At 60.0% G+C, this 57671-nt stretch carries 50 protein-coding genes and 1 tRNA gene (1 of these 51 running past the window's edge); 23 read left to right on the forward strand and 28 right to left on the reverse strand.

The genetic code is table 11. The annotated features are described in order from the left end of the window. On the reverse strand, positions 1-2662 hold a 2662-nt coding region (locus TU73_RS10995; RefSeq protein ID WP_167347562.1), incomplete at its 3' end, for a DUF6531 domain-containing protein. A gap of 273 nt (positions 2663-2935) precedes the next feature. On the opposite strand from TU73_RS10995, the gene TU73_RS11000 reads away from it, so the two are divergent. Next, the gene (locus tag TU73_RS11000; RefSeq protein ID WP_057012202.1) at positions 2936-4021 is read left to right on the forward strand and encodes a DUF1615 domain-containing protein; all 1086 of its coding nucleotides are present in this window, start codon (positions 2936-2938) and stop codon (positions 4019-4021) included. Positions 4022-4126: 105 nt separating this feature from the next. Further along, positions 4127-4549 (forward strand): PaaI family thioesterase, encoded by a 423-nt coding sequence (locus TU73_RS11005; RefSeq protein ID WP_057012203.1) that lies wholly within the window; start codon positions 4127-4129, stop codon positions 4547-4549. Positions 4550-4732: 183 nt separating this feature from the next. Here the strand turns inward: TU73_RS11005 and TU73_RS11010 are convergent, their stop codons facing one another. From TU73_RS11010 to TU73_RS11020, 3 genes are read right to left on the reverse strand one after another with little or no spacing between them, the layout of a single operon-like run. Continuing rightward, positions 4733-5914 (reverse strand): acetyl-CoA C-acetyltransferase, encoded by a 1182-nt coding sequence (locus TU73_RS11010; protein WP_057012204.1) that lies wholly within the window; start codon positions 5912-5914, stop codon positions 4733-4735. A gap of 11 nt (positions 5915-5925) precedes the next feature. Next, the gene (locus TU73_RS11015) at positions 5926-6585 is read right to left on the reverse strand and encodes a CoA transferase subunit B (RefSeq protein WP_003190327.1); all 660 of its coding nucleotides are present in this window, start codon (positions 6583-6585) and stop codon (positions 5926-5928) included. Between the two features lie 30 nt (positions 6586-6615). Then, complete coding sequence (locus tag TU73_RS11020; RefSeq protein WP_010211319.1) at positions 6616-7314, reverse strand: CoA transferase subunit A; 699 nt, start codon at positions 7312-7314, stop codon at positions 6616-6618. Positions 7315-7447: 133 nt separating this feature from the next. Here TU73_RS11020 and TU73_RS11025 point away from each other — a divergent pair, with 133 nt between their 5' ends. After that, positions 7448-8350, forward strand: a complete 903-nt coding sequence (locus TU73_RS11025; RefSeq protein WP_057012205.1) for a LysR family transcriptional regulator — start codon at positions 7448-7450, stop codon at positions 8348-8350. Between the two features lie 63 nt (positions 8351-8413). Here TU73_RS11025 and TU73_RS11030 read toward each other — a convergent pair whose 3' ends face one another. From TU73_RS11030 to TU73_RS11055, 6 genes are all read right to left on the reverse strand, one after another. Further along, a complete protein-coding gene (locus TU73_RS11030) occupies positions 8414-8743 on the reverse strand; it encodes a hypothetical protein (protein WP_046071979.1) in 330 nt (109 codons plus the stop codon). 440 nt (positions 8744-9183) lie between these two features. Then, positions 9184-10047: an NAD-dependent protein deacetylase gene (locus TU73_RS11035; RefSeq protein WP_057012206.1), complete on the reverse strand. Its 864-nt coding sequence runs from the start codon at positions 10045-10047 to the stop codon at positions 9184-9186. Positions 10048-10056: 9 nt separating this feature from the next. Next, a complete protein-coding gene (locus TU73_RS11040; RefSeq protein ID WP_043050205.1) occupies positions 10057-10497 on the reverse strand; it encodes a CBS domain-containing protein in 441 nt (146 codons plus the stop codon). A gap of 129 nt (positions 10498-10626) precedes the next feature. Beyond that, a complete protein-coding gene (locus TU73_RS11045) occupies positions 10627-12576 on the reverse strand; it encodes a DNA topoisomerase III (protein WP_057012448.1) in 1950 nt (649 codons plus the stop codon). Positions 12577-12754: 178 nt separating this feature from the next. Further along, positions 12755-14377: an MFS transporter gene (locus tag TU73_RS11050; protein WP_057012207.1), complete on the reverse strand. Its 1623-nt coding sequence runs from the start codon at positions 14375-14377 to the stop codon at positions 12755-12757. A gap of 65 nt (positions 14378-14442) precedes the next feature. Next, positions 14443-16089: a GMC family oxidoreductase gene (locus TU73_RS11055; RefSeq protein WP_057012208.1), complete on the reverse strand. Its 1647-nt coding sequence runs from the start codon at positions 16087-16089 to the stop codon at positions 14443-14445. A 129-nt stretch (positions 16090-16218) separates the two neighbouring features. Between TU73_RS11055 and TU73_RS11060 the strand changes: the two genes are divergently transcribed. After that, positions 16219-17112 (forward strand): LysR family transcriptional regulator, encoded by an 894-nt coding sequence (locus tag TU73_RS11060; RefSeq protein WP_043050208.1) that lies wholly within the window; start codon positions 16219-16221, stop codon positions 17110-17112. 130 nt (positions 17113-17242) lie between these two features. Here TU73_RS11060 and TU73_RS11065 read toward each other — a convergent pair whose 3' ends face one another. The 4 genes from TU73_RS11065 to TU73_RS11080 all read right to left on the reverse strand — a co-directional run bounded on the left by TU73_RS11065 (position 17243) and on the right by TU73_RS11080 (position 22287). Then, on the reverse strand, positions 17243-19102 hold the full coding sequence (locus TU73_RS11065) for a DUF3857 domain-containing transglutaminase family protein (RefSeq protein ID WP_057012209.1): 1860 nt from the start codon (positions 19100-19102) through the stop codon (positions 17243-17245). A gap of 147 nt (positions 19103-19249) precedes the next feature. Continuing rightward, positions 19250-20350: a DNA alkylation repair protein gene (locus TU73_RS11070; RefSeq protein ID WP_057012210.1), complete on the reverse strand. Its 1101-nt coding sequence runs from the start codon at positions 20348-20350 to the stop codon at positions 19250-19252. Positions 20351-20371: 21 nt separating this feature from the next. Further along, positions 20372-21718 carry a glutamine synthetase family protein gene (locus TU73_RS11075; RefSeq protein ID WP_057012211.1) on the reverse strand — a complete coding sequence of 449 codons (1347 nt, stop codon included), beginning with the start codon at positions 21716-21718 and terminating at the stop codon, positions 20372-20374. An 11-nt stretch (positions 21719-21729) separates the two neighbouring features. Beyond that, entirely contained in the window at positions 21730-22287 is a 558-nt protein-coding gene (locus TU73_RS11080; RefSeq protein WP_057012212.1) for a helix-turn-helix domain-containing protein, read from the reverse strand. Here TU73_RS11080 and TU73_RS11085 point away from each other — a divergent pair. The 3 genes from TU73_RS11085 to TU73_RS11095 all read left to right on the forward strand — a co-directional run bounded on the left by TU73_RS11085 (position 22286) and on the right by TU73_RS11095 (position 24215). Beyond that, positions 22286-22696 (forward strand): nuclear transport factor 2 family protein, encoded by a 411-nt coding sequence (locus tag TU73_RS11085; RefSeq protein ID WP_231984810.1) that lies wholly within the window; start codon positions 22286-22288, stop codon positions 22694-22696. The genes TU73_RS11080 and TU73_RS11085 overlap by 2 nt on opposite strands. 140 nt (positions 22697-22836) lie before the next feature. Further along, positions 22837-23847: a terpene synthase family protein gene (locus TU73_RS11090; protein ID WP_156421211.1), complete on the forward strand. Its 1011-nt coding sequence runs from the start codon at positions 22837-22839 to the stop codon at positions 23845-23847. Between the two features lie 59 nt (positions 23848-23906). Next, entirely contained in the window at positions 23907-24215 is a 309-nt protein-coding gene (locus tag TU73_RS11095; RefSeq protein ID WP_057012214.1) for an RcnB family protein, read from the forward strand. A 38-nt stretch (positions 24216-24253) separates the two neighbouring features. On the opposite strand, the gene TU73_RS11100 is transcribed toward TU73_RS11095, so the two are convergent. Continuing rightward, complete coding sequence (locus TU73_RS11100) at positions 24254-24526, reverse strand: DUF1652 domain-containing protein (RefSeq protein WP_043050215.1); 273 nt, start codon at positions 24524-24526, stop codon at positions 24254-24256. Positions 24527-24628: 102 nt separating this feature from the next. Then, entirely contained in the window at positions 24629-26125 is a 1497-nt protein-coding gene (locus TU73_RS11105; RefSeq protein WP_057012215.1) for a PAS domain S-box protein, read from the reverse strand. A gap of 279 nt (positions 26126-26404) precedes the next feature. Here TU73_RS11105 and TU73_RS11110 point away from each other — a divergent pair, with 279 nt between their 5' ends. Then, on the forward strand, positions 26405-27025 hold the full coding sequence (locus tag TU73_RS11110) for a transglycosylase SLT domain-containing protein (RefSeq protein WP_057012216.1): 621 nt from the start codon (positions 26405-26407) through the stop codon (positions 27023-27025). Between the two features lie 128 nt (positions 27026-27153). Here the strand turns inward: TU73_RS11110 and TU73_RS11115 are convergent, their stop codons facing one another. Next, positions 27154-27399, reverse strand: a complete 246-nt coding sequence (locus tag TU73_RS11115) for a DUF6124 family protein (protein WP_057012217.1) — start codon at positions 27397-27399, stop codon at positions 27154-27156. 397 nt (positions 27400-27796) lie between these two features. Here TU73_RS11115 and TU73_RS11120 point away from each other — a divergent pair, with 397 nt between their 5' ends. Then, complete coding sequence (locus TU73_RS11120) at positions 27797-28141, forward strand: FKBP-type peptidyl-prolyl cis-trans isomerase (protein WP_057012218.1); 345 nt, start codon at positions 27797-27799, stop codon at positions 28139-28141. Between the two features lie 11 nt (positions 28142-28152). Continuing rightward, a complete protein-coding gene (locus tag TU73_RS11125; protein ID WP_057012219.1) occupies positions 28153-28752 on the forward strand; it encodes a GNAT family N-acetyltransferase in 600 nt (199 codons plus the stop codon). 12 nt (positions 28753-28764) lie between these two features. On the opposite strand, the gene TU73_RS11130 is transcribed toward TU73_RS11125, so the two are convergent. Then, on the reverse strand, positions 28765-29502 hold the full coding sequence (locus tag TU73_RS11130; protein WP_057012220.1) for an ArsR/SmtB family transcription factor: 738 nt from the start codon (positions 29500-29502) through the stop codon (positions 28765-28767). Between the two features lie 74 nt (positions 29503-29576). On the opposite strand from TU73_RS11130, the gene TU73_RS11135 reads away from it, so the two are divergent. The 6 genes from TU73_RS11135 to TU73_RS11165 all read left to right on the forward strand — a co-directional run bounded on the left by TU73_RS11135 (position 29577) and on the right by TU73_RS11165 (position 39994). Continuing rightward, entirely contained in the window at positions 29577-30737 is a 1161-nt protein-coding gene (locus TU73_RS11135) for a cytochrome P450 (protein ID WP_057012221.1), read from the forward strand. Between the two features lie 529 nt (positions 30738-31266). Continuing rightward, positions 31267-33972, forward strand: coding sequence for a magnesium-translocating P-type ATPase (mgtA, locus tag TU73_RS11145; protein WP_057012223.1), 2706 nt, complete (start codon positions 31267-31269; stop codon positions 33970-33972). Between the two features lie 216 nt (positions 33973-34188). Beyond that, positions 34189-34905, forward strand: a complete 717-nt coding sequence (locus tag TU73_RS11150; RefSeq protein WP_057012224.1) for an MgtC/SapB family protein — start codon at positions 34189-34191, stop codon at positions 34903-34905. A gap of 289 nt (positions 34906-35194) precedes the next feature. Then, entirely contained in the window at positions 35195-35821 is a 627-nt protein-coding gene (locus TU73_RS11155; RefSeq protein WP_043050228.1) for a response regulator transcription factor, read from the forward strand. Position 35822: 1 nt separating this feature from the next. Next, complete coding sequence (locus TU73_RS11160; protein ID WP_057012225.1) at positions 35823-39437, forward strand: transporter substrate-binding domain-containing protein; 3615 nt, start codon at positions 35823-35825, stop codon at positions 39435-39437. Positions 39438-39571: 134 nt separating this feature from the next. Continuing rightward, a complete protein-coding gene (locus TU73_RS11165) occupies positions 39572-39994 on the forward strand; it encodes a PleD family two-component system response regulator (RefSeq protein WP_057012226.1) in 423 nt (140 codons plus the stop codon). A gap of 129 nt (positions 39995-40123) precedes the next feature. Here TU73_RS11165 and TU73_RS11170 read toward each other — a convergent pair whose 3' ends face one another. Continuing rightward, positions 40124-41206: a 3-deoxy-7-phosphoheptulonate synthase gene (locus TU73_RS11170; protein ID WP_057012227.1), complete on the reverse strand. Its 1083-nt coding sequence runs from the start codon at positions 41204-41206 to the stop codon at positions 40124-40126. 619 nt (positions 41207-41825) lie between these two features. Here TU73_RS11170 and TU73_RS11175 point away from each other — a divergent pair. Beyond that, entirely contained in the window at positions 41826-42575 is a 750-nt protein-coding gene (locus TU73_RS11175) for a carbon-nitrogen hydrolase family protein (protein ID WP_057012228.1), read from the forward strand. Further along, positions 42576-43022 carry a GNAT family N-acetyltransferase gene (locus TU73_RS11180; protein ID WP_057012229.1) on the forward strand — a complete coding sequence of 149 codons (447 nt, stop codon included), beginning with the start codon at positions 42576-42578 and terminating at the stop codon, positions 43020-43022. 35 nt (positions 43023-43057) lie between these two features. Here the strand turns inward: TU73_RS11180 and TU73_RS11185 are convergent, their stop codons facing one another. Next, a complete protein-coding gene (locus TU73_RS11185; protein ID WP_057012230.1) occupies positions 43058-43297 on the reverse strand; it encodes a DNA-binding protein in 240 nt (79 codons plus the stop codon). Between the two features lie 82 nt (positions 43298-43379). Between TU73_RS11185 and TU73_RS11190 the strand changes: the two genes are divergently transcribed. The 5 genes from TU73_RS11190 (at position 43380) to TU73_RS11210 (ending at position 47092) form a co-directional block, all read left to right on the forward strand. Next, a complete protein-coding gene (locus TU73_RS11190) occupies positions 43380-43745 on the forward strand; it encodes a helix-turn-helix domain-containing protein (RefSeq protein WP_057012231.1) in 366 nt (121 codons plus the stop codon). A gap of 151 nt (positions 43746-43896) precedes the next feature. Then, the gene (gene gacA / locus TU73_RS11195) at positions 43897-44538 is read left to right on the forward strand and encodes a response regulator transcription factor GacA (RefSeq protein WP_003190387.1); all 642 of its coding nucleotides are present in this window, start codon (positions 43897-43899) and stop codon (positions 44536-44538) included. 1 nt (position 44539) lies between these two features. Next, a complete protein-coding gene (uvrC, locus tag TU73_RS11200) occupies positions 44540-46363 on the forward strand; it encodes an excinuclease ABC subunit UvrC (RefSeq protein ID WP_057012232.1) in 1824 nt (607 codons plus the stop codon). Positions 46364-46395: 32 nt separating this feature from the next. Continuing rightward, positions 46396-46956, forward strand: a complete 561-nt coding sequence (gene pgsA / locus TU73_RS11205) for a CDP-diacylglycerol--glycerol-3-phosphate 3-phosphatidyltransferase (protein WP_034119069.1) — start codon at positions 46396-46398, stop codon at positions 46954-46956. Between the two features lie 60 nt (positions 46957-47016). Next, a tRNA-Gly gene (locus tag TU73_RS11210) sits at positions 47017-47092 on the forward strand. Between the two features lie 295 nt (positions 47093-47387). On the opposite strand, the gene TU73_RS11215 is transcribed toward TU73_RS11210, so the two are convergent. The 8 genes from TU73_RS11215 to TU73_RS11250 form a co-directional block, all read right to left on the reverse strand. After that, the gene (locus TU73_RS11215; RefSeq protein WP_057012233.1) at positions 47388-48167 is read right to left on the reverse strand and encodes an ABC transporter ATP-binding protein; all 780 of its coding nucleotides are present in this window, start codon (positions 48165-48167) and stop codon (positions 47388-47390) included. An 11-nt stretch (positions 48168-48178) separates the two neighbouring features. After that, positions 48179-48940, reverse strand: a complete 762-nt coding sequence (locus TU73_RS11220; RefSeq protein ID WP_057012234.1) for an ABC transporter permease — start codon at positions 48938-48940, stop codon at positions 48179-48181. 9 nt (positions 48941-48949) lie between these two features. Continuing rightward, positions 48950-49711, reverse strand: coding sequence for an ABC transporter permease (locus TU73_RS11225; protein ID WP_057012235.1), 762 nt, complete (start codon positions 49709-49711; stop codon positions 48950-48952). A 169-nt stretch (positions 49712-49880) separates the two neighbouring features. Continuing rightward, positions 49881-52346 carry a TonB-dependent receptor plug domain-containing protein gene (locus TU73_RS11230; RefSeq protein ID WP_057012236.1) on the reverse strand — a complete coding sequence of 822 codons (2466 nt, stop codon included), beginning with the start codon at positions 52344-52346 and terminating at the stop codon, positions 49881-49883. A 68-nt stretch (positions 52347-52414) separates the two neighbouring features. After that, positions 52415-54655 carry a TonB-dependent receptor gene (locus tag TU73_RS11235; protein ID WP_057012237.1) on the reverse strand — a complete coding sequence of 747 codons (2241 nt, stop codon included), beginning with the start codon at positions 54653-54655 and terminating at the stop codon, positions 52415-52417. A gap of 336 nt (positions 54656-54991) precedes the next feature. Further along, complete coding sequence (locus TU73_RS11240) at positions 54992-56050, reverse strand: ABC transporter substrate-binding protein (protein WP_057012238.1); 1059 nt, start codon at positions 56048-56050, stop codon at positions 54992-54994. 88 nt (positions 56051-56138) lie between these two features. After that, positions 56139-57212, reverse strand: a complete 1074-nt coding sequence (locus tag TU73_RS11245; protein ID WP_057012239.1) for an ABC transporter substrate-binding protein — start codon at positions 57210-57212, stop codon at positions 56139-56141. 20 nt (positions 57213-57232) lie between these two features. Next, positions 57233-57671: the 3' end of an LLM class flavin-dependent oxidoreductase gene (locus TU73_RS11250; RefSeq protein ID WP_057012240.1), read on the reverse strand. 713 nt of this gene lie beyond the right edge of the window; only the last 439 of its 1152 coding nucleotides appear in the window; its start codon lies off the right edge, out of view — the gene reads right to left on this strand; it ends in the stop codon at positions 57233-57235.

Raw genomic sequence — 57671 nt, forward strand, 5'->3', positions numbered from 1 at the left:
GTTCATCGCGCTCGGCGATGATTTTGCCGTAGGGGTTGTAGCTGAATTCCCGAGTGGCGCCGCCGGGCTGGGTCAGTTTCAGCAGACGTCCTACGGCGTCCCATTCATAAAGAGCCTGCGCGCCATGCTCATCCTCACGCGCAATCTGCCGCCCTAGATCGTCATAGCGATAGCGCTTGATCCCGCCATTGGGCAATTGCTCCTCAAGCAACTGCCCTCGCTCATTCCACACCAACCGATGACAACTGTGATCGGGGTACCAAACTCCAGTTAACTGCCCGCGTTTGTTGTAGCTATAGTCCGTGACCTGCCCATCGGGATCGGTCCTGCGCGTAACATCGCCCTGGTCATTACGCTCATAGTTCCAGACCGCCTCGCCACGCCTGACAACCCGTACGAAACCGTTGTCATGCTCGTAGGACGTCGGCTCGTCATCCCCCGGAAACAACGCCACCAAGCGTCCGGCTTCGTCGTACTGATAGGCCGTCACCGCCCCCAGCGGATCCTGCTCGACGGTCAGCCGGCCTTTGTCATCGTAGGATTTGAAGTGCTGGGCGCCGTCCGGATCAATGCGCTGTACCAACCGCGCCCGGTCGTCGTGGACATAGATTTCCTGGCTGCCATCGGCGTTATGCACGGTGACGCGGCCGTCATCCCCCCAGGCATAACGCGTGTCCATCTGCGAAAAACTCGCCCAATGCCGGACACAGCGTGCCGCCTTGCCGGAGCCTTCCCACGCCCAAAAGAAACTCGCCCCACCGGCCAACTGCCGCTCGAGAATGACGTGCTGCTCGTCGTACCGATAACGCTCGCTTTCACCGACGGCATTGGTCGCGCAAACCAGTCGTCCGTCTTCGTCATAGGCGTAGGAAACGACGTTCTGCTCGGTCTCCCAGACGTAGGGTCCACGGTCTTTGGCGCGATGAACCTGGTAGTCCACCGCGACGATGCGATCCAACTCATAGCGCAGCAGCAGCGAACGGCCGAGACCGTTATCCAACCGCTCAATCCGCCCTGAACGATCACGCACAATGCGCAGGCGGTTGTCATACGCATCACTGATCGAGACCAGTACACCGTCACGAAAGTGATAGAACCGCGACGCCTGGGCCAACACCAGTTCATCAACAGCCGAGCCCAGATAGATCGCCGCTTCGGCCAGGCTATTGGTGATCGCCGGTCGAGAATCGGTGGGCAACGGAAGCTGCGTACGGCGGTTCTCATGATCTGTCCAAACAACCGAGTCGCCCGACACAGCAAGCCTGTGCGCCAGCCCATGACTCCAGCCAAACCCCAACCCGCAATCCACTTCCACCGCACTGGTGCGATACAGCCGCGTCCACTCAAACGGCAAAATTCCATCCAGCACGCCATCGGTAAGGGTCAGTAACTCTTCCCCGGTGACCATCGACACCGGGCAGCCATGAGTGACCGTCTTGTCCGCAGGCGCCGCCGCATCGCCCTTGGGATTCGACGCCATGGCCGGTGCATCATCGACGTGCTCCTGCCGGACCAATACGGTCTGCCGGGCCTTGCTGCGCACTGCGGGCACCGGGTTCGAAACCAGTTGATCCCCAGCCTTCAACGGTACAGCCGGCACCCCCTTGATCGGTGTCGCCAAACTCCCCAGCAACAACGGCTTAGCCGCCTCCACATGCGGCCCCAACCCAGGCCCCACAAGCTGCTTGGCCAGCATCTCTAACAACGCCCGCGCACGGCCAGATTTGATATGACCGAGCACCTGAGTCCCCAGCCGCGCCGTTAACCCCATCGCCCCCAAGACGCGAATCAACAGCAGGCTGATCAGCACCTCACCGCTGATTTCGCCCCACAGCTCACTCATGTCCGGCGGCGGCAACATGCGCATCCAGCTGACCATCGCCGCCACGTAGATAAACAACAGTGGCTCATCACTGAGCACCAGCAGGCCCTGGGCAATCGCGTCTTGGCCCAGCGTCAACAGCTCATCCAATTCCGCTTGAGAGAGGTACTGCAGCAGCTTTTCGCTGTTGGGCTTGAGATCGGCCAACAGGTCGTACAGCTGGGTAACGTTGTCCCACAGGCTGTAAAGCGCCTTGCCCATACCGCTGAGAAATGCCGTTTCCAGCAACCGACGTCGGTCAAGCGGTGTCGCGTTGGTGTAGCCTTTCCACTGCGCCTGGAACCTGCTGTCCCACGCTTCACGCAAGCCCACTTCCAGCCCGCCGATCACTGACTGATAAGACGCATACCACGCCTTGACGTGATCGCGTGAAACGTTGGGGTAAAAGCTGACCTGGTATTGCTGGTTGCGATCACACTCGGTGACTTCGAGGATGCCGCTCGGGCCGATGGTCTTATGGAGGGGCTCGCCCAGTGGGCCGCCGTTTGGGTCAACGCGTTGCAACATCACCGGCGTGTTGCCGATGGGGACGAACCGGGTGCTCTGGAACATATGCACCAGGGTCAACGTACCGCTGGCCGGGCATGTGGCGACGGTGCTGCTGGGAAGCAGGGAACGGTTGATCGGTGCAACGAGCGCTACCTCATCCCCGACCTTGAACACCTGCTCCACATCCAGCGCCGAGAAGCTCCAGAAACTCTCGGCCCAGGCGTCAAAGGTATTCAGGCAATCGCGAAAATCGCGCAGAACCCCTTCAACTTCGGGTGTCTGCACATCCATCGGGGTCAGGGCCAGCCTGCCGATGGCCGGGTTCAAGCAGCAGCCCCGGCAACCAGGGCTCTAACGGAAAAAGCCATCTGCAATCCCTCGCACTGTTCAATCAGGCGAGGGACTTTGCAGCGGTTCCCGGGGCTGGGGAGTAAAGCTTATCCGGCAGTTATGTGGGATGTTTCAGCTACGGCCAAGCAACCGGTTCTGCACACCGACGAACCCCGGTTAGACTTACCTGTCGATATCTGCACTGTCCGGCCCGTCGTTCATCAAGGAAGCCCCATGTATTCAAGCCGTCTGCTCCTCTGCCTCATGCCTTTGCTGGTGCTCGCCGGTTGCTCCACTTCACGCGGTCCGCAGCAGCCTGAGCGCAGTGAAGCCGAGGTGAAGGCGCAGATCGTGCGCCTGCTGCCGGCCAAGGTGGCGGACCGCAACGGTTGGGCCCAGGACATCTACACCGCCTTCGACACCCAAAAGATCTACCCCAGCACTGAAAACATCTGCGCCGTACTGGCGGTAACCGAGCAGGAATCCACCTTTCAGGTCGACCCACCAGTGCCCGGCATGGGCAAGATCGCCCAGGATGAGATCCTGCGCCGTGCCGGCAAGGTGCATGTGCCCGCATTCGTGGTACGCAGCGCATTGCAATTGCGTTCGCCCACCGGCAAGACCTACGCCGACCGCTTGAATGCCGCACGCACCGAAAAGGACCTGAGCGCGATCTTCGATGACTTCATCAGCATGGTGCCCCTGGGCAATACGCTGTTTGGCGGCTTCAACCCGGTGCACACCGCAGGCCCGATGCAGGTCAGTATCGACTTCGCACAAAAGCAGGCGCGGGGTTATCCCTACACGGTGGACGGCACGATTCGCCGCGAAGTCTTCACCCGTCGTGGCGGTATGTACTTCGGTATCGCCCATCTGCTCGGCTACCCGGTGAGCTACGATCAGCCGCTGTACCGCTTCGCCGATTTCAATGCCGGCTGGTACGCCAGCCGCAACGCGGCGTTCCAGGCGGCCGTCAGCCGCGTCACCGGCAAAGAGCTGGCACTGGACGGGGATCTGATCCGCTATGGCTCCTTGCTGCCCGGCACCACCGAGCTGGCGGTGCGCTCACTGGGGGCAAAACTGGACATGCGTAACCCGAGCATCCGCAGCCAGCTGGAGCAGGGCGAGCAGTTGGATTTCGAAGACACCACCCTTTACAAGCGCGTCTTTGCCCTGGCCGATCAGGCCGCGGGCAAGCCGCTGCCGCGGGCGATCCTGCCGGGCATTGTGCTCAAAAGCCCGAAGATCACCCGCAACCTGACCACGGCATGGTTCGCCAAGCGCGTGGATGAGCGCTATCAGCGCTGCATGAAACGCTGACGCAGCAACTCGCCACGCATGGCGGGGAATTTGCGCGGCTGATGGTAATGGCGGCTGCATGACGCTTGGCGTACATCTTGGGGCTCGTTCCAGGGAAGAGCCGCCATGACCACCCACACCGTTCCTCAAGGTTTTGTTCCATTACCGCGCAGCAGCCCATTGCTGGACCTGCTCGGCCCGGCGTATTGCCGGGGCGAAGGCTTGCAGCTGGAAATCGGCCTGCGCGCCGATAATCGTCACGCCAATGGGCGCGGTACGGTGCACGGTGGGGTGCTGGCAACCCTGGCGGATATCGGCATGGGCTACGCCATGGCGTTTTCCAGTGAGCCGCCGTTACCGTTGATTACCGCCAGCATGACCGTGGACTATCTGGGCGCTGTGCAGGTAGGGGAGTGGATGGTGGTGCGCTTGGACAGCCACAAGCGCGGAAGGCAGATGGCGTTTGCCACGCTGAGTTTGCAAGTGGATGAGCGGGTTGTGCTGCGGGCGAGTGCGGTGTTTGCGGTGCCACAGAGTGACAGACAATGAGATCGAATGTGGGAGCTGGCTTGCCTGCGATAGCGGTGTGTCAGTTAGCAATGATTTGACTGATAGACCGCTATCGCAGGCAAGCCAGCTCCCACATTTTGACCGAATTCATTCAGGGACATCGATAAAAGAAAAGGCCTGGCTTTTCGTGGAGCCAGGCCTTTTCTGCATTGCTCTTACAGGTCAGTTGCGCTCGAGCGCCAGGGCCACGCCTTGCCCGCCGCCGATGCACAGGGTTGCAAGACCTTTCTTTGCATCTCGCTTGATCATTTCATACAGCAGGGTCACCAGCACGCGGCAGCCTGAGGCACCAATCGGGTGGCCGATGGCGATGGCGCCGCCGTTGACGTTGACCTTGTCGGCGTCCCATGCCAGCTCTTTGCCCACCGCCAGGGATTGCGCAGCGAAGGCTTCGTTGGCTTCGATCAGGTCCAGGTCAGCCAACTGCCAGCCGGCCTTGTCCAGGCAGCGGCGGGTGGCCGACACCGGGCCGATGCCCATGATGGCCGGGTCAACGCCCGCATTGGCGTAGCTGGCGATCCGTGCCAGTACCGGCAGGCCGAGGGCCCGGGCTTTGTCGGCGCTCATCAGCAGCACAGCGGCGGCGCCATCGTTCAAGCTGGAGGCGTTGCCGGCGGTGACGCTGCCGTCTTTCTTGAACGCAGGCTTGAGCTTGGCCAGGGACTCGGCGGTGGTGCCGGCGCGGGGTTGTTCGTCCACCGCGAAAGCCACCGGGTCGCCTTTACGCTGGGGGATCAGGATCGGTGTAATCTCATCGGCAAAGCGCCCGGCTTCGATGGCGGCGGCGGCTTTTTGCTGGGAGGCGGCGGCGAAGGCGTCCTGGGCTTCACGGCTGATGCCGTACTTGTCCACCAGGTTCTCGGCGGTGATACCCATGTGGTAATCGTTGAACGCATCCCACAGGCCGTCGGTGATCATGCTGTCGATCATCTTTGCATGGCCCATGCGCAAACCGGTGCGCGCGGCGGGTAATACGTACGGGGCCAGGCTCATGTTTTCCATGCCGCCGGCAATGATCACCTCGGCGTCGCCGCAACGAATGGCCTGGGCGCCCAGGTGCAGGGCCTTGAGGCCCGAGCCGCAGACCTTGTTCAGGGTCAGGCTCGGCACGGCATGGGGCAGGCCGGCGAGGATCGAAGCCTGGCGCGCCGGGTTCTGGCCTGAGCCTGCGGTGAGTACCTGGCCGAGGATCACTTCATCGACTTCGGCCGGATCCAGGCCGGTCTGTTCCAGCAGGCGGCGGATCACCGCAGCGCCCAGTTCCGGGGCCGGGATGTTCGCCAGCGAACCTTGGAAGCTGCCCACGGCGGTGCGGGTGGCAGCAACAATCACGACGTCTTGCATGGAATCTGTCCTCACTGGAAGTGCATTTCTGGAACGTGGTCCGGGACGATCAGTTTACCGGCGGTCTTGCTCACAATCTCTTCAACGCTGACGCCAGGTGCGCGTTCCTTGAGGACAAAAGCGCCATTTTCGATTTCCAGGTACGCAAGGTCCGTCAGCACACGCTTGATGCAGTTCGCGCCGGTCAGCGGCAGGCTGCACTGGCTGAGCAATTTGGACTCACCGTCCTTGGATGCGTGGGTCATGATCACGATGATATTTTCCGCGCCAGCCACCAGGTCCATGGCGCCGCCCATGCCCTTGACCAGCTTGCCGGGGATCATCCACGAGGCGATGTTGCCTTGTACGTCCACTTCAAATGCGCCGAGCACGGTGAGGTCGACATGCCCGCCGCGAATCATTGCGAAGGACTCGGCAGAGGAGAAGATCGATGCGCCGATGCGCGCCGTGACGGTTTGCTTGCCGGCGTTGATCATGTCGGCATCGATAGTGTCTTCGGTAGGAAACGGGCCCATGCCGAGCAGGCCGTTTTCCGATTGCAGCATCACTTCCATGCCGTCGGGGATGTAGTTGGCCACCAGGGTCGGAATGCCGATGCCCAGGTTTACGTAATAGCCGTCCTGCATTTCGCGGGCGACGCGTTGAGCCATCTGTTCGCGGGTAAGCGCCATGATTATTTCCTCTTATTGTTCTGGACGGGATTATTTGCGGACGGTGCGCTGTTCGATGCGCTTTTCGAAGGTGCCGCAGATGATCCGGTCGACGTAGATGCCAGGGGTGTGGATCTGCGCCGGGTCCAGCTCGCCCGGTTCGACGATTTCCTCGACTTCGACCACGGTGATCTTGCCGGCGGTGGCGGCCAGCGGGTTGAAGTTCTGGGCGGTGTGGCGGTAGATGACGTTGCCGAAGTGGTCGGCCTTCCAGCCTTTGACGATGGCGAAATCGCCGGTGATGGATTCTTCCATCAAGTAGGGGCGGCCATTGAATTCGCGGGTTTCCTTGCCTTCGGCAACCGGGGTGCCGACGCCGGTGGCGGTGAAGAAGGCCGGGATACCGGCGCCGCCTGCGCGCATTTTTTCCGCCAGGGTGCCTTGGGGAGTGAGCACCACTTCGATTTCGCCGCTGAGCAGCTGCTTTTCGAACAAGGCATTTTCACCTACATAGGAGGCGATCACTTTGCTGATCTGTTTTTCTTCCAGCAGCACACCCAGGCCGAAGCCATCGACGCCGCAGTTGTTGGAAACCACTGTCAGGTCGCGGGTGCCTTTGCGCTTGATTTCGGCGATGAGGTTTTCCGGAATACCACACAGGCCAAATCCGCCGGAGAGCACGGTCATGCCATCTTCCAGGCCTGCCAGCGCTTCTTCATAGGACGCCACGCGTTTATCGAAACCTGCCATATGCACCTCTTTTATTGTTTGTGGTCCAGCCAGTGAACCGAGTGTTGCGCTGATGGATTGATTTGTTAAGTTGTTTTTTAAGGTTGATTGATTTAGAAAACAGCATAGTCGATCCTTCGTTCGGAGCAGTGTCATGACCGTTAAACAGATGCGTGCCTTTCTGGCCGTGGCCCAGAGCCTGAGCTTTGCCGCGGCCTGCGAGCGCCTGCACCTTTCTCAATCGGCTCTGAGCTTAACGATCAAGGGCCTGGAAGAAGGGTTGGGTGGACGCTTGTTCAGCCGTAACACACGCAATGTCGCGCTAACCCCTGAAGGTGAGTCGCTGTTGCCCCTGGCACGTCGATTGATTGCTGACTGGGACAATGCCGAGGACGAACTGCGCCAGCGGTTCACGCTGCAACGCGGGCGGGTAACGGTAGCGGCGATGCCATCGTTCGCTGGCAACCTGTTGCCGCCGATCCTGAAGATATTCCGCGCCCGTTACCCCCAGGTGAATGTGACGGTGCATGACCTGATCAATGAGCAAGTGCTGGAGATGGTGCGTGATCGCCAAGTCGAGCTGGGCGTGGCATTCGAGCCGTCCGAAGGGTCATCGTTGGCCTTCACGCCGCTGTACCTGGACCGCTTTATTGCCGTGGTGCCGGGAGATTCGCCCTTGGCGCAATGCGCTGAAATCGACTGGAAAACCCTGTTGGAGCATCCGTTCATTACTTTGCAGCGGCCATCTACGGTACGGGTGATGCTGGAGGAACACCTCGGTGCCTTGCAGATGAAGTTGCCCGTGGCGCTGGAAAGCCATCAATTGGCGACGGTGGGCAAGATGGTTGCCAGTGGCTTGGGGGTCAGCGCCGTGCCGGCCTTATGTGCACGGCAAATGGAGGAAGCGGGGGCGCATTGCATTACCTTGAGCGGCCCGGTGATCGAGCGGCCGATTGGCGTTTTGACCAAGCCCGGGCATGAACTATCGGCGGCAGCCCAAGTATTGTTTGATATTTTTTGCGATGAAGCTGGGAAGGGCAGGTTTCCAACTTTTTGAACAGGTCACAAAAAATTATGGGAGCTGGCAAGCCAACTCCCACACTTGATCGAATGATGCTTATTAGTAGTAGCGATCGATCACTTTAACCTGCGAGTTATCCTTGAAAGATGCCCAGGCATTGTTAAGTGTATCGAACACCTGCTCGATAAAATTGCGGTCGGCCGCGGCTTTCTTGCCGACATAACCCTGGCCTCGGCGGTACATCTTCAGGCGCGCCGCCAGCTCACGGTTATTGCGGTCGAATTCGGCCTCTTTGGTGTTGGGAGCCAGGCAGTCAATTTGCACTTCGCCCGATTTGCCAATCCACAGGATATGGTCGTCGAGTGTGTCTTTCTGCGCTGCGAACATCTCAGCCAATTCATCGATAGTTGGTTGGTTGTTCAGATTCATGTGTAAGCCCCTTGACCAGTTGGCGATCTATCAGTTGATTCGTTAAAACTCTTTAGTTATCTCCGGTTCGGAAAACCGGGCGTCAGCGACGGTCTGCCGAATACGGGCAGGGTCTTGAGCCTGTTGCATGTAGTCTTGCTGATGAACTGCTACGCAATGCTTTCATAACGAAGACAAGCAGCGTTCAGGCTCCTTGCACCTGTCCCTTTCGGGGCTGGTCAGCTTCATCAATCCGCCTTGTGGGCAGTGCACATCCGGAAAAACAGCTCGGCGGTCAGACGAGCCTGTTCAAAACGCGTGTTACCAACGCTCCCGATCCGGGAGACGTCTAGATCATGCAAGGACAAAAAGCTTACGTCAACGATTATGTAGTGATTATTTTTGCACACTACATAAATCGTTGTAGGGGCGGGAGAATGCGGGAAAACGTGACTTGGGCGTCATTTTTTGGAGGTGTAGGTCTGGAGTCTGTCGACCAATAACGGCAGAAGCTGCTCGCAGGAGGCCTGGATTTTAACCTGCAGCAGTTCATCTCCTCGGGTCTTGCCCAGGTTGATCGCAATCACCGGCTTACCCTGTTCGACCATCGCCTTGCACAAGCGGAACGCCGAATAGGCCATCAGCGACGACCCCACCACCAGCAAACCGTCAGCATGGTCTACCGCCGTCATCGCCTTAAGCGCAGTTGCCGGTGCGACGTTCTCGCCAAAGAACACCACGTCAGGTTTGAGACGTTCGCCATTGCAATGGGGGCAGCGGGGTACCTGGAAGCGCTGTTCGAACGCGGTGTCGAGCAAGCTGTCGCCATCTGGCGCTTGCACGGCATGCACCTGCGCCATGTGAGGGTTATCGACGTCCATCTGCCGCTGGATCGCATCGCGTGCGCTGCGCAGTTGGCAATCCAGGCACAGCACCCGATGCAGGCTGCCATGCAGCTCAATCACATCGTGGCTGCCGGCCTGTTCATGCAGGGCGTCGACGTTTTGAGTGATCAGCCCACTGATCAGCTCGCGCTGTTGCAGCGTCGCCAGCGCCCGGTGGGCCTTGTTCGGTTGGGCAATGCGTACCCGGGGCCAACCCAGCATTGCCCGCGCCCAGTAGCGGCGCCGCGCCTCTGGGGTGGCGAGGAATTCCTGGTACATCATTGGGGCCTTGCCCCGGCGCACACCTTCACTGTCGCGGTAATCAGGGATGCCCGACGAGGTGCTGATCCCTGCACCGGTCAGCACCACAAAGCGTCGTCCGGCCATGGCCCCGTGCAGGGTATCGAGATGGTCTTCCTGATGTACCGAGGTGTCGAGCATGGGTTCCCCCTATTCGCCGCGGATGTACTGCTCCAACTGCTGGATCAAGGCGGCTTGTTCGGCAATGGCTTCCTTGACCAGGTCGCCGATGGACAGCAGGCCAAGCAGTTTGCCGTCTTCAACCACCGGCAGGTGACGCAGGTGACTGTCGGTCATGATGTTCATGCATTCCTCGACACTTTTATGGGTATCGACGGTGATTACCGGCGAACTCATGACATCGGTGACCCGGGTAGTCACCGACGACAGACCCTTGAGTATGAGTTTGCGTGCGTAATCCCGTTCACTGATTATCCCCACCACCACACCTTCCTTGACGACCGGCAAGGCGCCAACGTTTTTTTCCGCCATCCGGACCAGGGCTTCAAAGACGGTGTGATCCCATTTGATCGTGTGGACGTCCTGGTTTTTTTGGTCCTTGGCTTTCAGCAATTGTGCGACGGTCTTCATGGCGGCCACTCCGGTATTGTTGTAGGTAGTCCAGATCCCCTACAGAATCCTAGACGGCCCACGGCAGGGCAAGACCCAAAGCGGCGTTAAACCCGTCGAAAAACGTCATTTGCCGGATTTTTTCCGGTTTTACCCTGCCGTTGCCGGTTTTTTCGCCCGCTTGGGGCTGGCTGCCGTCTTGCGTGGGGCGTTCTTGCGTTTCTTCTTCCAGGGTGTGGCGCCTCGGCCTGCGGGGCTGGCGGGGCCGGTGATGGTCATGCGCATGCCGTTGCAACGCGCCACCTGCTTGCTCATCCACGCCGCTTGCTTGGCGACGAATTCCTCCAGGCTCATTTCGCCGCTTTGCACCATGTCCAGCGCCTGTTCCCAGATGGCGGTGGTGCCGGGGTCGGCAATGGCGCGGGGCACTGCGTCGATCAGGCTGAACGCCGCCGGGGTGGCCGACAGGGCCTTGCCGTTCTTCACCAGGTAGCCACGGTCGAGCAAGCCCTGGATGATCCCGGCGCGGGTGGCTTCGGTACCGATGCCGGTGGTGTCCTTGAGCTTTTGCTTGAGCAGTGGGTCTTCCACCAGCTTGGCGACGTTTTTCATCGCCTTGATCAGGTCGCCTTCGGTAAAGGGCTTGGGCGGTTGGGTCCAGAGGTCCTTGAGATTGACCTTGGCCACGCCGTAGTCCTGGCCCTGCACCAGCGTCGGCAAGGCCTGTGGCGCGGGCGCTTCACGGCCTTTGGCGGGGGCCAGGGCTTCGGGTAATGCCCGCTTCCAGCCTGGCTCGATAATGACCTTGCCTACCGCGCGCAATGCCTGGCCCGCACAGTCGAAGTCCGCCTGGGTACGGTCATATTCATGGTTGGGCAGGAACTGCGCCAGGTAGCGCGCACGTATCAGGGTATAGACCGCACGGTGCTTGCCGGTCAGTTGGCTTAAATCCTTACCCGCCCCTGTGGGGATGATGCCGTGGTGGGCGCTGACCTTGGCGTCGTTCCAGGCCCGCGAGCGGCGCTGGGGTTCGATATGCGGCATCAGCTCGTTGACTGCCGCATCCGCACGGCCCAGGGCCGCGAGAATCTTCGGTGCTTCATTGTGCTGGCTCAGCGGCAGGTAGCCGCAATCGCTGCGCGGGTAGGTGATGACCTTATGGGTTTCGTAGAGAGATTGGGCGATATCCAGGGTCTCCTGAGCGCCCAGGCCGAGCTTCTTCGAGCAGATTTCCTGCAGCGTGCCGAGGTCGAAGGGCAGGGGCGCCACTTCGCGCATGCGTTCAGTGCGCAGCTTCACCAGCCGCGCAGTGGCGGCGTTAAGCATGGCGTCGGCGGCGTCCCGCGCCAATTGCGGGTTGAGGCAGCGGCCCTGATCGTCGCAGGCATCGTCATGGGCGCGCCACTGGGCGGTGAAGGTCATGCGCTCGTGGTGCAGGTCGACATCGATGGCCCAATACGCCACTGGCACGAAATCGGCGATGCTGCGGTCGCGGTCTACCACCAGGCGCAGGGTCGGGGTTTGCACCCGGCCTACCGGCAATACGCCCTGGTAGCCGGATTGGCGCCCCAGCAGGGTAAACAGGCGGCTCATGTTCATGCCGATCAGCCAGTCGGCGCGGGAGCGGCCCAGCGCCGAATGATACAGGCTGAAGGTTTCGGCTCCGGGCTTGAGCGCAGCCAAAGCCTTGCGAATGGAGGCGTCGTCCAGTGCCGACAGCCACAAGCGCTGGATCGGCCCGCGGTAGCGGCAATGCTCCACCAGTTCACGGGCGATCATCTCGCCTTCGCGGTCGGCATCGGTAGCAATTACCAACTCCTGGGCTTCCCCGAGCAAGCGCTTGACGGCCTTGTATTGGCTGGCGGTCTTGGGCTTGACCAGCATCTTCCATTTTTCCGGCACGATCGGCAGATCGGCCAGCACCCAGCGCTTGTACTTGGCGTCGTAGGCGTCGGGCGGAGCGGTTTCCAGCAGGTGGCCGATGCACCAGGTGACGGTGACCCCATTGCCCAGCCAGCAACCGTCGCCGCGGCGACTGGCGCCGAGCACGGCCGCGATATCCTTGGCCTGGGAGGGTTTTTCACAGAGGTACAGCCGCATGGTCATCCCATCAGATTGGATTGATGCCTTGCAGGATGCTCAGTCAGAGGGATTTGAGCAACCATTATCTGTATGGATGTACAGCAATATGTGTGAGCAACAAAAACCAAATGTGGGAGGGGCGGTGCGACGATTCGCACCGCCCCTCCCACAAGGGATCTTCGGTGTTCAACCGAACTCAGTTATTGTCGATATCCACATGCCGGGTCTCTTTGAGGCAGAACAACCCGACGATCAAGCTAACCCCTGTCACCACCACCGGGTACCACAGGCCATAGAAGATATCGCCGGTGTACACCACCAGGGCAAACGACACCGTCGGCAGGAACCCGCCAAACCAGCCGTTGCCGATATGGTAGGGCAGGGACATCGAGGTGTAGCGGATGCGCGTCGGAAACAGCTCCACCATCAGCGCCGCCAATGGCCCGTAGCACATGGCCGCGATCAGGATCAGCACCACGATCAGCACCACCACCATGACTTTGTTGACCTGGGCCACATCCGCCGACGTCGGGTAGCCGGCCAGGGCCACGGCGCCGCGCAGGGCCGCCTCATCGAAGCCGTCGATACGCACATCGCCCACGCTCACCTGCACCGGGCTGCCCGCTGGGGCGGCGGCGCTGCTGTAGGGCAAGCCCTGTTTGACCAGGAAGGTCTTGACCTTGTCGCACGGGCTGTCAAAACGCGCCTTGCCCACCGGGTCGAACTGGAAGGTGCAGGTGGCCGGGTCGGCCAGTACGGTAATCGGGGCCTGACGGCTGGCCTGGTCCATCGCCGGGTTGGTGTAGTGCGCCAGGCCCTTGAAGATCGGGAAGTACAGCGCCGTCGCCAGCAGCAGGCCAAGCATCAGCACCGGCTTGCGTCCGACTTTGTCGGACAGCCATCCAAACAGGATAAAGAACGGCGCGCCAATCACCACGCTGATGATCAGCAGCATATTGGCCAGGGCCGGGTCCATCTTCAGGAACTGGGTGAGAAAGAACAGCACGTAGAACTGCGCCGCGTAAAAGGTCACGGCCTGGCCGCCGTTAATGCTGAACAGCGCGATCAGCACCACTTTGAGGTTTTCCCATTTACCGAACGACTCGCGGATCGGCGCCTTGCTGGCCTTGCCTTCCTCTTTCATTTTCAAGAAGGCCGGCGACTCGTGCAGGCTCATGCGGATCCAGGTCGAGATGCCCAGCAGCACGATGGAAAACAGGAACGGAATGCGCCAGCCCCACACTTCGAACTGATCGCCCGTGAAGTAACGGCAGGCCAGCACCACCAGCAACGACAGCAACAGGCCGAGGGTGGCAGTGGATTGAATCCAGCTGGTATGCAGCCCGCGCTTGCCCGGCGGCGCGTGCTCGGCCACATAGGTGGCCGCGCCACCGTATTCGCCGCCTAGAGCCAGGCCCTGCAGCATGCGCAGCACGATCAGGATGATCGGCGCGGCAATGCCGATGCTGGCGTAGGTGGGCAACAGCCCGACGCAGAAGGTCGCCACGCCCATCAGGATGATGGTGACGAGAAAGGTGTACTTGCGCCCGATCATGTCGCCCAGGCGGCCGAACACCAACGCACCGAACGGCCGCACCACAAAACCGGCGGCAAAGGCCATCAAGGCGAAGATAAACGCCGTGGTGTCGTTGACCCCGGCAAAGAACTGTTTGCTGATCACCGCCGCCAGGGCGCCATAGAGGAAAAAGTCATACCACTCGAACACCGTCCCCAGGGACGAGGCGAAGATGACCTTTCTTGATTCGTTGGCGGTGCTTGCACTGGCCGCCGAGCCCAGGGGTTGAGCATGTTCTGACATCGGGTGTCCCTCACAGTGATTATTTATTGTTGTTCCACTGTCGGCGCCAGGTTTGACGCCGCTATTCAGATTGCATGAACCAGTTCTTTCTGCGCGACGAGGCTCCTTGTAGTCGGTGAAAGGATCAGCTGCGCGGCCTTCTCCGCGATCATCAGCGTGGGTGAGCAGGTATTGCCGGAGGTGATGCGCGGCATGATCGACGCATCGGCAACGCGCAGGCCGGGAATGCCGTGCACGCGCAGTTGGCTGTCGACTACGGCGTCTTGGTCATTGCCCATGCGGCAGGTGCCCACCGGATGGAAGATGGTGGTGCCGATACGGGCGGCGGCTTCGTGCAGCTGTTCTTCGGTTTGCAGCGCATCGCCGGGCAGGTATTCCACCGGTTTGAACTGGCTGAGGGCCGGCGCGGCGACGATGCGTCGGGTCAAGCGGATAGCGTCGGCGGCTACGCGCAGGTCCTCGGGATGGCTGAGGTAATTGGGTTGTATCAGCGGGGCATCCGCCGGATTGGCCGAGCGAATATCCACGCGGCCGCGGCTTTGCGGGCGCAGGTCGCAGACCGATGCGGTAAACGCCGGGAAGCCGTGCAACGGCTCGCCAAAGCGCTCCAGGGACAGCGGCTGCACATGGTATTCAAGGTTGGCCGAGGCCTGCTCCGGGCCGGAGCGAGCAAATGCGCCCAGTTGGCTCGGCGCCATCGACAGCGGGCCGCTGCGGTCATACAGGTAGCGCAGGCCCATGCCCATTTTGCCCCACAGCGTGCCGGCAATCTGGTTGAGGGTGCGGGCATTTTCCAGCTTGTAGATCAGCCGCAGCTGCAGGTGATCCTGCAGGTTGCCGCCGACCCCAGGCAGTTCATGCACTACGTCAATGCCCAGTGGTTTAAGCACATTGGCGGGGCCGATCCCCGAACGTTGCAGAATGCCCGGCGAGCCGACGGCGCCGGCGCACAGTACGATTTCCTTGCGTGCTTTGCAGCTTAGCTGCTGGCCGTGTTGGCGCCCGACCACTTGGGAGGCGCGGCCGTTTTCCAGCAGCACCCGGTCAACTTCCACGTCAGTCAGCACGGTCAGGTTGGGCCGCTGGCGGACTGGCTTGAGAAATGCCTTGGCCGCATTCCAGCGCACACCGGCTTTTTGATTGACCTGGAAGTAGCCGCAACCTTCGTTATCGCCCTGGTTGAAGTCATTGATATTGGCGATACCGCTCTGGGCGGCCGCTTCACGAAACGCATCGAGGATCGGCCACGACAGGCGCTGTTGCTCGACCCGCCACTCGCCGCCATCGCTGTGGAATTCAGAACCGCCGGCAAAGTGGTTTTCGCTGTGCTTGAACAGCGGCAGTACGTCCTTCCAGGCCCAGCCCGGATTGCCTTCTGCCGCCCAGCCGTCGTAGTCCTGGGCCTGGCCGCGCATGTAGATCATGCCGTTGATCGACGAGCAGCCGCCGAGCACCTTGCCCCGTGGGTAACTCAAGGCGCGACCTTGCAGGCCGGCCTGGGCTTCGGTCTTGAAGCACCAGTCGGTGCGCGGGTTACCAATGCAGAACAGGTAACCGACGGGAATGTGTATCCAGGGGTAGTTGTCGCGGCCACCGGCTTCCAGCAGCAGGACGCGGTGGGCAGGGTTGGCGGACAGACGATTGGCCAGCAGGCAACCGGCGGGGCCGGCGCCGACCACGATGTAATCGTATTCAGCAGTTGCAATGGGCATCTGGGGTCTCGCTTGTTTTTCTTATTGCCCCCATCCTAGTTGTTAGTTTTCGTCTTAAAAATGTTAGTTTTTACCCAGCTGCTGTGCGTTTTTAAACAGCGTGGGCCGGGTTCAGGCAAGGGAGGCGACATGTTCGACTGGAATGACCTGCGGTTTTTTCTCGAGTTGCAGCGCAGTGGCCGCCTGCTCACCGCCGCGCAACGCTTGAAGACCACGCATGCCACCGTGGCCCGGCATATCGAGGCCATCGAAAAAAGCCTCGGCACTGCGTTGTTCGTGCAACATGCCCAGGGCTATGAGCTGACGCCCTCGGGCGAAGCGCTGCTCAAGCATGCCGAAGCCATGGAAAACGTAGCGTTGCTGGCCGAGGACGAGCTCACCCACTCCGCTGCGCCCCTGGGCAAGATCCGCCTGGGTGTGGCCGAAGGCTTGGGCGTGATGTTCCTCGCCGGTCGCATGGGGGGATTGTTCGAACGTTACCCGGGCTTGGAAGTGGAGCTGGTCGCGGTGCCGCGCTTTGTCAGCATCCTCAACCGCGAAGCGGAGATCAGCATCCATCTGGAACGCCCCAGCGTCGATCAACTGGTGACGCGCAAACTCACCGATTACCGCCTCGCGCTATATGCCAGCCGCGCTTACCTTGCGCGCAACCCGCCCATCGAAAAGCGCGAAGACCTCGCCGCCCATGCCTGGATCGATTACGTGGACGACCTGTTGTTCAGCCAGGAATTGAAATTCCTCAGCAGCTTCTGCCGTAACCCCAAGGTGGTGTTCCACAGCACCAGCGTGATTGCCCAGCACCAGGCGGCGCGTTCGGGGTTGGGCATTGCCGTGCTGCCGTGCTTCATGGCGGCTGGCGACGCGGACCTGGTGCCATTGCTGCCGGGGGAGAGCATCCAGCGCAGCTACTGGATCAGCTCGCGCCGGGAGCTGCACAAGTCGGTGCGGTTGCGGGTGTTGTGGGATTATGTGGTGGAGTTGTGTGCGCGGGAGCAGGGTTTGCTGCTCGGCGAATCCGACTAACGGAACGGAGAAAATGTGGGAGGGGGCTTGCCCCCGATAACAGTGGTTCAGTCACAGTTGCATTGACTGATACACCGCCATCGGGGGCAAGCCCCCTCCCACATTTGGGTTGCGTTGTGCCAGGGAGATCTTAGAGCTTCACGACTTGATGCACCTGCTCGGCACAGGCCCGAGCCTCTTCAATCATCTTGCCGAACGCATCATTGGCCACTTCCTCATGGGTCAGCCAGCGCTTCTTCTGGCTCAGGCGATAGTGATAGCGTAGCGAGCCTTTCTCCAGCTTCCCATCCAGGTCGAGGTCGTACCATGGCGAGCGGACCTTGCAGCCGGGGACGGCTTTTTCCATCTTCCCGCCTGCCAGCGTATAGGTGTAGTCATAGGTTTCAGGGTTGCCCAGGTAGAGGTCGGCCTGTTGTCCGTGACGGCGATAGTTGATGTAGCCCTCCCAGCGGTCTTTCAATGACGGGTCGGTGTAGACGTAGTCATTGCCCAGTTTTTCCAGGGCGCGCTGGTCGTTCATGCGGGCGGTTACGCGGTAGCCGTCATGCACCACAAAACCCGTGGGTTCACGGGTGATCTGGCAGTCGCTGATGTCATTGCCGAAGTTGGCGCAGATGTTCTGGTCGGTGGCGGTGGTGCCTTGTTGGCGGTCGGCGGTGCTCAATTGCATCAGCCACAGGCGGCTGAAGGTGACGGTGGCCTCGACTGCGCCATCGCCTTCCTTACCGAACTGTACATGTTTGTCCAGGCGCACCACGACCTCGGGGCGCTCCAGTGGGATGTGTTCTTCGCGCACCTGGCCCTGGGCATCGTTGACCAGTACCCAGCGGTCCTGGATGTCGGGCATGGTCTGGCCGGGGGAGAAGACCGGGTTGGTGGGGTCGAGCCACCACACTTGCCCATCCACTTCGGCACGCACGATGGCGTGGTTTGGCGCCTGCGGGCCCGGGATCAGCAAAGCGGCCGCCCCATCTCCACGGCTCACCCACGCGGTCTCGGCCTTGATGCCACTGGCCTTGAGCATGGCGATCAGCAGGGTTGCCAGGTCTTTGCAGTCGCCGTAACCGTGCTGCTCGATTTCCGCCAGGCTAAATGGCACGTAGCCACGCTCGGTGGCGCGCCAGTCACCCAGGTAGCGGTAGTGATCATTGATGTGCTGCATCAGCGCAGCCACTTGTTCGGCCGGCGCCAGGCTGCGTGCGGCGGTCACGGCGGCGGCGGCTTGCGCCGGCAGGCTGGCACCGAGGATCTGGTTGTAGCGCTGGGCTAAATCACCGAAGTAGGCTTGGCGCTCCACCGCGCTGCCCACTTCCAGGCGTGGGATGCGCAGCAGTGCGGCGGCGGAAGATTCATTGATGTAGTTGACGTAGATCGGAGCGTTGAGCACCACATCCAGGGTCTTGCCGTTGCTCGAAGGAGTGACCTTGAAACCGTCGAACATTTCACTGCGCCACTGGATCGGCCGTTCGGCGGTGAAGCGCGCCTTGAAGCGGTCACGGCGGGCCGCGCCGGGGCCGAACTTGAGCACATAGTGGAACTGGGTCACCAGCGGCTTGGCTGGGTAGTGCTCGCGTACGGTGTAGCGGATCTGTGTGCCCACCCGCAGGTTGGGGAAAGCCAGGGAGGTTTGCTTGTCGCGGCTGAAGCCCTGGTCCGGGTTGGGGGCAGTGCGCGTGTCGATTTGCGTGTCGGCCAGGGCCACCGGCTTGGCGCCAGGTTGAGTGGATTGTGCGCTGATCACTTCAAAGGTATCGCCCTCGGAGTAATCGAAGTCGATACGCGAGAGCATTTCGCGGCCGCTGGGCTTGAGGATGGTGTAGTGCTCGGTGGTGGTGCAGTCGGTGCTGGCGTCGCGGTTGAAGTGGCAGTGCAGCTCGGTGTCGCTGGCCAGCGGGGCTTCGGCCATGGGTTGCAGTGCAGCACAAACAGAATGGCTGACCAGCCCCAGGCTGATCGCAATCAAAGGGCGGTGAAACGAAAAACGGTACATGGGCGCCTCGGGTGACACATTGAAACAACTACCCTGCGGGTAGCGAGAAGGCGCCGGATGATAATGGGTCTCAACGACGAAAGCCAGGATTGTTCGACAATTTATCTGGCTGAAAGGCCCGTGCTAGAGCCTTTTGTTTGATTCAGGTCAAGGTTTTAGCAGTTCGAATTGCGCGCTGGCGAGGCGCTCGCCGTTGACCAGCACGTGCACCCGGTGCGTGCCGGGATAGTGCTTGCGCGTGGTCAATTCTCGGATGTGCTGCTCGCGGTTGATACGCTGCCGTGCGCCTGCGCCCAGGGTAAAGGCTTTGAGCTTGAACACTTTGGACGCGCTATGGCCGGCGCTCTTTATGTAATCGATGGCGTAGTCCACCACCAGTTTTTGCGCTTGGGGAGCGGTGGATGTCAGGTTGAACGACAGGCTGATCCGCTCGCCCAGGCGAATCGCCGCCGGGGTCACGCTCAGCTGGTCAATGGTCACCTCGGCCTTGGCCCCGGCGCCCATGATCGTCAGTGCGCGGGTGTTGCCTTGCTTGATCAGGCTGCGCAACGCATGGCGGGCGATCCAGGCAGTGTGCGGGTTATCCAGGTCCCAGCCTTCGATCAGGCTGAGCACCCAGCCCGGATGGTCCTTGGTGATGTCATTGAGGTGGTTGGCCACCGACTTGCGCACGTAGAGGCTGCTGTCGGCCTTAAGGTTATCCAGGATCGGTGCGCACAGCTCGGGGCTGGCTTGCACGTTGGCCAGGCGAAACGACCAGGGCAGGCGAGGGCGTGATCCTTCGCTGGCCAGGCGGCGTACGTGTTCGTTGGCATCCAGCGACCATTGTTGCATCACCGTCAAAGTGCGCTCGAAGTCGTGCAGCAAGAAATGACGAATGGCGAACTCGGCCGAGCCAAAGGTGGTGAAAAATTTCAGCGCTGCCATGGAGCGCTTGAAGTCATCCAGGCCATAGCTCGCCACGTAGTGCGGCAAAAACAGGCTGACAAAGCCGCTGTTGATGCGCGGCGCCAAGGCGTAAAGGTGCTTGAGGGTTTGCGCGTAATCCAGAGGGATCACCGCGTGCAGACTCTCACTGACCCGCGCCATGCGTTGCATCACCGACAGCTCGGCCAGCCCGGCTGTGGCGTGCGTCAGAAAGCCCCTGGCGTCGAATGCCGGGTACACCGCGCTCATCTCGGTGGCGATGTGTTGCAGGCGTTCGACGTTGAAGAGTTCCTTGAGGGCCGGGGCGCTTTGATCGGTCATCGGTGCTTCCATGGGGTTGAGTCAGAGAAACCAGCGGTATTCCCGCGCATGAATTTCCTGCTGAAAGGCCAGATGATCCTGGCGTTTGTTTTCGCAATACACATCGACAAATTCCGCACCCAGCTTATCGCGCACTATCGGTTGCTGCTGCATGGCGCGTACGGCGTCAAGCATTTCCACCGGGAAGTCGGTGCCGCTGCTGCGGTCCTCGTTCAGCGGCGCGATGGGCTCACGCTTGGCTTCGAGCCCGTGCTCGAGCCCCGCCAGGATCGCCGCCAGTACCAGGTACGGGTTGGCATCGGCGCTGGCCAGGCGATGTTCGATGCGCAGGTTACGCGGGTCGGACTCGGGGATGCGCACGCAGGCGTCACGGTCTTCAAAGCCCCAACTGGCACGTGTCGCGGCATTGACTGTGCCACCCAGGCGGCGGAAGGCGTTGTGGTTGGGCGAGAAGATCGGCATGCAGTGGGGCAGCAACTCCAGGCAACCGGCCACCGCATGGCGCAACGCCTGCTGCTGATGGGCCGCGAGCAGGTTATTGCCCGCCGCGTCGTAGAGGCTGACATGCACATGCATGCCGCTGCCGGGAAATTGCAGGTAGGGCTTGGCCATGAAGCTGGCGCGATAACCATGCTTGAGCGCCACGCCACGGGTGCAGCGGCAGAACAGGGCGGCCCAGTCAGCGGCGCGCAGGCCGTCGTCACAGTGGCCGAAATTGATTTCGAACTGGCCAGGGCCGATTTCGGCGGTGATCACCGTGATGTCGATGCCCTGGGCCTTTGCGGTTTGCGCCATGTCGTCCAGCACCTCGCTGAAACGCGAGAGCCGTTCGATATGCAGGTTGGGCTGGTCATCGGCATCATCGCTCAGCGGGTCACGGGCAAATTGCGGCAGCCCGTTTTCGAGCTTTTTATCGAACAGATAGAACTCCAGTTCAAACGCTACCACCGGGTGAATGCCCTTGTGCTGCAAGCGTTCAAGTACCTTGGCCAGGACTTCGCGGGGTTCGAATTCAATCGGTGCCTCGGTGCCGTCCGAGGTGATGAGCATTTGCCCCAATGGCTGCGACTCCCAGCTCACCGGCTTGAGCGTACCGGGCACCAGTCGCCGGCTGGCGTCCGGGTCCCCGTCGTTGAAGCAGTAGTCGCCAATCTTGAACAACCCGCCTTGGGCGCCCAGCAATACGGCGTTCTGCGGCAGCTTCAACGGGCTGCCGGCGGCGACTTTTTCAAGCATCTCCACCGGGTAGCGCTTGCCGTAGAAATGCCCGGGGATGTCCAGGGCGATCAAGTCGACATAACGCACGTCGGGGTGGTTCTGGCGAAAGGTCCGTACTTCGGCCAGCAACGTGGAGGAATGGCTTTTCACGGGTGCAGCTCCTAGTTGTAGACCCACAGGACGCGGGCGGGCAGGTCGGTCAGGTTGGCGTAGCGGCAGTGGGCGAAACTGGCCAGGTGGAAGCTGTCGCCGGGGCCGAGGGTGACCGGGTCGGCCTCATCGTCCACCCATAGGGTCAGCTCGCCCTCCAGCACAAAGCCGGCCTGTTCGGCGCGGTCGCTCATGCTTTGTTCACCGCTATTGGCACCGGGGGCCAGCAGGCTATCGAGCATCGAAAACGCGCCGTTCATGCTCGGCGATACCAGGATGTCGGTGATGCCATTGGCGTAATACACCGTGCGCCGCTCGTTAGGGCGGGTGACCCAGTCCACGGCCTTGGGTTTGGGCAGGCTGTAGAAATAGGTGGTGGGTACGTCAAGGGCGTGGCTGATGGCGGTCAGGTCGGCCACGGTCGGGCGCGACAGGCCGCGTTCGACCTGCGACAGGAAACCCACTGACCGCTCGATTTTTTGCGCGAGTTGGGCCAGGGTGAGCTTCTTGTGCTTGCGCAGATCGTGGATCAGCGCTGCTAGGGTGGCGAGTTCTTCTTGTGGGGTCATGAAATTTGTATCGGATAATTTCATGAAAAATTACAGGATTAATTTCATGGAGGCAATGGTAATGGAACTCGAGGCGCATTTACTCGTGCTGGAACAGGAGCTTCAGGCGTGTACGACGCGCTCGGATGCGCACCGGCTGGGGCAACTTCTGGCGGATGATTTCGTAGAGTTTGGCGCCAGTGGCGCTGTCTGGGGCAGCAAGGCCGAGGTGATTGCCGGGTTGCAGGATGAGGTGTTTTCCGAGCGGCGCATGACTGAATTTGCGCTGAAAATGCTCAGCACCAATGTGGCACTGGTGACCTATCGCAGTCACCGCCAAGGCGTAGGGAATTCATTGCGCAGTTCGGTGTGGCGCGAAGAGCACGGGCAATGGCGGATGGTGTTTCATCAAGGTACACCCGCTCAGTAGCTGGGGCGCGAGACAGTCAAACAGCTCTATTGGCGCTATAGCGACAAGAGCGTTTTTTTACTAGCCTTCTACACACATCATCCTTTCCACGCAGTCGGGTCCGTAGTAATGCCCAGTCACCAAGATAGAGGCTTATTGCGATGGAGCAATTTTCTGCTGGCTCGTCGTCCGTTATTTCGCCCTTTATTGTGCGTACGCTTCGTTGTCCTTCTCCCACGCGTATAGATGATGCGTTGGGGCGAGAGGTCAACAATCGGTTGATGAGATGGATCAAGCGTATTGGCATCTTCGCTGGAAAACTGGACAAGATCCGAGCTTCGGATTTTGGTCGCTACGCCATGTTGTGCCATGTAGACACCGACGATCCTGACCGTCTCCTGCTGCAAGCACAGTGCCTGGCGGCCTTGTTTGCTGTTGATGACCATTATTGCGATGACCGTTCATTGGGCTGCGATCCCAGGCACGTTGCCCCCCGTTTATCATTCGCGATTGCCGCGATGGATCCCTCTTACCTGCCTAAACCTTTTGATGCCCAATTGGAGACCCAGCTCAACGCTGATCCGGTTCTGGTGGGGCTGCGTGCCTACATGAGGCGAGTCGGCAAGTTTTGTACCCCCTCCCAGGTTGCCCGGGTTCGCCAAATCAGCATCGCGATGTTTGTAGCCATGGCTGCCGAGGGCGCGTGGCGTGTGTATGGTACGCGGCCGACCGTGGCTGAATACCTTGGCAGTCGACAAGTAAACAGTTTTTGGCCATGCCTTGTATTGATCGACCCCATCGGCGGTTACGAAGTACCGGCCAATGTGTATTCGCAGCCGGACGTACACAGAGTCACTGCCTTGGGGGCCCTGGCGACCACGCTGGTCAACGATATGTACTCTGCCTACAAGGAACATTTGAATGAGGTGGGTACGTTTAAATTGCCGTATTTGTTAGCGTCACTGCGCCAGTGCTCCCTTCAACAAGCGATAGACATGATTGCCGACATTCATGACGACGTAATGCTCCAGTACGAACAGGCGGAGCATGCTTTGCTGGTTGGGGCGACTCCGCTGTTGCAAAGGTATCTTGCAGGGCTTAAGGCATGGATTGCGGGGAATCTGGAATGGCACAAACACAGTGCTCGTTACCGAGCTGATTTTACGCGGTGAATGATTACGCGCCGCCGCGGTCGGACCCAGGGTACGCACCATTAATTGAAGGAGCACCCATGAAATCTAAAACCCTAGCCGCCTGCCTGCTGATCACCGCCGGCCTGTCCACCGCCAGCTTTGTCGTGCAGGCCGGTGATACCCCTCAGGAAACCGTGCAACCTTCAAACATCAATGCCCGGGACCTGAAAGAAGGTGATCGCGCCCCGGATATGCTGATGCGCAAGGAGTCGGCGGTCAGTGACTGGAAAAAACGCGGCCTTAAACAGCCAGAGGAAGACAGCCAATGGGCGCGGGTAGGCGACAAGTTCGTGCTGCTCAAGACCACCAACGGCACGATCCTTGAGATCACCCCGGTGAAGAAATAATCCCGCACCACCACCTGCTGCTTTGCAGGTGTTCTGTTTTATTGCCGCGTCGATGAAGGCAAATCATCGAGGGTGAGCTTGCCGACGTTGTTGCTCTGCAGCTCGTAACGCAGCTCATCCACCATCTTTTCCACTTCCTGTGGGGTCTGCAGGCGGTTAGTGCTGATGCCGGTGACCACCAGGTCGACTCGGCCGGTCTCGGCGTCGTAGACCTTCAGGGTCAAGGACGCATCCCGGCACAGGGTGAATTCGCACGTCAGCGGTGACAGGCCTTCTTCGATGCAGTTGCGCAGTTGGGAGAGGGTAAACATGCGGGTTCCTTCAAGGCAAAAGTACGATCCCTTGAAGGTTATTGATTGCACCCCCGCCCAATAAGGCGAATTCGCACTAGCTGGACTAGTGCATTTGCATGTTCAGCGCTTGTTTTTAACGCGCAATTCGCCGGCAAACAGCCCGCGTTCACGGGCCCAGACGATGGCGGCACTGCGGCTGTGCACCCCCAGCTTTGAATACACCGTGGCCACATGGTTACGCACGGTGTTGGGCGCCAGTTTCAGGCGCGAGGCGATCTCCTTATCGGCCAGACCCTCGCAGATCAGGCCCAGTACATCACGCTCCCGGGCGGTCAGGTCGGTGAAGGCTACATTGGGCAGGTTGGGGCTATTGACGCTTTTGGCGTTGGCCAGTTTTTCGATCAGGGTCTGGCTGAACCACGACGCATCCTGCATCACTTCCTCAATGGCCGCCACCAGCTCAAGCTCAGAGCGTTTGCGTTCGGTGATGTTCATCAGCACCATCAGGTAGCAGGGCACGTCCTGGATGATCACGGTATCGGCGGACACCACGCAGTCGATCACTTCATTGCCTTTCTTGCGCACCTTGAGGTCCTGGCCGTCGAGGTTGCCGGCTTTTTCCAGGGTGGCAAACAGTTGTGCACCGGCCTGGGGGCTGTCGATAAAGTTGATCTCTTCGATGGATTTGCCGATCAGTTCCTCACTGATATAACCGGTGATCGTCATGAAGGCTTCGTTGATATCCACTACCTGGCGGTTGACGGCGCTGCACACCAGGGTGGGCACCGGTGTCAGGCGGAAGGATTTGGCGAAGCGCTCCTCACTCTGGCGCAGGGCAATTTCCGCTTTGCGCCTAGGCTCCAGGTCGGTGAAGGAAAACAGCATGCAGTCTTCCTCGTTCATGTCCAACGGCTGGCCGGCCACGATCACCAGTTTGCTCCCGCCTTCGGGCAGTCGCAGTTCGGCCTGCATCTGCGGGATGGTCGCGCCTTCGCCCAGGCGCTGGATGGCCAGGTCCTTGCGCTCGGCTTGTTCCAGCACATCCAGTTCATACACGGATTTGCCGATGACCTGGTCGCGGTTGTAGCCGGTCATCTCCAGGAAGCCCTGATTGACCTTGATGTAGCGCAGATCGCTCAGGCGGCAGATCACCGCGGGTGCCGGGTTGGCGTTGAAGGTTTTCTCGAAGCGCTGCTCGGCGCTGGCCCATTCGGTGGCGTCGCTGAGGATCAGCACCAGCAGCTCCGGCTCGCCCTTGGAGTCGGTCAGCACCAGGCTGCGTAAGCGATGTACCCAGCACCGGCTTTCATCGGCAGCAGGGGTGACTTCCACTACCACATCGCTGAATTCTTCACCGGTCGCGACGCGACTTAGGGGGTAGCTGTCCAGTTGTAACGGATGATTGTTGCGATAGCGCAGGGCAAAACGCTTGGCGTACGCCTCGGTATTGGTGCCGAGCTCCTCGACTTCATTGACCCCATGCATGGCCAATGCCGCTTCGTTGGCCCAGAGGATGGTCTGGTCGACTTCGGCCAGGATCACGCCGTCGGACAGCCCGGAGATGATCTGCTGCAATTGGCGGCGGTTGGTTTCTTTGGCAAGGACATCCTGGGTCATGACTGCTCCAAAATAGAAAACGCGCGAGTTTTTGTAGGGGCTGGGCGCATGGGAATACGACCACCCGGCATCAGGATAGTGCAGAGTGATTAACCGCTGAGCAGTACGAATGCACTGGTGGGCCTGGTGCATATGCGCCTGAACCTGAGCTTCTTTATCGGGCGTTTATTCCTGACAAGCCACCGCATGCCCTTGGCATAAAAACGCCCACGACAAGGACGCCGACTGGCTGAGCGCGTAAAATGCCGGCTTTTTACGCGTATCCCGCAAAGGTGCCCCTTGAGCGCAGGCAAAACCGTAGGACTGTTATTACTCACCTCTCTGTTGGCGGCGTGCGGCACCTCGCCGCCACGCACGCCCAACGATATCTGCGGCATCTTTCGCGAAAAGGATGACTGGTACGACGCCGCCAAGGTCACGCAAAAGCGTTGGGGCGTACCGATCCAGGTGCCGCTGGCCATCATGTATCAGGAGTCGGGCTTTCGCCACGACGCCAAGACCCCGCGTAAATACCTGCTGTGGATCATCCCCTGGGGTCGCGTGTCCACCGCTTCGGGCTACGCCCAGGCCAAGGATGAAGTGTGGAACGACTACCGCAAAGCCACCGGACGCAGCGGCGCTGATCGCGAAGACTTCGACGACGCCATCGACTTTATCGGCTGGTACATGGACAAGACCTACACCATCAATGGCGTCTACAAATACGACGCCTATGGCCAATACCTGAACTACCACGAAGGCTGGGGCGGCTACCGCCAGCGTACCTACGCCAGCAAAGCCTGGCTGCTACCGGTGGCGAGCAAGGTGCAGGCGCGCTCGCAGATGTATGCGCGGCAATATGCCGGGTGCAAGAATGAGTTGGGGCGTGGGTTCTGGAGCCGGTTCTGGCATTGGTTATAAAAGACTTCCGGATGCATGCAGACCCAATGTGGTAGGGGGCTTGCGCCCGATAGCAGGGTATCAGTCAATGATGTTGAGACTGATGCGCCGCCATCGGGAGCAAGCCCCCTCCCACATTTAGTTTTGCATTAACGCGGCAGTATGCATTCCAGCGAACGGTCCACCATCACGCTGGCCATTTCAACCAGGTGCATGACCGAAATCACCAGGGTGCGGGAAGTGCCATCCAACTGCTCACCCGCTGTCTGCGCGGCAACGGCTGCGCAACGCAACACGCTGCTGGCATGGGCCAGGGCGTCTTCGAAGCTGAGGTCGGGTGTGGTGGCGAAGAATTGCAGTTCTGCGGCGGGTGGTGCGGGGACGAGCTTTTCCATGGTTTGACTCCTAATCTAAGTTAGAAGGCGACCACCATCGCTACCAAACGACTTTTAGGGTGGTGGCCGTACGCAGATTGGTAGACCGGTGATTAGGACCCGGTGCACCCGAAGGTGCCCTGCGCACGGCCACCATAACGCAGGGCCGAAAAAAAGCGCCTTGCAGAAGGGGGCGCTTAGCGCCTAATCATTCGCGGTCTACCAAACCCCGAGTCACTGAATTGGCAGTGACCGACGAAGACTAGCCACGCAATGTGAGCGGCGCAAGCGGTTGGGATTCTCTCGGAAACGTCCTTCAAGTTAAAGGGAAATGTCATTGTTCCGACTGTTCCTACACTTGCAAAACCCGGCCGATTCTGGGAAAACCCCAGCCTTCCACCCCTTCAATGAGACGCCCATGAGCAACAACGAGCTGCAGATCACCGACATCCGCCCGGGCACCGGCAAAACAGTGGTCAAGGGCGCGCTGATCACCACCCAATACACCGGCACCCTGGAAGATGGCACGGTGTTCGATTCGTCGTGGGAGCGGGGCAAGCCGTTCCAGTGCGTGATCGGCACCGGTCGCGTGATCAAGGGTTGGGACCAGGGCTTGATGGGGATGCAAGTCGGCGGTGTACGCACGTTGCATGTACCGGCGCACCTGGCCTATGGCGAGCGCTCCATGGGCGCGCATATCAAGCCCAACAGTAATTTGCGTTTCGAGATTGAATTGCTGGAAGTGCTGACTCGGGATGATTGAAGAGATTGAACATGGACGTTGATCTACAGGTGTTGCCTGGCTGCTCCCTCGAAGACATTCGGGTGGTTGAGCTGCTTGGCTGCGATGAGGCTGAGCTGCAGCAGTTTTTTGAACAGGCGCCGGGTTACTTTATCGCGGTGAATGGCGAACCGGCTAAGCCGACCGAAGCACGGGAAGAATTACACGGCCAGTTACCCGCTGGCTGGCAGTGCAGCCGCATGTACTGGCTGGGCTACCGCGATACGCAGGACCAACTGGTCGCCGTGGTGAATATCGCCGCAGATTTGCTCGCCGCGGGGGTATGGCATATCGGCTTGCTGCTGGTGCATACGCGCTGGCACGGCAGCGGGCTGGCGCAGCGCTTGCACTCGGACCTTGAGGCATGGGCGGCGGAAAAGGGTGCCCAGTGGCTGCGATTGACGGTGGTGGTGGGCAATACCAGGGCCGAGCGTTTTTGGCCCAAGCTTGGGTATGTACAGGTACGAACTCGCGAGGGCATCACCATGGGGCGCCAGGTGAATAGGGTGTCGATCCAGGTCAAGCCTCTCGGCAACGGGACCATTGACGGCTACCTGGCGTCGGTTGAGCGGGACCGGCCCAGTACGCCGTAGCCTGTACCTGTCTTATGTGGGAGCGGTGCCTGATTGCTCCAGTTCTTTGTTTTCAACCATGATTCCAAATCTGCCGTACAACTCCTTTCGCCCCTTGGGCGTCAGTGCCAACGCCCGACTATCAAGGTCCTGGATTACCCATTTGCGGCTTATAACGGCTTGCAGAACAGCGGCCCCCAGTGCGCCAGCGAGGTGAGGGCGGCGCACGCTCCAGTCCAGGCATGGGCAAGCGAAACGACGTCGCTGTGCCCTTACGGTTTGTATCTCGACACCGAGCCCTGTCATCGCGGTTTCGCCTTCCACTGTGAGCTGATATGTACCGTCAGCAGCCACTGGCATGCTCAACCAGCCGGAGTCGATGAAATAGTCGTGCAGTTGTACAGCCAAGGATCCTGCCATGTGGTCATAACAGGTCCGCGCCAACTGCAATCGATTGGGGGTCGTCGAAACAAACCGGGTCTGCGCGTTTCGGCTGATCACCATGAGGGCTTCAATAGCTTGGGCCACGTGCGCGTCTGCCAGGCTGAAGTAGCGGTGCCTGCCCTGCGTGTGCAGTTTTATCAGACCGTCCTCTTTAAGCCTTGCCAAGTGCGCGCTCGCCGTGGATGCACTGACGTCGGCGATAACGGCCATTTCGGTACTGGTACGGGCATGACCGTCCATCAGTGAACAAAGCATTTTCGTCCTCGCGGGTTCTGCAATGGCGCCTGCGACACGAGAAATGGCGGTGTCATTGCTTTGGGAATCCATATTTCGTTCCTGAGCGAATTGTCGATGTGACGATTGTTCGATAGTAACCGCTCTTTGTGAAAAGGACTGCCAAAATGACGCCGTTTGAAGCCGCCACTCATGTCGATCCCTACGATTATTACTCACGCTTGAGGCGACAAAGGGAGCTGTTATTCGATGCAGATCGGGGTTTATGGATTGCCAGTGGTGCCTGCGTTGTCGAGGCCATTCTGCAGCATCCCGATTGCTGGGTACGCCCACCGCACGAGCCGATTCCAGCTGCCATTGCACAAGGCGCCGCAGGCAATATTTTCGGTCGTTTGATGCGCATGAACGAGGGGATGCGACACCAGTGCCCCCGCCGGGTTATCGAACCCGCCTTGGCCTCGATAGACACGGAAAACATCGCAGGCATCGTGGCGAAGGTCGTCGAGACACTTGATGTCTCGGTCGATAACCCGAATGAGTGGATGTTCGCCTTACCGGTTTCGGTCATTGCGTCCTTGATAGGTTTCACATCCAGCCAGCTACAAGAAGTCGCGCAGCTGACACGGGATTTTGTCGCTTGTCTTTCACCTTTAAGTGACGAGGCTCAACTCAGTAAAGCCAACTGTGGGGCGGCTCGGTTGAGCCAGATATTTCAGGCGCTGCTGAGTAACGATGATAACGGTAGCGGCGTATTGAGCCGTCTTTATAGCGACTACCAAACCTCGGCCTGGAAAGACGATGATGTGTTGATAGCGAATCTGATCGGGTTATTGTCACAGACCTGCGAAGCCACTGCCGGGCTGATCGGCAATACCCTCATAGCGTTGCAACGAAACTCCGATCTGTTTGAAGGCATGCAAGCCACACCGACGCTCGTCGCTGAGTGGGTTGCAGAGGTGGCACGCTACGATTCACCGGTACAAAACACTCGGCGGTTTGTTGCGAAGCGGTGCACGATTGGCGACAGCGTTTTAGAAGCGGGCGATACCATTTTATTAATGCTCGCTGCTGCCAACCGAGACCCTTGCGCCAATCCAGACCCCGACCGTTTCTTGCTCAAGCGAACGCAACGAAAAATCTTCAGCTTCGGCTCAGGAAGACATCAATGTCCAGGCCAGCCATTGGCATTGGCTATTGCTTCAGAGGTGGTTTTGGCGTTGTTGCATCGACAGCCAGCCTCATCTGTTCGTGCCTATCGCTGGCGTTATTTGCCTTCGCTTAATGGCCGTATCCCGCAGTTCTGCCGTGATGGGGAGATTCAGCAATGATCGCAGTTATTTTTGAAGCCTGGCCACACGAGGAGCCAACACATCGCCATCGGGAGCAAGTCCCTCCTACATTTGTTCACCGATGTGGTTGAGAGCTGTGTTCCTGAACCCATCCTGAAGAAATTTCTTATTCTCCATGCGGGCACTTTCCTACGGTTTACTCTGCCAACATCGGGGCGTAAGCTTCGCGCGTTTTCATTAATAGCGGAGACCCTCAGTGGGTACTTGTTCGAGTGACAGTTGTCGGCCGGTCTCGGTAACCGGCGCATTCTTGGCAAGATAACGCGCATGTTCCAGATGCCGTTGTCTCGCCTCACAAAGCGAGAAGCGGCATCCCGGCAGTGGCCCGTCCTGGCGCCTGCCTGAATCCCTCTCATCGACGCTGACCAGCACCTGGGTAACCTCGGGATGCTACGGACGCGCCTGCCTTTTACGGTGGGCGGGCCAGGTTCGGCTGTGCCTGTGTGACGGGCGCGGTGCGGATGGGCAGTACCTGCATAACGGGTTTTCCTCGCGCAGGAGTAACACCATGAACCTCACGCTGCTCAAAGAGTTCTTCGCCGGCTTCCTGCGGACCCGGCATATCGCCCGGCATTTTCGCCGGCTGGCAATGCTCGAAACCGTGACCGACGCCAGCGTCAGCCGCGAAGTGCCGCCAAACCTGGCGCACACCCTGGTGGCTGCGGCCAATGGCAGTGCCGTGCAGTTGCTGGGTGTGCTGGGCAGTCATTCGGCGGGGCTCACTATCCAGGAGGCCGACGCCCTGCGTGTGCAATACGGCCTCAACGAAGTCGAGCACGAGCAGCCGCTGCCGTGGTGGGTGCACCTGTGGCACTGCTACAAGAACCCGTTCAACCTGCTGCTGACGTTGCTGGCAGTGATCTCCTGGCTGACCGAGGACATGAAGGCCGCCACGGTGATTTTTTCCATGGTGGTGCTGTCGACCCTGTTGCGCTTTTGGCAGGAGGCCAAGTCGAACAAGGCTGCCGACGCCTTGAAGGCCATGGTGAGCAACACCGCCACCGTGCTGCGCCGCGATGCCGCCAAGCGTATTGAACTGCCGATCAAGCAACTGGTGCCGGGCGACCTGATTGTGCTGTCGGCCGGTGACATGATTCCCGCTGACTGCCGCGTGCTCAGCGCCAAGGACCTGTTCGTCAGCCAGGCGGCGATGACCGGTGAGTCCATGCCGGTGGAGAAGTTCGCCCATCAGCAGGATGCCCATACCCGCAACCCGTTGGAGCTGGAGAACATTCTGTTCATGGGCACCAACGTGGTGTCCGGCGCCGCCACCGCAGTGGTCCTGGCCACCGGCAACAGCACCTATTTCGGTGCGTTGGCTCAACGTGTCACGGCCACTGATCGCGCGACCACTTCGTTCCAGCACGGGGTCAACAAGGTCAGCTGGTTGCTGATCCGCTTTATGTTCGTGATGGCGCCGCTGGTGTTGTTCATCAACGGTTTCACCAAGGGCGATTGGACCGAGGCGCTGTTGTTTGCGCTGTCGATCGCCGTGGGCCTGACCCCCGAAATGCTGCCGATGATCGTCACCTCGACCTTGGCCAAGGGCGCGGTATTCCTGTCGCGCAAGAAGGTCATCGTCAAGCGCCTGGACGCGATCCAGAACTTCGGCGCCATGGACGTGCTGTGCACCGACAAGACCGGCACGCTGACCCAGGACAAGATATTCCTGGCGCGCCATGTGGACGTGTGGGGTGAGGAGTCCGAAGACGTACTGGAAATGGCCTACCTCAACAGCTACTACCAGACCGGCCTGAAAAACCTGCTGGACGTGGCGGTGCTCGAACACGTGGAAATCCATCGCGAACTGAAAGTCGGTACCGCGTTCCATAAGGTCGATGAGATCCCCTTCGACTTCAACCGCCGCCGCATGTCAGTGGTGGTGGCCGAGCAGGACCGGCCGCACCTGTTGATCTGCAAAGGTGCGGTGGAGGAGATCTTGTCGGTGTGCACCAGCGTGCGCCACGGCGACGTCAATGAAGCTCTGAGCGAAGAATTACTGGCGCGCATTCGCCAGGTGACCGCGGCCTTTAACGAGGAAGGGCTGCGTGTGGTGGCGGTGGCGGCGCAGCCGATGCCGGCCGGGCGTGACACCTACAGCCTGGCGGATGAAAACAACCTGACCCTGATCGGCTACGTGGCGTTTCTCGACCCGCCCAAGGAAAGCACCGCACCCGCCCTCAGGGCCCTGAAAGCCCATGGCGTGGCGGTCAAAGTACTGACCGGTGACAACGAACTGGTCACGGCGAAGATCTGCCGCGAAGTGGGCCTTGCGCAACAAGGCTTGCTGATGGGCAACGATATCGAAGCCATGACCGATGCCGAACTGGCCCTGGTCGTGGAAACCACCAATGTGTTCGCCAGGCTCACACCAAGCCATAAGGAACGCATCGTGCGCCTGCTCAAGGCCAACGGGCATGTGGTGGGCTTTATGGGCGATGGCATCAACGACGCCCCGGCATTGCGCACGGCCGATATCGGTATTTCGGTGGACAGCGCGGTGGACATCGCCAAGGAAGCGGCTGACATCATCCTGCTGGAAAAGAGCCTGATGATCCTGGAGGAGGGCGTGCTGGAAGGCCGGCGCACCTTCGCCAACATGCTCAAGTACATCAAGATGACCGCCAGCTCCAACTTCGGCAACGTGTTCTCGGTGCTGGTGGCCAGCGCGTTCATCCCGTTCCTGCCGATGCTGCCAATGCATTTGCTGGTGCAGAACCTGCTGTATGACATCTCCCAGATTGCGATTCCGTTCGATAACGTCGATGACGAAATGCTTGCCAAGCCGCAACGCTGGCAGCCAGGGGAGGTGGGGCGCTTCATGCTGTTTTTCGGGCCGATCAGCTCGATCTTCGACATCACCACGTTCGCACTCATGTGGTATGTGTTCGATGCCAACACCCCAGACCACCAGACCCTGTTCCAATCCGGCTGGTTCGTGGTGGGGCTGCTGACCCAGACCCTGATCGTGCACATGATCCGTACCCCGAAAATCCCGTTCCTGCAAAGCCGCGCAGCGCTGCCGTTGATGCTGATGACGGGCGTGATCATGGCCGTGGGGATTTTCCTGCCGATGGGGCCGCTGGCGCACTACTTCAAATTGCAGGCGCTGCCGTCGCTGTATTTCGTATTTCTGCCGGTGATTCTGCTGGCGTACATGGCGCTGACCCAGGCGGTGAAGGGCTTTTATATCCGCCGGTTCGGCTGGCAGTAATACGCTCCATGCAACATCGCAAAACCCTGTGGGGGGCGGCTTGCCGCCCAGCAAAGATGATGTTGGCTGACCCGCCGCCATCGGGGGCAAGCCCCCTCCCACATGTCCAGCGGCGTGCCAAAAATTGTGTAAATACTCACCGCCCTCGCAGGCAAGTCAGTTCCCAGCGGATCCATGGTGGTTCCAACGTGCTGCTGCATTCATGGAGATTTTCTTATGCAGGCAATCAACAATATCAACCTCAATTCCCTGATCGACACGGTGGTCAGCCTCACCGCGGCGTTTATTCTCGGTGGCCTGATCGGCTTCGAGCGCCAATACCGCCAGCGCACCGCCGGCTTGCGCACCAATGTACTTGTGGCGGTCGGCGCGGCGATTTTCGTCGATATGGCCAACCGCCTTGGCGGTGCGGAGGGTGCGGTGCGCGTGGTCGCTTACGTGGTCTCGGGCATCGGTTTCCTCGGCGCCGGCGTGATCATGCGTGAAGAAGGCAATGTGCGCGGGCTCAATACAGCCGCCACCCTCTGGGCCTCGGCGGCAGTGGGTGCCTGTGCCGGCGCCGACCTGATCCTCGAGGCGTTGCTGGGCACGCTGTTTGTGCTGGCGGCCAACACCTTGCTGCGGCCGATCGTCAATAACATCAACCGCCAGCCGTTGGACGTGGTGTCGGCGGAGGTCACCAATATCCTCTATGTGATTGCGCGGCGCAGCCAGCAACAGGCAGTGATGGTGTTGCTGGAAGCCGAGTTGGCCCGCTGCAACTACCCGGCCAGCGATGTCGACGTGCGACCGTTCGGCAGCGAAGAAGTGGAAATCGAGGCCACCCTGGCGGCGACGTCAGTCGATGGCGACGAGCTGGATGCGCTGGTGGCGCGCATCTCGACTTCGACTCTGGTGGTACAGGCGTTCTGGAGCCCGAGTACCACCGACTGAGCGTTATGGATGTGCCGCGGGTGGCTAAACTTGATCGTGGAAAAATCCTACAAGTAGTCAGGATTATCCCTTCAATCTAAATATTTATGCGTTGCTAAGGTTGGGCACTTACAGCTGGCGAGCCCACCAGGCCCGGCTGCTGTACGTGTGGTGTTGCAATTGAATGGGCCAGGCATCGCTTGGTTATCTTCCTGAGTTTGCGCAGTGCCGTTGGTCGGAACTGTTATTTCTCACAGGTACCCAGGTCCGATGTGATGTGTAAGGGTATTTTGTCCGTATAGGGAAGTTTATGAGCAAAGCATTAATTGTGGATGACCATCCGTTTATCCGTGCAACGGTCAAGCATCTGCTGCAGTTGGAAGGGTTCGACGACATCTATCAGGCAGGTGATGGTGCAGATGCCATGCAGTTGGCAAGGGAACAGCGCCCGGACTTGATCATCCTCGATCTGGCGATGCCAAAGCTGGGTGGGTTGGAAGTGATCCACCGCATCAAGACCCAGGGCCTGCCGTGCCGCATCCTGGTGCTCACCTCTTACCTTGCAGTGTTCTTTTCCACCCGCTGTATGCGCGCCGGAGCCATGGGGTTTGTGGCCAAGACCGGCGAGTTGGATGAGCTACAAAAGGCCATCAAGGCGATCATGTCGGGCTACAGTTGCTTCCCAAGTTTGCCGACCAGTTCGGTACGCCGTGACGATCTGCAGGAAACGGAACGACAGATGATCGAGTGCTTGTCGGACCGTGAGTTGACCGTATTGCAAATGCTGGCCCTGGGGCTGGGCAACAAGGAAATTGCCGAGCAGATGCTGTTGAGTCACAAGACCATCAGCACTTACAAGACTCGACTCAAGGAGAAGTTGCGTATGTCCTCGGTAGTGCACTTATCCAAGTTTGCCCAGCGCAACCATCTGATTTGAAATGATCACCACCGCGTTTACGAGGTTCGCCACGATCCTTTGGGTGAGCCTGTTACCCCTGATCGCGGTGGCCCTTGACGAGCCCCACGCTTTGCGCCTGCTGGGGCATTCTCATATCGAAACGCCCGAAGTGACGCTGGACGAGGCTGATTGGCGTTGGCTGCGCGAGCGGCGCACGTTGTTGATGGGGGTTTCCGCCCCCGATTACGCGCCGTTTGACCTGACCAATAACAACCACGAACTCGAAGGCATAACTGCCGATTTTGCCGCACTGATCGGCCAGGCTCTGCATATCGCCATCGAAGTCCGGCGCTACGACACCCGTGATGAAGTGATCGAAGCCCTCAAGCAGGGGGCCGTGGATTTTCTCGGGTCTGCCAACGGCTACGAAGCGGCCGACCCGCAACTGCATCTGTCTCGCTCCTACGCCAATGATCAACCGACCCTGGTCACCCGCACCGGTGACAGCCAGGTGTTGAGTGACGACCTGGCGGGCAAGCGTGTGGCGATGCTGTACCACTACATGCAGCCCGACGCTGTGCGCGCTTTTTACCCCGATGCCCAGTTGGAGTTGTTTGCGTCGACCTTCGAAGCCATCGGTGCCGTGGCATTTGGTCGTGCTGATGTGTATCTGGGCGACGCCATCAGCGCCAATTACTTGATTAACCGTAACCACCTCAATAACGTGCGCATGGCCGATTTTTCAACCCTGGAAGTCAACCCGTTTGCATTCGCCGTGGCCCGGGACAATACACGTCTATTGCCCATCCTCAACGCCGCGCTGGAGGCGATTCCTGCCAGTGAGCAGATGGAGGTCCTGCGCCGTTGGAGTGGGGGCAACCTCGGTATCGTCGGCGTCGATCGGTTGCAACTGAGCGCCAGTGAGCAGCGCTGGGTGCAGAAGCATCCACGGGTCAAGGTCGCAGTGCTGAACAACTACCTGCCGCTGTCATTTATCAATGACCAGGGGCAGTTCGAAGGGTTGAGTGCCGAGGTGTTGGCGCGTGTCAGTTTGCGTACCGGCTTGAAGTTCGATGTGGTGCCGGGCACCTCGTTACCGCGCCAGATCAATATCGTCAATGCGGGCACGGCGGATATGCTGGCGGTCGTGACCCCCAGTGTCGAGCGCGCCGAGAAAGTGCGGTTTACCCGGCCCTACCTCACCAACCCCTTTGTGCTGGTGACCCGTAGCGGTGACTACAGCCCGGCCACCCTGGAAGATATGCTCGGCAAACGCCTGGCAATGGTAGCCGGCAACGGCCTGCACGATGAGATCGCGCAGAATTTTCCCGGCATCTCGTTTGTGGATGTGCAAAACCCGGAGCAAGCCATGGCGTTGGTGGCCAAAGGCGACGCCGAGGGCGCCGTAAACTCGCTGATCAGCGCGCGCTATGTGATAGCCCGGGATTATCGCGACCGTTTGCGTATCGCCAGTACTGTCGGCACCGAGCCGGCACGCGTGACATTTGGAGTCAATCGCAGCCAGTTGGAGCTTTATTCGATCCTGGACAAGGCGCTGCTGAGCATCACCCCGCAAGAAATGGACGAACTGATCGGGCATTGGCGCAGCGAGATCATCATCGAGGACAGCTACTGGTTACGCCATCGCAACGTCATCCTCCAGGGCTTCGGGCTGGCGGCACTCTTGCTGGTGATCACGCTGGGTTGGGTCATCTATCTGCGCAGCCTGATTCATAAACGCGTGCAGGCCGAGCGGGCGCTGAGCGACCAGATGCGGTTCATGAGCGTATTGATTGACGGCACCCCGCACCCGATTTATGTGCGCGACCGTCAAGGGCGGCTGATGGCCTGCAATAACGCTTATCTTGACGTTTTCGGCTACAAACTCGAAGACGTGATCGGCAGGACCGTGGTGGAAACCGACACCAACAATCTGCCCCAGGCCCAGTCGTTTCATGAGGATTATCTGCGCCTGATGGCCGGTGGCGAGCCGCAGATTCATGATCGGATACTCAAGGTGCCCAGTGGTGAGATCCTGACGATTTACCAGTGGATGTTGCCGTACCGCGATGGCGACGAGAAAGTGGTGGGCATGATTGCCGGCTGGGTGGATGTGAGCGAGCGGCAGCGCTTGCTTCGCCAGTTGCAGGAAGCCAAGGACGATGCCGATGCGGCCAGCCGGGCCAAGACGACCTTTCTGGCCACCATGAGCCATGAGATTCGCACGCCCATGAATGCCGTGATCGGCATGATCGAGCTGGCCCTGAAAAATGCCGAGCAGGGGCGCGCCGACCGGGATGCGCTGGAGGTGGCATCGGTGGCCTCGCGCGGCATGCTGGAATTGATCGGCGATATTCTCGATATCGCGCGAATCGAGGCTGGGCATTTGTCCCTGGCCCTTGAACCAGCCAACCTGCAAGAACTGCTGGCATCGGTGGCACGCGTGTTCGAAGGGTTGGCGCGGGCCAAGGGGCTGGCGCTGCAGGTTGAACTTGACCCATTGATTGATCGGGTGGTGCTGGTCGACCCGCTACGCTTCAAGCAGGTGGTGTCGAACCTGCTGAGCAATGCGATTAAATTCACGGCCAATGGCCAGGTAACACTTGGGGCCAAGGCAGGCCTGGAGGGCGAGCGATTACGCTTGCAGTTGTGGGTGCAGGACACCGGTATTGGTATCACTGTCCAAGACCAGCAGCGATTGTTCAGCCTCTTTATCCAAGGCAGCAACAACGAGCAGTCGGCGCGCAGCGGTTCTGGGCTGGGGTTGGTGATCAGCCGCAACTTGTGCGAAATGATGGGTGGCCAACTGCACTTGAACAGTGTGCTGGGGCAGGGTACCCGGGTAGATGTGACGTTGGCATTGGCCATGACCAACGTAGCGCCCGCGCAAGTTGCGCCAATGGAAGACTTGGCCCCCCCGAACCGTGCGCTGAGCATTCTGGTGGTCGACGACTATCCGGCCAACCGTCTGTTGCTGGGCCGGCAATTGAGCTTCCTCGGGCACCGCATTATTACCGCCGAGGATGGTGTCCAGGGGCTCGAACGGTGGCGCAGTGGTCAGTTCGATTGCGTCATTACCGATTGCAATATGCCCTACAAGAACGGCTATCAGTTGGCACAGGATATCCGTGCACAAGAACGCGAGCGGGGATTGTCGCCTTGCCTGCTGTTGGGGTTCACCGCCAACGCACAACCGGAAGAAACCGAACGCTGTCGGCAAGCAGGCATGGATGGCTGTCTCTTCAAGCCTACCGGGCTTGACGATTTGCGATCAGCGTTGGCGTCGCGCGCGGCCGACCCTGGCCTGCTGCGCGTGGCGGCTTTTGACTTAAGTACCCTGATTGCGTTGACAGGGGATGACCGCCCCGCGCTTATCGAGTTGCTGGCGCCGTTGCTCGAGAGCCTGAAGGCCGATCGTGCCTTGCTGTCCCCGCTGCAAAGCCAGGCAGACTTCGCCAAGCTGCACGACCTGGCCCATCGCGCCAAAGGCGGTGCACGGATGGTCAAGGCTTACGGGTTGATCAGGTGTTGTGAGGCATTGGAGCAGGTGTGTGAACAGCAGAACCGTCAGGCATTGGGGTCGACGGTCGAGGACGTGGGTGAAGCGATTGATACCTTGCATCATGGCCTGAGGGTTTATTGCAATCAGCCTTGACTGCGGTTGATCACCATTCGGGGAATTTGGGAGAACTCCTACGTGAAGGGGGAATATGCCTGATTTTGTCGTCGGCATATGTCTGGAAAATGGGGCGCGCTCACTGCCGAGCACAGCCTGTCCAGGGGTTTGCCATGCCGAACAAAGCACTGACTATCCTGATTGCCGATGAGCAGCATCTGCAACGTTTATACATCGAGAAAATGCTCAACCAGTTGGGGTATTACCGGATTGTGCCGGTCCAAACGCTCGAAGAGGTGCAGATTCTGACCGCCATTCCGGCCGAGCCCTTCGATGTACTGATCATCAACGCGAGGCTGATGGCCCATATCAGTGGGCCTCAGGCTCAGGTGCGGCATGTATTGGTCTATGACCACCCGCAATCGAATGCACCCACAGGCGTAATGCCAGAGCTGCGGGTACGCCTGCCCGGGGTGCCCGATAATCTCAATCTCGAACACTTCATGGACATCATCGACCCACCCGAGGCCAGTCAAGGCCTGCGGGTACTGCCGTGGCTGCGGGAGTTGTCCCGTATGCCGGTGGCCGGGGCCTAGTCCCACTTCGGCGCAATGCCCCTGGGACTGGTCAAGCGATGGCTACGCTCCAGGGCGGCAATCTGCTGGCGCTCCTACAAAAAATCCTAACTGATTGACATCAGGGCAAGCCTCACATTTGGCCCTGCGTCAATCTGCTGCTTTGTGGTGTTCGCGCAAGCGCTCTGCCGCACTGCGCAGCAGCTGCTCGGTAGCGTCCCACCCCAGGCAACCATCGGTCACCGATACGCCGTATTTCATCGACGTGCTCAACGGCTGGCAACCCTCGAACAGGTGGCTTTCAAGCATCATGCCGATCAGCGATGTATCGCCCTGCAAGCGCTGCTCCAGTACCTCGTTGAATACTGCCGGTTGACGCAACGGGTCCTTGCCGCTGTTGGCATGGCTGCAATCGACCATGATCCGCGCTGCCACCTTGGACTTGGCCAGGTCATGCTTGATTTGGGCGACGCTTTGCGCATCGTAGTTCGGCCCACGATGACCGCCGCGCAGCACCAAGTGGGTGTCGGGGTTGCCCGGGGTCTGGATGATCGCCGGATGGCCCTGGCTGTCGACGCCGAAGTGGCGATGGGGGTGTGAGGCGGAGCGCATTGCATCACAGGCAATCGCGACGCCGCCGTCGGTGCCGTTCTTGAAACCCACGGGCATGCCCAGGCCGCTGGCCATCTCGCGGTGGATCTGCGACTCGGTGGTGCGTGCGCCAATCGCGACCCAACTGAGCAGGTCATCGAAGTAGCCGGCAGCCATGGGTTGCAGCAGCTCGGTAGCAACCGGCAGGCCCAGGCGCAGCATTTCGCGCATCAGCTCCCGCGAGAGCCTCAGGCCGGCGGCCATGTCATCGCTGCCGTCCAGGTGCGGATCGTAGGCCAGGCCTTTCCAACCGATGGTGGTGCGGGGTTTTTCGACGTAGGCACGGATTACCAGCAGCATCTGATCGCTGACTTCAAGCGCGAGCTTCTTCAGGTTGCGTGCGTATTCCATGGCCGATTCCGGATCGTGGATCGAGCACGGGCCGACAATCACCAGTAAGCGTGAGTCTTCGCCATTGAGGATGGCGCGCGCAGCTTGGCGATGGGCGTGGATCTGTTCATGGAGGAACGGGCTGAGGGGCAATTGGTGCTTGAGCTCCAGGGAGCTGGGCAGGCGCTGGGTCAGGGCTTCATTGGCGCTGTTCAGGGCAGAGACGGGCAAAGCGGCGACGGAGGAATTCATATTCAAGGCTTCCTGGGCAAGCGGCGGGCGATTCCCGCACGCTTGGCCTACTGGGGTGTTCGACAATTGGCCGTATCGGCTGTACGTGTTGGCTTGCCACCAAGAGGTGACCGGTCGGAGGCGGCAGGCTGTCCCGAACGGAGCTGGCTAAATCGCCATGCGGTGCAAGTGTCGTAGCGGTAATAGGTGGCGTAGTTCATGGCGTGGTTCCTTTAAGTGTTCTTGAACAAACAAAATAATAAGAGGCTGAAAAAACAAAACCCCCGGTCGGGGAGCCGACCGGGGGTTTAGATTTCTCTGGTGGGCGACCCTTGAGTAGTGGGCGCCGATTTCAGGTATCAGGCGCGCCAGTGGCTAAACCAATACCCAAAATAAAAGCCAGCCAGTGCGCTCGAACCGTTCACGCGGGTAGCCGACACCGAGCGCAAGGCGCTGGCAGCAGGGCAAACCTGAGTGTGGGTGAGTTGCGACATGAGTAGCTCTCCAAATGTTAGGGGGAGCTTACTAGAGGCGTGCGGTTGGATTCAATCAGTAATTTCTATTGCGTGGGGGGACTTACGGCTATGGGTGTGTGCCGATATGCTGATGACACTTAAACAATGATTGCCAGGACGCGACCATGACTGCCTTGACCCTTGCTGCGGCGCAAACCCTTTCCATTGCGGGCGATGTTGCGGCCAATATCCAAAGGCACCTGGTCATGATGCAGGCTGCGGCCGAGCACGGTGTGCAATGGTTGGTGTTTCCGGAGTTGTCGTTGACGGGTTATGAACCATTCCTGGCGGTCGACCTGGCTATCGCCCCGGAGAGTGACGTATTGGCTCCGTTGCGTGAAATGGCGCGGGAGTTGCGTTTGACAGCTGTGGTGGGCATGCCGGTGCGGCTGGCGCCACAAGCGGGTGTAATGATTGGCGCGCTGGTGCTGGGAGCGGATGGTTCAGTTAGCGTCTACACCAAGCAGCATCTGCACGCTGGGGAAGAGTTGGCATTTGCAGCGGGGCAGGGTGGCGAGATCCTGAGATGGGAAGATGAGCGCATTGCGCTGGCGGTGTGCGCGGACTTTTCCCACCCCAGTCATCCACGCCAGGCGGCGGAAGCGGGCGCCACGGTATATGCCGCCGGCGTGCTGATCAGCGAGGGTGGCTACGCGGCGGACAGCGCGCTGCTTCAAGGGTATGCGGCTGAACATGGCATGCTGGTACTGATGGCTAATCATGGTGGCCCTTCGGGAGGCTGGACCTGTGCAGGTCGCAGCGCCGTCTGGACCGCAGATGGCAATTTACTTGCCGCTGCGCCCGGTGTCGGCGACGCGTTGGTGATCGCCCGTCGCGAAGGCGGGTTGTGGACTGGCCAAGTGGTAGCCCTCTGAATGACGTTTCACCTACGCCAGGCGACGGACCAAGACCTGCCCTTTGCCCGAAGCCTCACCTATGAAGCCATGAACCGCTACTACCTGCAGTACGGCTTGTTGTGGTCCAACGCCGGTTTCGATACTGCATGGGCGGGTCGCGAGAACTGGCTGGTGTGCAACGATGATGGCGTAATGGGGTTTGTCAGCCTGAGTCGCGACGCAAAGGCTTTGTATATCCGCGAGCTGCACATGCTGGAGTGCTGCCGCAAGCAGGGGGCGGGCAGTTGGGTGCTGGAGCAAATGGCGCTCAAGACACATACCGAGGGCCTGGGCTTGTTACGCTTGACTGTATTCAAAACCAACCCGGCAAGAAGGCTGTATCAGCGCCTGGGGTTGAGTATCGTGGGTGAAGAGGACTGCTTCTGGCGCATGGAGCGTGAGTGTCGGGCACCCACCTCGGACTAAAACAGGCATGCCGTACGAATAAGCGCATACTGCTGTCAGCTATTGCCTTGCTGATCGTGGATTCGAGCGTCGGGCTCATCCACGATAATCCCTTCTTTCATGCCCAACAGGACCGCCACCTTATGGGCTTCTCCACGCCGTCCCTTTTTTCGCCCAGCGAGCACTTGATAGGTGGTTGCCGGGTCCACGCCGTGCTCCCGGGCAAACGCTTGAACTGACTTTCCTTGGTGTTCAAGCCAGGCCTTGGCTTGTGCAGCAGTGCGGATACCGGGCATAGTTCAAAACCGTTCAAGTTTGTTTAACGAAGTGATGGTGTGTCACCTCTTGGGGTGTGCCAATCTAGGATCATACATCCAAATGAGTGGAATCGGTTCGCGCTTAAGGCAAGAAAGAGAGCGGCTTGGCCTGTCGCAGAAAGTTTTTGGTGAGATAGGAGGCGTGGAAGCCAACGCACAAGGCAAATATGAAAATGGCGGTCGTGCGCCCAAGGCCGACTATCTGTCTCGTGTCGCCGCAAAAGGTGTGGATATCCTGTACGTGTTGACCGGCAGCCCAACGCCGATCCAACTGGACAACCTCAGCCAGGTCGAAGAAAAAGTATTGGGCAACTATCGCGCGATGCTCAAGGAAGACCAGGATGCAATCCGTCGCTTGACCAGCACATTGGCCGAGCATTCATCCGTATTGAACGGAAAATCCAAGCTCCCCGCCCCGGATTCCTGACTTTTCACCCAGGAAAAAGCGCTGTTCGCCTCCCGGCGAACAGCCGCAGCGCGTCAAAACTCTATATATATGCCACTTGCACCTAGGTCTGCGCCTTGGTTTTTTGCTAAGGTGTTCAGCAATCTATAAGACCATATCGCGAGGTGTCTGCTTGATTAGGGTGCTAGTAGTCGATGACCATGATCTCGTTCGTACAGGCATTACACGAATGCTGGCTGACATCGACGGCCTGCAAGTAGTCGGCCAGGCGGAGTCGGGGGAGGAATCCCTGATCAAGGCCCGAGAGTTGAAACCCGATGTGGTGTTGATGGACGTCAAGATGCCGGGCATCGGCGGCCTGGGCGCCACGACCAAATTATTGCGCAGCCATCCGGACATCAAGGTCGTGGTGGTGACGGTGTGCGAGGAAGACCCGTTTCCGACTCGCCTCCTGCAGGCCGGTGCAGCCGGGTATCTCACTAAAGGCGCGGGCCTGGCGGAGATGGTGCAAGCCATTCGACTGGTGTTTGCCGGCCAACGCTATATCAGCCCGCAGATTGCCCAGCAATTGGCCATCAAGTCTTTCCAGCCCACCAGCGATTCGCCGTTCGATGCGCTGTCGGAGCGGGAAATCCAGATTGCCCTGATGATCGTCGGTTGCCAGAAGGTGCAGACGATCTCCGACAAGCTGTGCCTGTCGCCCAAGACCGTCAACACCTACCGCTATCGTATCTTCGAGAAGCTCGCCATCAGCAGTGATGTTGAATTGACCCTGCTCGCGGTGCGCCACGGCATGGTGGACGCCAGCGCCTGACATGACCACATCGTTTGATCCAAGTGCCTTTCTCTCAACCTGCAGTGGCCGCCCCGGCGTGTACCGCATGTTCGACAGCGAGGCGCGCCTGCTGTACGTGGGCAAAGCCAAGAACCTGAAGAACCGTCTGGCGAGCTACTTCCGCAAGACCGGCCTGGCGCCGAAAACCGCTGCTTTGGTGGCGCGTATCGCCCAGGTCGAAACCACCATTACCGCCAATGAAACCGAGGCGCTGCTGCTTGAGCAGACGCTGATCAAGGAATGGCGGCCACCCTACAATATCCTGCTGCGCGACGATAAATCCTATCCCTATGTGTTTCTATCGGACGGCGATTTCCCACGCTTGAGCATTCATCGTGGGGCGAAGAAGCAGAAGGGCAAGTATTTCGGCCCCTATCCCAGCGCGGGCGCGATTCGTGAAAGCCTGAGCCTGCTGCAAAAAACCTTTTTTGTGCGCCAGTGCGAAGACAGCTTCTACAAGAACCGCACGCGGCCGTGCCTGCAATATCAGATCAAGCGCTGCAAGGCGCCCTGCGTAGGCCTGGTAGAACCGGCAGAGTATGCCGAGGATGTGCGCCACTCGGTGATGTTCCTCGAAGGGCGCAGCAATGCGCTCACCGATGAGCTGTCCGTGGCCATGGAGCAAGCCGCCAGCAGCCTGGATTTCGAGAAGGCCGCGGAGCTGCGCGACCAGATCTCTTTGCTGCGCCGGGTCCAGGACCAGCAAAGCATGGAAGGCGGCACCGGCGACGTCGATGTGATCGCCGCCTTCGTCAACCCGGGGGGGGCCTGTGTGCACCTGATCAGCGTGCGCGCTGGCCGGGTGCTAGGCAGCAAGAACTTCTTCCCGCAGACCGGTATCGACGAAGATGTCGCCGAGGTGATGGCCGCGTTCCTTGGCCAGTACTACGTCAGCAGCCCCGAGCGCGACCTGCCGTCGGAGCTGATCGTCAACGTGGTGCACGAAGACTTCCCCACCTTGATCGAGGCCATCCACGAGCTGCGCGGTCGTGAACTGGACATCAGCCACCGCGTACGCGGCACCCGTGCGCGCTGGCAGCAACTGGCGGTGACCAATGCCGAACAGGCCCTGGGCGCACGCCTGGCCAATCGACAGCATGTTGCCGCACGCTTCGAGGCCTTGGCCGAGGTCCTCAACCTGGACGAGCCGCCCCAGCGCCTGGAGTGCTACGACATCAGCCACTCCAGCGGTGAAGCCACGGTGGCCTCCTGCGTGGTGTTCGGGCCGGAAGGGCCGATCAAGTCCGACTACCGGCGCTACAATATCGAAGGCGTTACCGCCGGGGACGACTACGCGGCCATGCACCAGGCGCTCACGCGGCGTTTCAGCAAATTAAAGGACGGGGAGGGCAAGCTGCCCGATATCCTGCTGGTGGACGGCGGCAAGGGCCAATTGTCCATGGCCCGTGACGTGCTCAACGAACTGGCTGTGCCCGACCTGATCCTGCTTGGCGTGGCCAAGGGCACCACGCGCAAGGCCGGTTTCGAGACGTTGTACTTGAATGATGCCGCCCATGAGTTCACTTTGAAGGGCGACTCACCCGCGCTGCACCTGATTCAACAGATCCGCGACGAAGCCCACCGTTTCGCCATTACCGGCCACCGGGCGCGGCGTGGCAAAACCCGGCGAACCTCAACACTGGAAGGGGTTGCTGGGGTAGGTCCGACGCGGCGTCGCGACTTGCTTAAACATTTTGGTGGCTTGCAGGAGCTGTCCCGTGCCAGCATTGACGAGATAGCCAAAGCACCCGGTATCAGTAAAAAGCTCGCTGAGCTGATTTATGCAAGCCTGCACAGCGAATAGAATGCCTTCTCACCTCGTAGCCAGTTGTGCCGATGAATATCCCTAATCTGATTACCGTTCTACGTGTCCTGCTCATCCCGATTTTCATTTTGTTGTTTTATTTGCCGTATGAATGGAGCTATGTAGCCTCAAGCTCGGTCTTCGCCTTCGCAGCCGCCACCGACTGGCTCGACGGCTACCTGGCGCGCCGCCTGGAACAAAGCACGCCTTTTGGCGCGTTCCTTGACCCGGTGGCCGACAAGCTCATGGTGGCCGTCGCCCTGGTGCTGCTGGTGCAGGAGCACGGCAACCTGTGGCTGACCCTGCCCGCGGCGGTGATCATCGGTCGCGAGATCGTCGTCTCGGCCCTGCGCGAATGGATGGCCGAAATCGGCGCCCGCGCCCACGTCGCCGTGTCGAACATGGGCAAATGGAAAACCGCCGCGCAGATGCTCGCGCTGGTCATCCTGCTGGCCAACCCATCGGACTTCTCGTTCTGGGTCCTTACGGGCTACGCCTTGCTGCTGATCGCCGCCGGCTTGACCCTGTGGTCCATGCTCCAATACCTGCGCGCCGCCTGGCCGCATCTGCGCACCACGGTTGAAAAGAAATAAAACTTTTTTGAATCAAGGGCTTGACGGGTGCTGAGGATTCTATAGAATGCGCATCACCAAGCGGGAATAGCTCAGTTGGTAGAGCACGACCTTGCCAAGGTCGGGGTCGCGAGTTCGAGTCTCGTTTCCCGCTCCAAGATTCAGAAAAAAGCCACTCAGATGAGTGGCTTTTTTTTGCCTGAGATTTATGTGCAGGAGGCGTCGGCCTTTAGAGTTTGTGGTCAATCGTTGGGCAGATGCAACTGCACCTCCATCTGCCACCGCGCCCACTCCGGCAATCCACACCACTGACTCAGCCATTCGCCACAGGAGATACGTGGGTAACAATCTACCCATCGCCGGGCGCTAGGAATAAGAACATCGATATCTAAGGTTATGCTCGCACGTCTCCGACGTACGGGATCGGAAGGTGCGGCCTGTGAGCGATAGGTTCAATGCCCTACCAATTCTTCCAGCAACTGCTCCTTGTACCCCTGTAGCACTGATGATGTCCGATCCCTCGGATGGGGCAGGTCTACCCGGATTTCATGTTTGATCCGGCCCGGATGTGCGTCCATCACGATCACTCGATCTCCCAGGTATAACGCCTCTTCAATATCGTGGGTGACCATAATCACCGTGCAACGCTGCTGTACCCAGATGCGTTGCAGCTCGCGTTGCAGGTGCACGCGGGTCAAGGCATCGAGGGCGCCCAGCGGTTCATCCAGTAGCAACACTTTGGGTTTGTTGATCAGCGCCCTGGCGATCGCGGCGCGCTGCGCCATACCGCCTGAGAGCTGATGGGGGTAGGCATTTTCAAATCCTTCAAGGTTCACCAGCGTGATGTGTTCAGCTACCTGACGGTCTTTCTCCACCTGGGGCAGCTTGTGGTTTTTCAGGGCCAGGGCGATGTTCTGGCTGACGGTCATCCACGGGAACAGGCGGTGGTCCTGGAACACGATGCCGCGTTCCAGGCTGGTGGCGACGATACGTTTGCCGTCCAGCAAAATATCGCCTCCGTATTCGGCTTCCAGGCCGACAATCAGTCGCAGCAGAGTGGATTTTCCGCAGCCGCTGGCGCCGACAATGCTGACAAACTCGCCAGGGCGCACGTCGAGCTGGATGTCGTGCAACACCGGCAGTGAACGGCCCTCGATCTGGTATGTCTTGTTCAGGCCGCGAATCTGCAGCGCACCGGTTTGCACGTAAAGGGGGGAAGCGATTGCGTTCATATCAGGGCCTTTCAACGGAGGTTGCGCCAGCGCAAGAGGTGGCGGCTCAGCAGGGTGAATAACAGGGTCATCAGGTAGCCGAGCAAGCCGATGCAAAGCACGCTGAGCACGATCACTTCCATGCGCGAGCCGGCCTCTGCGTTCATCATCAGATTGCCCAGGCCTGCCCCGGAGGACAGGAACAATTCACTGCCTATCGCGGTGACCCAGGCGAATGCCAGCGCGTGCAGCACGCCGGTGGCGATACTCGGCAGCGCCGCCGGCAGCAGCACCTGCGTGAATTGCTGAACAGGGGTGAGCACCAGCACCTGGCCGACTTCCCGGTAACGGCGCTCCACATGGCTGAAACCCTGGTAGGTGTTCAGTACCATCGGGTAAAACGCGGCAAGGGTGACGATCAGCACTTTGGAAAACTCGCCGTTGCCGAACCACATCGCAATTAGCGGGATCCAGCCAAGCATCGGCACCTGACGAATCGAGTGGAACAGCGGGCCGATCAAACGGTGGGCTACGCTGGACAGCGCCATCAGCACCCCCAGCATCACGCCGAACACAATGCCCAGTAGCAAGCCAGTGCTGGTGCGCGCCAGGCTTGCCAGGAGGTTGACCAGTAGTTCGCCGTTGCAGAGCATTTCCAGCAACGCCGAGCCGATTGCCGATAACGGCACGAAGGCATAGGCGCCGGCAGCGTCCTGACGTGAAGCGTATTCCCAGGCGAGCACCAGCAGCAGTGGCAGCAGCAGTCCTCGGGATTTTTTCAGTAAGGTCAGCATATGAGGCTCCTAGCGGGTCTGCCAGCGAAACAGGCGCTGTTCGATACGGCGAAAGGCATAGTCGAGGGCAAACCCAATCACCCCGGTGACCACTACACCGACCATCACCACATCGATGCGCAGCATCTGCCGGGCCATCTCGATCATCTGCCCCAGCCCACTGTCGGCCGCCAGCAACTCAGTGGCCACCAGCACCACCCATGCACGGGTCAAGCTGATGCGAAAGCCGGTGATGATCGGCGGCGCTGCGGCGGGCAGGGCCACCAGGCGCACAAAGGTCGGCCAGCGCAGGCGGTACACGTCGGCCACTTCGAAGTAACTGCGCGGAATGCCGCGTACTCCTTCTCCTGCCGCGAGTGCCACCGGGAAGAATGCGGTTTTGGCGACGATGATGATCTTGAAGGTTTCATCAATGCCGAACAGCAGCACGAACATCGGGATCAAGGCGATGCTGGGGATCTGGCGCAGGGTGTGGAACAGCGGCCCGCAGTACACCTGGACGTTCTTGGACAAGGCCATCAGCACGCCGAAGGCCAAGCCACACAGCGAACCAATACCAAAGCCCAGGCCGAGCCGCGACAAGCTATTACCCAGGTGTTCGAGCAATTCGCCGCTGGCGAGCAGTTCTTCGAAGGTGTGCAGCACTTGGGCCGGTGGTACTAGCAGGTTGCGCGGGAAAATCCCGAGATGGGCCACCCACGTCCAGACGGCGAGCAAAGCCAGGGGCGAGATAAGCCAGGTGAGAGCGGTAAACAATCGATGGGTGCGCATGGCAAGTCTTTTCAGCGAAGTACAACGTGTCCATCGCAAAACATGTGCCACAACCCAACCCGTCTGCAGGAGCCCGGCTTGCCGGCGATGAGGCCCGTAAGATCAGCTCATGGCAAACGAGCAATTGGTGATGGGGTGCTGCTGGGGCACCACCCATTCAGCAGCTGCCTCAGAAGTCGTAGCTCACGCTGGTGTAATAAAACGCCCCCTGTGCGCCTTCCGGGCTGGTGATCGAGTATTTCGGTACGCCGTACAACTGCGCACCATCGGATTTGTCAGGGTGGGTATCGAACAGATTGATCGCACCCACCGAGACTTTTACGCCCTTGTGGAAGGTGTACGACAGGTCGAGATCGGTCACCCATTGCGGGCTGTAGGTTTGATCGAGGCTGGGATTGGTGGCATTCAGGCTTTTCCATTCGCCATAGCGGCGCTGGGCCACGGTCAGGCCCCAATTTTCATACAGCCAGTTGGCGCTCAGGGTCAGCTTGGTGTCCGGCGTGCCTTCCTCGATCAGGCCCTGTGTGTTGCGCCCGACAATCTGCGAACCCTTGATATTGCCCACATCGCGCAAGCCAGTGATGGTGGTGTCGGTCTTGGCAAAGCCGCCGCTCAGGTTCAGGCGGCCCCATTGCTGCAGGTCCCACTGGTAATTGCCGGTCAACTCGATACCGTCGGTGCGGGTGTCGGCGACGTTGGTGTAGAACGCCGCGCTCTGGATATTGGCGTAAGGCGTACCGGCAAAGATCGGCGTGACCACGCTGGCGGGCAACTGGTCGGAAAGCGTGATGCGGTTATCGATGTTGATGCGGTACGCGTCCACCGTGACCGAGGCATTTTCCAGTGGGCGCCAGACCAGGCCCAGGGAATAGTTGGTCGACTCCTCTGGCTTGAGCGCCTTGCCGCCAAGCGCCTGGGCTTGCGGGCTGTTGGCGCGCAACGTACGTTGTTGCACCTCGACAAAGTTGCCGCTGCCCGGCGGTTGCTCTACCACCTGCACACTGAACGAGGACATGCCGCTCTGCACCAGCGAAGGCGCGCGATAGCCGGTGCTCGCAGTGGCCCGTGCGGCGATCTGTGGGTTGAAGTCGTAGCGTAGGGACAGCTTGCCGTTGGTGGTGTCGCCAAAGTCCGAATAGTGCTCGGTACGCACCGCCACGCCGGCCTGAAATTTCTCGGTAATCTGGCCTTCGACGTCGATGTAGGCGCCCAGTACCTTTCGATCCAGCGAGGCCGCATCTACTTGGGTGATGCCTGAATAATAACCGGGAATCCGGCGCCCGGTGATCGGGTCGGCCGTATTGAACAGCGGGCCGTTCTGCCAGCCTGCCGCTTCACCCGCGCTCAGTTGATAGTTTTCCTTGCGCCAGGCCAGCCCGGCGGAGAGCGTCAGCGGCTTGAACAACAGGTCGGTGGGGAAGTCACGCACCCAGTCCAGGGTCAAGTTGGTCTGGTCGTTTTCGCGCTCTCCGGTGTAGATCTTCGATGGGCTATTGGTGCCGTAGCTGGGGTTGATCGCATTGCGGTCGGTGGATTTGAGGGTGTTGTTGCCATGGTTGAGCGCCAGGTCGAATTTGCCCAGGTGCTCGTTCTCCCAGCGCAGCCCGCCGGTCACTGCATAATCTTCCAGGCCGTAGCGGGTGATCGGCAAACGGCCTTCCGGGTAGCGCGCCAACGCGTTACTGCCGTAGTTGTTACGCAAGGTGGTAGGCGGGTCGAAGAAACCTTCGGCGTCGGTATTCTTGTGGGAGTAGGTGGCGAAGCCGTAGGCAGTCAGGCTCTCGCCGATGCCGACCTCGCTGTTGGCCACGAAGTTGTACTGGTCCGAGACATTGCCTGCACCCCAACGCCAGGTGCGGTAGCGGTTATTCTGCTCGCGGGGCGTGTTTGTGCTGGTATCGCCGGGGTAAAAGATCCGGTTGTCGGGGTTGGTGTCGCTGGCCGGGTCCTGGCTGCCGGCATCGAAGCTCAAAGTCAGGAAGCCGTCGTTGGGCAGGGTGAAACCCTTCCAGCCGCTGAGCTTACGCTGCAGGCCATCGCCTTTGTCATAGCCCCCAAAGCGATAGCCCAGGTTGCCGCCGTCGTCGTTTTCCTTGAGCACAATGTTGATTACCCCCGCAATGGCGTCGGAGCCGTATTGGGCTGCGGCGCCGTCGCGCAGGATCTCTACGCGCTGGATCGCACTCAACGGAATCAGGCTCAAGTCCACCGCTGCCGCGCCACGCCCATTCACCAGGCTCTGACGGGTGATGTTTGCGCTGCTGTGACGGCGCTTGCCGTTGACCAGCACCAGCACTTGGTCCGACGCCAAGCCACGCAGCGAAGCGCCCTGGGCGATGGAGCCGCCGAAGGCGCCTTGGGGCGATTGTGGGAAGTTGAAAGACGGCGACAAGGCGGTGAGGGCACCTGAGAGGTCGGTGGCGCCAGTCTGCTGCAATTGCTCGCCGGACAGTACGTCGACGGGGGCTGCGCTTTGCAGGGCGGTCAGGTCGCTGCGGCGGGTGCCGAGTACCACTACGGTGTCCAGGCGATCGTTTTTTGCAGTGGGCTGCATATCGTCTGCCGCAAATACAGGCACGGCAAGGCTGACCATGGCCAGCGCAATGGCGCCAACCAACGGAGTGCGTTGGAACATAAAAAGGCCCTTTCAGGATGTAGGAGCCCGGCTTGCCGGCTCCTACAGGGAATGGAGGTGTGGTTGGGTTAGAAGCGGCTGGTCACGCTCAGGCCTACGGTGCGAGGGTCGCCGTAGGTGATCACGTACTGGCCCAAGCCACCGTTCGGCCGGCCATGGACTTGGTAGCGGCGGTCGGTGAGGTTGTTGACGAAGCCGGTGACGCTGAGTTTTTCGTCGGTGCTGTACCAGGTCAGTCGGCTGTTGGCCAAGGTGTAGTGAGGCTGGCTCAGATCTTTGTCGGCGCTGCTCTGGCGGTCGGCGAGGAAGTATTCCTTGTCGCGAAAACTCACATCCGCCCCCGCCACCAGCTTGCCGCCGATTTCCAGTGGGATGGTGTAGTCGCCGCCCAAGGACACCACATTGCGCGGCGAGCGCACGAAGCTGTTGCCGCTGTAGTCGCCGGTGACGGCGCCGGTGGTGGGGTTGGTGTTTTTGAAATCGGTGTATTCGCTGTCCAGGAACGAGATCGCTGCGCGCAGGTGCAGGTAGTCGGTGGGTTGGCCTTCCAGCTCCAGCTCGGCACCTTTGACCTTACCCTTGGCGCCGTTGGTCAAGGCGGTTGTCAGTACTCCGTTGTTAACCGTCAGCAGGTTCACCTGAATGTCCGAATAGTCGTAGTAGAAGATATTCGCGTTGGCGGTCAGGCGATGGTTGAACCACTCGGACTTCACGCCGAACTCATAGGCGTCGAGTTGTTCCGGGTCGACCGTGGTCAGTTGCGACAGGCTGGTGGACAACCCGGTGTTGAAACCGCCGGAACGGAAGCCATGGGCGTAGCGGAAAAACACGCGCACGTTGTCGTTGATGCGGTATTCCGGGGTCAGGTCGTAGGTCCAGGCTTCCCAGGTTTTATCCTCCTGGCGATTGCCGTTGCTGCCGGCGGCGGCGAGCGGGATCAATGGGCCGTTGGCGGTGGCGCGAGTCAACTGGGTCAGGCTGAGGTCGATGTCTTTCTTTTCCTGGGTCCAGCGCAGGCCACCGGTCACGCTGAAGTTGTCGGTGAAGTCGTAGGTCAGGTTGCCGAATAGCGCGTAGCTGTCAGTCTTATGGTCGTAGCTCAGGTCACGAAAATCCGTGGCGCCCCCAATCTGGTTCGAGCCTGTGCCGTTGGGGGTCGGGCCGGGCTGGATAAAACGCCCGGCGGTGCTGTCCAGGTCTTCATGGAAATAGTGCGCACCGGCCAGCCAGCGCAGGGTTTCCTGCTGAGGCGAGGCCAGGCGGATTTCCTGGGAATACTGAGCGTATTTGTTGTCGGCGGTGGAGGTCCCGTTGACCTCGTACGGCGTGTAATCGCCGTCACTGCTGGACTGGCCGCGAATATAGTCATAGGCGGTGATGGACGTGAGGGTGTAGTCGCCCAGGTGCCAATTGAGGGTCAGTGAAGTACCGTCGTGATTGAGCTTGGAATCGTCTTTCACATTGAGCGCGATATCGCGCCCGGCCGGCCGCTGGTAGCCCACGTTGTAATAGCGGCCCAGGGTCAGCGCACCGTTGGCACCATCGCCCTTGAACTCGCGGCTGTGGATCTTCCACAGCGCGTCCAGGTCGTCGTTGAGCTGGGCGAAGAACTGCAGGCGCACGGCCTTTTTGTTCACGTCACCGTAGGTGTGATCGTCCACCAGGTTCTTCTGGAAACCGTCGCGCTCTTCGGAGTACAGCGAGATCCGCGCGGCGAGTTTCTCATCCACCAGGGCACCGCCGAGGGCGCCGCTGAGGATGCGTTCGTTCTTGCTGCCAAAGCCGATGGTGCCGAAACCGTTGGTGTCGAACGTCGGTTTCTTCGAGATGATATTTACCGCGCCGGCCGTGGTGTTCTTGCCGTAGAGCGTGCCCTGTGGCCCGCGCAGGATCTCGATGCGCTCCAGGTCCCACAGCGGGCCGCCACCGGCAATCGGTGCGTTCAGGTACACGTCATCGGCATAAATGCCTACTGGGTAAACCGTGGCCGCACCGGTGTCGCCAGTGCCCAGCCCGCGGATGTACCAGCGCGGGCGACCGTCGCCGTCGGGGTTCTTGGCCGAGGCGTTGGGAATAAAGGTGGTGATGTCGCCCATGTTACGTACGCCATCGGCGACGATGCTGGTGCCCTGGACCGCCGATACCGCCACCGGAACCTCTTGCAGGGTTTGCTCGCGGTGTTGCGCGGTGACGGTCACGGTCTTGAGTGACGGCTCGGTCTTACTGGCGTCGTCTTCAGCGGCGTGCGTGCTGCCGGCGACGAGCAAAGCGAGCCACAGGCCCTTGGTGATCGGATTGATTTTATGCATTGCAGTCTCCCCCGGAAAGTGTGTCCTTGAAGGGGCTAGAGCAGAGATCGTGCCAAGAGGATTTCAGTGTTGATACATGGTCGTAACCTTATGATTTTAATAATAAAAATATTATATAAGGCTGAATTTTATAACGCTTTCAAGGAGCGTGAAAACGGCATGCGGAGGATTCAGCAGAAAGTGCGCGCAGGGTGCTGCTGGAGCAGCAGGAGAAGTGTTGCCAGGCCAACACAGCTGGCACTGATCACACATTAATTGTAGGAGCGCGGCTTGCCGGCGATGGCATTTTCACGGCTGCCATCGCCGGCAAGCCGGGCTCCTACAGGTAGGGTCGGACTAAACAGCGACGCGCGAAGTGGAACCGATGACTTTTTCCAGCACGCTGAAGTCGATCCAGTCGCGTACATCGAAGCGGCGCGGGATGAAGTTCCAGCGGAACAGGAAGTCGGTGAAATCCTGCAACGCATCGATCGAGCGCGAGTCCAGCGTGGTCCGCAGTCGACGGTGCGCATCTTCACCATAGGCGGCCGTGACCCAGTATTCACTGGTATTGAGTTCTTTGGCGAGAAAACGCCGGGTTTCATCCGGGTTGGCCCAGGCCCATTGCTCGGTGCGCAGCACGGTATCGACGATTTTCACGCTGGCATCGAAATGCTCTTGCAGCAGGTTGATATCCACGGTGAGGGTGCGCGGCGTGCCGTTGTTGCTGCGGATCAACGGGTCAGGGTGCGAGCCAGTATCTACTACGACATGCAAGCCGAACTCATTGGCCAAGTGCACAGCGTGGGCGCCCTTGAGAAAGATCGCGTCGATATCGCCGCGCAGCAGGCCGATCAGTTCATTGTTGCGCCGACTGAAGCGGCTGACCCCCAGTCCGATTTCGGGGCCATACACATAGGAGGTCTGGTTATCGCTGTAGGTCCCGCCATAGGGGTAATCCACCAGTTCCACGTCCGACACGTTCAAGCCTTCAAGTTTGAGTGCGTTTTCCAGGCCACGCAGGGCCTGGGCACGCGTGAAGTCGATCTGTACGTTGGCCCACTTGGGCAGACCGAAACGGCGGTTTTTCAGGTCGCGTACGCTCTTGACACCGCTCTCTGCGGTGGTGAGGATCAGCTGCACCTCGTCGCTCCACGACAAGCCCAGCACGCGGGTTTCGACGCCACTGGCGTAGGCCCAGATCGCCGGGATATTGCCACCGTGGCGCACCGAATTCTGCAGGTGATGGTCATAGTGGGCTTCGCGCACTTCCCGCTCGGTGGATTCGCGCAACGATTGGATATTGGTGCCAAAGGGCAGGAAGGCTTCGGCCAGTCGCCCGGACTGCACCGCGATGCCAAGCCCGGTGGGGACCGGGCTGTGGGTATACCAGAGAGTATCGAGTGGTTTGCTCATAAAATTCTTCGTTCAAATCCATGAAATGTTTGCACATTGCAGGAGCCCGGCTTGCTGGCGATGGCGCCCGTGAATGATGCAGTGATCATTAGGAGGCCATCGCTGGTAACCCAGCTTCTGCAGGGTTGGCGCTCTCGTTGAGCGCTGTGCTCAACGGCCGTGCATCGATCCATTCACGCACATCGAAGCGCTGTGGAATAAAGCACCAGCGGTGCAAAAAGTTGGTGAAGTCCTGCAGGGCGGCAATCGCCTGTTCATCCAGCTCGGTACGCAGGCGCAGGTGCGCGTCCTGGCCATAGGCGGCTGTCACCCAATACTCGCTGCTGTTGGTTTCCCGCGCCAGGTAACGGCGGGTGTCTTCCGGGTGGGTATGGGCCCACTGTTCGGCGCGCAGCACCGCGTCGAGGATGCCAGTGGCCACGTCAAAATGGTTCTCCAGCAGATTCAGGTCTACCGCCAGCGTGCGTGGGGTGCCGTTGTTGCTGCGGATCAGTGGGTCGGGGTGGGCGCCGGTATCAATCACGATATGCAGGCCGAAATCATGGGCGTGCTGGGCGGCGCTGGCGCCCTTGAGGAAAATTGCATCCACCTCGCCGCGCAGCAGGCCGATCAGTTCCAGGTTGCGCGCGCTGACCTGGGTGTTAACCGGCGTGCCGGCCACATTGCGCACGGCGCTGTCACTGAAGGTACCGCCGTAGCGGAAGTTGACAAGCTTCACATCGCCGACTTTCAGGCCTTCCAGCGACAGCGCGTTTTCCAGGCCGCGCAGGGCCTGGGCGCGGGTGAAGTCGATTTGAACGTCGGCCCAGTCCGGCAAGCCGAAGGTGCGGCCCTTGAGGTCCTTGACGGTCTTGATGCCGCTGGCCGGGCGGGTCAGGATCAGTTGCACTTCATCCGCCCAGGACAAGCCGATCACCCGGGTTTCGCGGCCTTGGGCACGGGCCCAGATCGCCGGGATATTGCCGCCATGGCGCACCGAGTTCTGCAAGGTGTGGTCGAAGTGCGACTCGCGCACGGCCTTGTCATTCGATTCGCGCAGGGACTGCACCTCGGTGCCCAAGGCGCCGACGGTGTCTTGCAACCAGCCCTTTTGTACGGCGATGCCCAGCCCGGTTGGCACGGGACAACGGGTATACCAGAGAGTGTCGAGGGGTTGTGTCATCAGAGATTCTCCCCCAGCGCTCAGGCGCTGGCTTTCAAAGGTTGGATCGCCGGGCGTTGGTGCACCAGCGGCAAGACTTCCTGACCAATGCGCAAGGCTTCCTCAAGGTGCGGGTTGCCAGCAAGGATAAAGGTCGAGAAGCCAGCGTCGCGGTATTCCACCAGGCGCTCGGCGATGTTTTCGTGGCTGCCCACCAGGCCGACGGTGGGTCCCGGCTTGGCCTTGGCGAAACCAGCCCAGAGGTTGGGGCCGATGGTCAGGTCGTCGAAGCGGTCGACGTTCTGGTGATAGGCGGTCTGCCGTGCGCCGCCGACTGAATCCGAACCGCTGGTAAAGCCTTTGGCAACCGTACTGGTCTTGCCTTCGAGTTTGTCGAATTGACGTCGCAGGTCTTTCCAGGCCAGCTCTTCGGTCTCACGGGCGAACAGGTCGACCCGCAGGCCGAAACGTACCGTGCGC

Source organism: Pseudomonas libanensis (assembly GCF_001439685.1).
Lineage (GTDB): Bacteria > Pseudomonadota > Gammaproteobacteria > Pseudomonadales > Pseudomonadaceae > Aquipseudomonas > Aquipseudomonas libanensis.

Bases quoted from the DNA above. Each gene is read 5' to 3' on its own strand.
- TU73_RS11000 (WP_057012202.1), top strand. From the start codon at position 2,936: ATGTATTCAAGCCGTCTGCTCCTCTGCCTCATGCCTTTGCTGGTGCTC.
- TU73_RS11005 (WP_057012203.1), top strand. From the start codon at position 4,127: ATGACCACCCACACCGTTCCTCAAGGTTTTGTTCCATTACCGCGCAGC.
- TU73_RS11010 (WP_057012204.1), bottom strand. From the start codon at position 5,914: ATGCAAGACGTCGTGATTGTTGCTGCCACCCGCACCGCCGTGGGCAGC.
- TU73_RS11015 (WP_003190327.1), bottom strand. From the start codon at position 6,585: ATGGCGCTTACCCGCGAACAGATGGCTCAACGCGTCGCCCGCGAAATG.
- TU73_RS11020 (WP_010211319.1), bottom strand. From the start codon at position 7,314: ATGGCAGGTTTCGATAAACGCGTGGCGTCCTATGAAGAAGCGCTGGCA.
- TU73_RS11025 (WP_057012205.1), top strand. From the start codon at position 7,448: ATGACCGTTAAACAGATGCGTGCCTTTCTGGCCGTGGCCCAGAGCCTG.
- TU73_RS11030 (WP_046071979.1), bottom strand. From the start codon at position 8,743: ATGAATCTGAACAACCAACCAACTATCGATGAATTGGCTGAGATGTTC.
- TU73_RS11035 (WP_057012206.1), bottom strand. From the start codon at position 10,047: ATGCTCGACACCTCGGTACATCAGGAAGACCATCTCGATACCCTGCAC.
- TU73_RS11040 (WP_043050205.1), bottom strand. From the start codon at position 10,497: ATGAAGACCGTCGCACAATTGCTGAAAGCCAAGGACCAAAAAAACCAG.
- TU73_RS11045 (WP_057012448.1), bottom strand. From the start codon at position 12,576: ATGCGGCTGTACCTCTGTGAAAAACCCTCCCAGGCCAAGGATATCGCG.
- TU73_RS11050 (WP_057012207.1), bottom strand. From the start codon at position 14,377: ATGTCAGAACATGCTCAACCCCTGGGCTCGGCGGCCAGTGCAAGCACC.
- TU73_RS11055 (WP_057012208.1), bottom strand. From the start codon at position 16,089: ATGCCCATTGCAACTGCTGAATACGATTACATCGTGGTCGGCGCCGGC.
- TU73_RS11060 (WP_043050208.1), top strand. From the start codon at position 16,219: ATGTTCGACTGGAATGACCTGCGGTTTTTTCTCGAGTTGCAGCGCAGT.
- TU73_RS11065 (WP_057012209.1), bottom strand. From the start codon at position 19,102: ATGTACCGTTTTTCGTTTCACCGCCCTTTGATTGCGATCAGCCTGGGG.
- TU73_RS11070 (WP_057012210.1), bottom strand. From the start codon at position 20,350: ATGACCGATCAAAGCGCCCCGGCCCTCAAGGAACTCTTCAACGTCGAA.
- TU73_RS11085 (WP_231984810.1), top strand. From the start codon at position 22,286: ATGAAATTTGTATCGGATAATTTCATGAAAAATTACAGGATTAATTTC.
- TU73_RS11080 (WP_057012212.1), bottom strand. From the start codon at position 22,287: ATGACCCCACAAGAAGAACTCGCCACCCTAGCAGCGCTGATCCACGAT.
- TU73_RS11090 (WP_156421211.1), top strand. From the start codon at position 22,837: ATGGAGCAATTTTCTGCTGGCTCGTCGTCCGTTATTTCGCCCTTTATT.
- TU73_RS11095 (WP_057012214.1), top strand. From the start codon at position 23,907: ATGAAATCTAAAACCCTAGCCGCCTGCCTGCTGATCACCGCCGGCCTG.
- TU73_RS11100 (WP_043050215.1), bottom strand. From the start codon at position 24,526: ATGTTTACCCTCTCCCAACTGCGCAACTGCATCGAAGAAGGCCTGTCA.
- TU73_RS11105 (WP_057012215.1), bottom strand. From the start codon at position 26,125: ATGACCCAGGATGTCCTTGCCAAAGAAACCAACCGCCGCCAATTGCAG.
- TU73_RS11115 (WP_057012217.1), bottom strand. From the start codon at position 27,399: ATGGAAAAGCTCGTCCCCGCACCACCCGCCGCAGAACTGCAATTCTTC.
- TU73_RS11120 (WP_057012218.1), top strand. From the start codon at position 27,797: ATGAGCAACAACGAGCTGCAGATCACCGACATCCGCCCGGGCACCGGC.
- TU73_RS11125 (WP_057012219.1), top strand. From the start codon at position 28,153: ATGGACGTTGATCTACAGGTGTTGCCTGGCTGCTCCCTCGAAGACATT.
- TU73_RS11130 (WP_057012220.1), bottom strand. From the start codon at position 29,502: ATGGATTCCCAAAGCAATGACACCGCCATTTCTCGTGTCGCAGGCGCC.
- TU73_RS11135 (WP_057012221.1), top strand. From the start codon at position 29,577: ATGACGCCGTTTGAAGCCGCCACTCATGTCGATCCCTACGATTATTAC.
- mgtA (WP_057012223.1), top strand. From the start codon at position 31,267: ATGAACCTCACGCTGCTCAAAGAGTTCTTCGCCGGCTTCCTGCGGACC.
- TU73_RS11150 (WP_057012224.1), top strand. From the start codon at position 34,189: ATGCAGGCAATCAACAATATCAACCTCAATTCCCTGATCGACACGGTG.
- TU73_RS11155 (WP_043050228.1), top strand. From the start codon at position 35,195: ATGAGCAAAGCATTAATTGTGGATGACCATCCGTTTATCCGTGCAACG.
- TU73_RS11160 (WP_057012225.1), top strand. From the start codon at position 35,823: ATGATCACCACCGCGTTTACGAGGTTCGCCACGATCCTTTGGGTGAGC.
- TU73_RS11165 (WP_057012226.1), top strand. From the start codon at position 39,572: ATGCCGAACAAAGCACTGACTATCCTGATTGCCGATGAGCAGCATCTG.
- TU73_RS11170 (WP_057012227.1), bottom strand. From the start codon at position 41,206: ATGAATTCCTCCGTCGCCGCTTTGCCCGTCTCTGCCCTGAACAGCGCC.
- TU73_RS11175 (WP_057012228.1), top strand. From the start codon at position 41,826: ATGACTGCCTTGACCCTTGCTGCGGCGCAAACCCTTTCCATTGCGGGC.
- TU73_RS11180 (WP_057012229.1), top strand. From the start codon at position 42,576: ATGACGTTTCACCTACGCCAGGCGACGGACCAAGACCTGCCCTTTGCC.
- TU73_RS11185 (WP_057012230.1), bottom strand. From the start codon at position 43,297: ATGCCCGGTATCCGCACTGCTGCACAAGCCAAGGCCTGGCTTGAACAC.
- TU73_RS11190 (WP_057012231.1), top strand. From the start codon at position 43,380: ATGAGTGGAATCGGTTCGCGCTTAAGGCAAGAAAGAGAGCGGCTTGGC.
- uvrC (WP_057012232.1), top strand. From the start codon at position 44,540: ATGACCACATCGTTTGATCCAAGTGCCTTTCTCTCAACCTGCAGTGGC.
- pgsA (WP_034119069.1), top strand. From the start codon at position 46,396: ATGAATATCCCTAATCTGATTACCGTTCTACGTGTCCTGCTCATCCCG.
- TU73_RS11215 (WP_057012233.1), bottom strand. From the start codon at position 48,167: ATGAACGCAATCGCTTCCCCCCTTTACGTGCAAACCGGTGCGCTGCAG.
- TU73_RS11220 (WP_057012234.1), bottom strand. From the start codon at position 48,940: ATGCTGACCTTACTGAAAAAATCCCGAGGACTGCTGCTGCCACTGCTG.
- TU73_RS11225 (WP_057012235.1), bottom strand. From the start codon at position 49,711: ATGCGCACCCATCGATTGTTTACCGCTCTCACCTGGCTTATCTCGCCC.
- TU73_RS11230 (WP_057012236.1), bottom strand. From the start codon at position 52,346: ATGTTCCAACGCACTCCGTTGGTTGGCGCCATTGCGCTGGCCATGGTC.
- TU73_RS11235 (WP_057012237.1), bottom strand. From the start codon at position 54,655: ATGCATAAAATCAATCCGATCACCAAGGGCCTGTGGCTCGCTTTGCTC.
- TU73_RS11240 (WP_057012238.1), bottom strand. From the start codon at position 56,050: ATGAGCAAACCACTCGATACTCTCTGGTATACCCACAGCCCGGTCCCC.
- TU73_RS11245 (WP_057012239.1), bottom strand. From the start codon at position 57,212: ATGACACAACCCCTCGACACTCTCTGGTATACCCGTTGTCCCGTGCCA.